The sequence below is a fragment of the Pseudoclavibacter sp. Z016 genome, assembly GCF_002931215.1.
Classification (GTDB): domain Bacteria; phylum Actinomycetota; class Actinomycetes; order Actinomycetales; family Microbacteriaceae; genus Pseudoclavibacter.
In genome coordinates, this window is record NZ_PSTU01000023.1 from 1 (window position 1) to 55,492 (window position 55,492).

55 protein-coding genes (1 of these 55 cut by a window edge) are annotated in these 55,492 nt (G+C 68.9%); 31 read left to right on the top strand and 24 right to left on the bottom strand.

Annotated elements, in window-relative coordinates; all coding sequences use genetic code 11:
- The first annotated feature begins 182 nt into the window (after positions 1–182).
- The 3 genes from C5B99_RS18030 to nagB all read left to right on the top strand — a co-directional run bounded on the left by C5B99_RS18030 (position 183) and on the right by nagB (position 3,875).
- Complete coding sequence (locus tag C5B99_RS18030) at positions 183–899, top strand: GntR family transcriptional regulator (protein ID WP_104244665.1); 717 nt, start codon at positions 183–185, stop codon at positions 897–899.
- Between the two features lie 94 nt (positions 900–993).
- Complete coding sequence (gene nagE / locus C5B99_RS18035; protein WP_104244667.1) at positions 994–2,913, top strand: N-acetylglucosamine-specific PTS transporter subunit IIBC; 1,920 nt, start codon at positions 994–996, stop codon at positions 2,911–2,913.
- Positions 2,914–3,092: 179 nt separating this feature from the next.
- Complete coding sequence (nagB, locus tag C5B99_RS18040) at positions 3,093–3,875, top strand: glucosamine-6-phosphate deaminase (protein WP_104244669.1); 783 nt, start codon at positions 3,093–3,095, stop codon at positions 3,873–3,875.
- A gap of 475 nt (positions 3,876–4,350) precedes the next feature.
- Here the strand turns inward: nagB and nagA are convergent, their stop codons facing one another.
- The gene (gene nagA, locus C5B99_RS18050) at positions 4,351–5,496 is read right to left on the bottom strand and encodes an N-acetylglucosamine-6-phosphate deacetylase (protein WP_104244673.1); all 1,146 of its coding nucleotides are present in this window, start codon (positions 5,494–5,496) and stop codon (positions 4,351–4,353) included.
- Positions 5,497–5,810: 314 nt separating this feature from the next.
- Here nagA and C5B99_RS18060 point away from each other — a divergent pair, with 314 nt between their 5' ends.
- Positions 5,811–8,111 (top strand): S8 family serine peptidase, encoded by a 2,301-nt coding sequence (locus C5B99_RS18060; RefSeq protein ID WP_181065056.1) that lies wholly within the window; start codon positions 5,811–5,813, stop codon positions 8,109–8,111.
- A gap of 549 nt (positions 8,112–8,660) precedes the next feature.
- On the opposite strand, the gene C5B99_RS18065 is transcribed toward C5B99_RS18060, so the two are convergent.
- Positions 8,661–9,287: a response regulator transcription factor gene (locus C5B99_RS18065; protein WP_104244775.1), complete on the bottom strand. Its 627-nt coding sequence runs from the start codon at positions 9,285–9,287 to the stop codon at positions 8,661–8,663.
- Positions 9,288–9,394: 107 nt separating this feature from the next.
- Positions 9,395–10,867 carry a sensor histidine kinase gene (locus C5B99_RS18070; RefSeq protein ID WP_104244679.1) on the bottom strand — a complete coding sequence of 491 codons (1,473 nt, stop codon included), beginning with the start codon at positions 10,865–10,867 and terminating at the stop codon, positions 9,395–9,397.
- Positions 10,868–11,080: 213 nt separating this feature from the next.
- Here C5B99_RS18070 and C5B99_RS18075 point away from each other — a divergent pair, with 213 nt between their 5' ends.
- A complete protein-coding gene (locus C5B99_RS18075) occupies positions 11,081–11,452 on the top strand; it encodes a nuclear transport factor 2 family protein (RefSeq protein WP_104244681.1) in 372 nt (123 codons plus the stop codon).
- Positions 11,453–11,455: 3 nt separating this feature from the next.
- Here the strand turns inward: C5B99_RS18075 and C5B99_RS18080 are convergent, their stop codons facing one another.
- Both C5B99_RS18080 and C5B99_RS18085 read right to left on the bottom strand, forming a co-directional pair.
- The gene (locus C5B99_RS18080; RefSeq protein WP_104244683.1) at positions 11,456–12,190 is read right to left on the bottom strand and encodes a VIT1/CCC1 transporter family protein; all 735 of its coding nucleotides are present in this window, start codon (positions 12,188–12,190) and stop codon (positions 11,456–11,458) included.
- Positions 12,191–12,275: 85 nt separating this feature from the next.
- Positions 12,276–13,172, bottom strand: a complete 897-nt coding sequence (locus C5B99_RS18085; protein WP_104244685.1) for a MurR/RpiR family transcriptional regulator — start codon at positions 13,170–13,172, stop codon at positions 12,276–12,278.
- A 171-nt stretch (positions 13,173–13,343) separates the two neighbouring features.
- On the opposite strand from C5B99_RS18085, the gene C5B99_RS18090 reads away from it, so the two are divergent.
- Genes C5B99_RS18090 through C5B99_RS18100 form a run of 3 tightly spaced genes read left to right on the top strand, consistent with a single transcriptional unit; the run spans position 13,344 to position 16,461 of the window.
- Positions 13,344–14,744 (top strand): MFS transporter, encoded by a 1,401-nt coding sequence (locus C5B99_RS18090; protein ID WP_104244687.1) that lies wholly within the window; start codon positions 13,344–13,346, stop codon positions 14,742–14,744.
- The gene (locus C5B99_RS18095) at positions 14,741–15,256 is read left to right on the top strand and encodes a GAF domain-containing protein (RefSeq protein WP_146082056.1); all 516 of its coding nucleotides are present in this window, start codon (positions 14,741–14,743) and stop codon (positions 15,254–15,256) included. Before C5B99_RS18090 ends, C5B99_RS18095 begins: the two co-directional genes overlap by 4 nt.
- Positions 15,253–16,461: an amidohydrolase family protein gene (locus C5B99_RS18100; protein WP_104244691.1), complete on the top strand. Its 1,209-nt coding sequence runs from the start codon at positions 15,253–15,255 to the stop codon at positions 16,459–16,461. Before C5B99_RS18095 ends, C5B99_RS18100 begins: the two co-directional genes overlap by 4 nt.
- Before the next feature lie 147 nt (positions 16,462–16,608).
- Here C5B99_RS18100 and pdxY read toward each other — a convergent pair whose 3' ends face one another.
- Positions 16,609–17,460, bottom strand: coding sequence for a pyridoxal kinase PdxY (pdxY, locus tag C5B99_RS18105; RefSeq protein ID WP_104244693.1), 852 nt, complete (start codon positions 17,458–17,460; stop codon positions 16,609–16,611).
- A 184-nt stretch (positions 17,461–17,644) separates the two neighbouring features.
- On the opposite strand from pdxY, the gene C5B99_RS18110 reads away from it, so the two are divergent.
- Positions 17,645–19,186: a serine hydrolase gene (locus tag C5B99_RS18110; RefSeq protein WP_104244695.1), complete on the top strand. Its 1,542-nt coding sequence runs from the start codon at positions 17,645–17,647 to the stop codon at positions 19,184–19,186.
- Between the two features lie 61 nt (positions 19,187–19,247).
- Here C5B99_RS18110 and C5B99_RS19520 read toward each other — a convergent pair whose 3' ends face one another.
- Entirely contained in the window at positions 19,248–20,033 is a 786-nt protein-coding gene (locus C5B99_RS19520; protein WP_219819677.1) for an HNH endonuclease family protein, read from the bottom strand.
- Between the two features lie 178 nt (positions 20,034–20,211).
- On the opposite strand from C5B99_RS19520, the gene C5B99_RS18120 reads away from it, so the two are divergent.
- Together C5B99_RS18120 and C5B99_RS19095 are read left to right on the top strand one after the other, a co-directional pair.
- Entirely contained in the window at positions 20,212–20,946 is a 735-nt protein-coding gene (locus tag C5B99_RS18120) for an SDR family oxidoreductase (protein WP_104244697.1), read from the top strand.
- Positions 20,947–20,962: 16 nt separating this feature from the next.
- Entirely contained in the window at positions 20,963–21,754 is a 792-nt protein-coding gene (locus C5B99_RS19095; protein WP_146082057.1) for a hypothetical protein, read from the top strand.
- A 178-nt stretch (positions 21,755–21,932) separates the two neighbouring features.
- Here the strand turns inward: C5B99_RS19095 and ectB are convergent, their stop codons facing one another.
- Positions 21,933–23,258, bottom strand: coding sequence for a diaminobutyrate--2-oxoglutarate transaminase (ectB, locus tag C5B99_RS18130; RefSeq protein ID WP_104244701.1), 1,326 nt, complete (start codon positions 23,256–23,258; stop codon positions 21,933–21,935).
- A 202-nt stretch (positions 23,259–23,460) separates the two neighbouring features.
- Here ectB and C5B99_RS18135 point away from each other — a divergent pair, with 202 nt between their 5' ends.
- Positions 23,461–23,793: a nuclear transport factor 2 family protein gene (locus tag C5B99_RS18135; RefSeq protein WP_104244703.1), complete on the top strand. Its 333-nt coding sequence runs from the start codon at positions 23,461–23,463 to the stop codon at positions 23,791–23,793.
- 47 nt (positions 23,794–23,840) lie between these two features.
- Here C5B99_RS18135 and C5B99_RS18140 read toward each other — a convergent pair whose 3' ends face one another.
- Complete coding sequence (locus C5B99_RS18140; RefSeq protein WP_146082058.1) at positions 23,841–24,767, bottom strand: hypothetical protein; 927 nt, start codon at positions 24,765–24,767, stop codon at positions 23,841–23,843.
- Between the two features lie 206 nt (positions 24,768–24,973).
- A complete protein-coding gene (locus C5B99_RS18145) occupies positions 24,974–25,615 on the bottom strand; it encodes a DUF937 domain-containing protein (protein WP_104244779.1) in 642 nt (213 codons plus the stop codon).
- Positions 25,616–25,831: 216 nt separating this feature from the next.
- Between C5B99_RS18145 and C5B99_RS18150 the strand changes: the two genes are divergently transcribed.
- The 3 genes from C5B99_RS18150 (at position 25,832) to C5B99_RS18165 (ending at position 29,249) form a co-directional block, all read left to right on the top strand.
- Positions 25,832–27,265, top strand: coding sequence for an FAD-binding oxidoreductase (locus C5B99_RS18150; RefSeq protein WP_104244707.1), 1,434 nt, complete (start codon positions 25,832–25,834; stop codon positions 27,263–27,265).
- Positions 27,262–27,669 carry a cupin domain-containing protein gene (locus C5B99_RS18155; RefSeq protein ID WP_258063557.1) on the top strand — a complete coding sequence of 136 codons (408 nt, stop codon included), beginning with the start codon at positions 27,262–27,264 and terminating at the stop codon, positions 27,667–27,669. Before C5B99_RS18150 ends, C5B99_RS18155 begins: the two co-directional genes overlap by 4 nt.
- Before the next feature lie 884 nt (positions 27,670–28,553).
- The gene (locus tag C5B99_RS18165; protein WP_146082059.1) at positions 28,554–29,249 is read left to right on the top strand and encodes a hypothetical protein; all 696 of its coding nucleotides are present in this window, start codon (positions 28,554–28,556) and stop codon (positions 29,247–29,249) included.
- 76 nt (positions 29,250–29,325) lie between these two features.
- On the opposite strand, the gene C5B99_RS18170 is transcribed toward C5B99_RS18165, so the two are convergent.
- The 4 genes from C5B99_RS18170 to C5B99_RS18185 all read right to left on the bottom strand — a co-directional run bounded on the left by C5B99_RS18170 (position 29,326) and on the right by C5B99_RS18185 (position 33,498).
- Positions 29,326–30,390, bottom strand: coding sequence for a hypothetical protein (locus C5B99_RS18170; RefSeq protein ID WP_104244713.1), 1,065 nt, complete (start codon positions 30,388–30,390; stop codon positions 29,326–29,328).
- 61 nt (positions 30,391–30,451) lie between these two features.
- Entirely contained in the window at positions 30,452–30,796 is a 345-nt protein-coding gene (locus C5B99_RS18175) for a hypothetical protein (RefSeq protein ID WP_104244715.1), read from the bottom strand.
- Positions 30,793–31,980, bottom strand: a complete 1,188-nt coding sequence (locus C5B99_RS18180) for an ATP/GTP-binding protein (RefSeq protein ID WP_104244717.1) — start codon at positions 31,978–31,980, stop codon at positions 30,793–30,795. The genes C5B99_RS18175 and C5B99_RS18180 overlap by 4 nt, the downstream gene beginning before the upstream one ends.
- Positions 31,981–32,049: 69 nt before the next feature.
- Complete coding sequence (locus tag C5B99_RS18185) at positions 32,050–33,498, bottom strand: DUF2130 domain-containing protein (RefSeq protein ID WP_104244719.1); 1,449 nt, start codon at positions 33,496–33,498, stop codon at positions 32,050–32,052.
- A 137-nt stretch (positions 33,499–33,635) separates the two neighbouring features.
- Here C5B99_RS18185 and C5B99_RS18190 point away from each other — a divergent pair, with 137 nt between their 5' ends.
- Positions 33,636–33,827: a glycine zipper family protein gene (locus C5B99_RS18190; RefSeq protein ID WP_104244721.1), complete on the top strand. Its 192-nt coding sequence runs from the start codon at positions 33,636–33,638 to the stop codon at positions 33,825–33,827.
- A 6-nt stretch (positions 33,828–33,833) separates the two neighbouring features.
- Here the strand turns inward: C5B99_RS18190 and C5B99_RS18195 are convergent, their stop codons facing one another.
- The 3 genes from C5B99_RS18195 to C5B99_RS18205 are packed head-to-tail and all read right to left on the bottom strand — an operon-like array spanning position 33,834 to position 35,756.
- On the bottom strand, positions 33,834–34,109 hold the full coding sequence (locus tag C5B99_RS18195) for a DUF1905 domain-containing protein (protein WP_104244723.1): 276 nt from the start codon (positions 34,107–34,109) through the stop codon (positions 33,834–33,836).
- A 23-nt stretch (positions 34,110–34,132) separates the two neighbouring features.
- The gene (locus C5B99_RS18200) at positions 34,133–34,732 is read right to left on the bottom strand and encodes an NAD(P)H-dependent oxidoreductase (protein WP_104244725.1); all 600 of its coding nucleotides are present in this window, start codon (positions 34,730–34,732) and stop codon (positions 34,133–34,135) included.
- Positions 34,733–34,766: 34 nt separating this feature from the next.
- The gene (locus C5B99_RS18205) at positions 34,767–35,756 is read right to left on the bottom strand and encodes a YafY family protein (RefSeq protein WP_104244727.1); all 990 of its coding nucleotides are present in this window, start codon (positions 35,754–35,756) and stop codon (positions 34,767–34,769) included.
- Positions 35,757–35,866: 110 nt separating this feature from the next.
- On the opposite strand from C5B99_RS18205, the gene C5B99_RS18210 reads away from it, so the two are divergent.
- Positions 35,867–36,328, top strand: coding sequence for a VOC family protein (locus C5B99_RS18210; protein WP_104244729.1), 462 nt, complete (start codon positions 35,867–35,869; stop codon positions 36,326–36,328).
- 28 nt (positions 36,329–36,356) lie between these two features.
- On the opposite strand, the gene C5B99_RS18215 is transcribed toward C5B99_RS18210, so the two are convergent.
- From C5B99_RS18215 to C5B99_RS18225, 3 genes are all read right to left on the bottom strand, one after another.
- A complete protein-coding gene (locus C5B99_RS18215; protein ID WP_146081160.1) occupies positions 36,357–37,019 on the bottom strand; it encodes a hypothetical protein in 663 nt (220 codons plus the stop codon).
- A 137-nt stretch (positions 37,020–37,156) separates the two neighbouring features.
- On the bottom strand, positions 37,157–37,822 hold the full coding sequence (locus tag C5B99_RS18220) for a VOC family protein (protein ID WP_104244733.1): 666 nt from the start codon (positions 37,820–37,822) through the stop codon (positions 37,157–37,159).
- 28 nt (positions 37,823–37,850) lie between these two features.
- The gene (locus C5B99_RS18225) at positions 37,851–38,309 is read right to left on the bottom strand and encodes an Lrp/AsnC family transcriptional regulator (RefSeq protein ID WP_104244735.1); all 459 of its coding nucleotides are present in this window, start codon (positions 38,307–38,309) and stop codon (positions 37,851–37,853) included.
- 120 nt (positions 38,310–38,429) lie between these two features.
- On the opposite strand from C5B99_RS18225, the gene C5B99_RS18230 reads away from it, so the two are divergent.
- Positions 38,430–38,798, top strand: a complete 369-nt coding sequence (locus tag C5B99_RS18230) for a nuclear transport factor 2 family protein (protein ID WP_104244737.1) — start codon at positions 38,430–38,432, stop codon at positions 38,796–38,798.
- On the opposite strand, the gene C5B99_RS18235 is transcribed toward C5B99_RS18230, so the two are convergent.
- On the bottom strand, positions 38,795–40,273 hold the full coding sequence (locus tag C5B99_RS18235) for an MFS transporter (protein WP_104244739.1): 1,479 nt from the start codon (positions 40,271–40,273) through the stop codon (positions 38,795–38,797). The two genes, C5B99_RS18230 and C5B99_RS18235, sit on opposite strands and share 4 nt — an antisense overlap.
- A 142-nt stretch (positions 40,274–40,415) precedes the next feature.
- Between C5B99_RS18235 and C5B99_RS18240 the strand changes: the two genes are divergently transcribed.
- Positions 40,416–41,393: a YafY family protein gene (locus C5B99_RS18240; protein WP_181062839.1), complete on the top strand. Its 978-nt coding sequence runs from the start codon at positions 40,416–40,418 to the stop codon at positions 41,391–41,393.
- Between the two features lie 11 nt (positions 41,394–41,404).
- Here the strand turns inward: C5B99_RS18240 and C5B99_RS18245 are convergent, their stop codons facing one another.
- Positions 41,405–41,758: a hypothetical protein gene (locus C5B99_RS18245; protein WP_104244743.1), complete on the bottom strand. Its 354-nt coding sequence runs from the start codon at positions 41,756–41,758 to the stop codon at positions 41,405–41,407.
- 600 nt (positions 41,759–42,358) lie between these two features.
- Between C5B99_RS18245 and C5B99_RS18250 the strand changes: the two genes are divergently transcribed.
- Positions 42,359–42,754 carry a GreA/GreB family elongation factor gene (locus C5B99_RS18250; protein WP_219819678.1) on the top strand — a complete coding sequence of 132 codons (396 nt, stop codon included), beginning with the start codon at positions 42,359–42,361 and terminating at the stop codon, positions 42,752–42,754.
- Positions 42,755–42,873: 119 nt separating this feature from the next.
- On the top strand, positions 42,874–43,941 hold the full coding sequence (locus C5B99_RS18255; protein ID WP_146082060.1) for a hypothetical protein: 1,068 nt from the start codon (positions 42,874–42,876) through the stop codon (positions 43,939–43,941).
- Here C5B99_RS18255 and C5B99_RS18260 read toward each other — a convergent pair.
- Positions 43,938–44,834 (bottom strand): NAD(P)-dependent oxidoreductase, encoded by an 897-nt coding sequence (locus C5B99_RS18260; RefSeq protein ID WP_104244783.1) that lies wholly within the window; start codon positions 44,832–44,834, stop codon positions 43,938–43,940. The genes C5B99_RS18255 and C5B99_RS18260 overlap by 4 nt on opposite strands.
- Positions 44,835–44,945: 111 nt before the next feature.
- Here C5B99_RS18260 and C5B99_RS18265 point away from each other — a divergent pair, with 111 nt between their 5' ends.
- The 7 genes from C5B99_RS18265 (at position 44,946) to C5B99_RS18295 (ending at position 51,680) form a co-directional block, all read left to right on the top strand.
- On the top strand, positions 44,946–46,004 hold the full coding sequence (locus tag C5B99_RS18265; protein WP_104244749.1) for a D-2-hydroxyacid dehydrogenase: 1,059 nt from the start codon (positions 44,946–44,948) through the stop codon (positions 46,002–46,004).
- 67 nt (positions 46,005–46,071) lie between these two features.
- On the top strand, positions 46,072–46,884 hold the full coding sequence (locus C5B99_RS18270; RefSeq protein ID WP_258063558.1) for an IclR family transcriptional regulator: 813 nt from the start codon (positions 46,072–46,074) through the stop codon (positions 46,882–46,884).
- Between the two features lie 133 nt (positions 46,885–47,017).
- Positions 47,018–48,475: an MFS transporter gene (locus C5B99_RS18275; RefSeq protein ID WP_104244751.1), complete on the top strand. Its 1,458-nt coding sequence runs from the start codon at positions 47,018–47,020 to the stop codon at positions 48,473–48,475.
- Positions 48,472–49,269 (top strand): SDR family oxidoreductase, encoded by a 798-nt coding sequence (locus tag C5B99_RS18280; protein ID WP_258063559.1) that lies wholly within the window; start codon positions 48,472–48,474, stop codon positions 49,267–49,269. The genes C5B99_RS18275 and C5B99_RS18280 overlap by 4 nt, the downstream gene beginning before the upstream one ends.
- The gene (locus tag C5B99_RS18285) at positions 49,269–50,006 is read left to right on the top strand and encodes a fumarylacetoacetate hydrolase family protein (protein WP_104244753.1); all 738 of its coding nucleotides are present in this window, start codon (positions 49,269–49,271) and stop codon (positions 50,004–50,006) included. The genes C5B99_RS18280 and C5B99_RS18285 overlap by 1 nt, the downstream gene beginning before the upstream one ends.
- A gap of 34 nt (positions 50,007–50,040) precedes the next feature.
- Positions 50,041–51,123: an L-idonate 5-dehydrogenase gene (locus C5B99_RS18290; protein WP_181065057.1), complete on the top strand. Its 1,083-nt coding sequence runs from the start codon at positions 50,041–50,043 to the stop codon at positions 51,121–51,123.
- Positions 51,120–51,680, top strand: a complete 561-nt coding sequence (locus C5B99_RS18295) for a gluconokinase (RefSeq protein WP_308471599.1) — start codon at positions 51,120–51,122, stop codon at positions 51,678–51,680. The genes C5B99_RS18290 and C5B99_RS18295 overlap by 4 nt, the downstream gene beginning before the upstream one ends.
- Positions 51,681–51,687: 7 nt before the next feature.
- Here C5B99_RS18295 and C5B99_RS18300 read toward each other — a convergent pair whose 3' ends face one another.
- The gene (locus C5B99_RS18300; RefSeq protein WP_104244759.1) at positions 51,688–52,575 is read right to left on the bottom strand and encodes a LysR family transcriptional regulator; all 888 of its coding nucleotides are present in this window, start codon (positions 52,573–52,575) and stop codon (positions 51,688–51,690) included.
- Between the two features lie 70 nt (positions 52,576–52,645).
- Here C5B99_RS18300 and C5B99_RS18305 point away from each other — a divergent pair, with 70 nt between their 5' ends.
- The 3 genes from C5B99_RS18305 to C5B99_RS18315 form a co-directional block, all read left to right on the top strand.
- The gene (locus C5B99_RS18305; RefSeq protein WP_104244761.1) at positions 52,646–53,629 is read left to right on the top strand and encodes a DMT family transporter; all 984 of its coding nucleotides are present in this window, start codon (positions 52,646–52,648) and stop codon (positions 53,627–53,629) included.
- A gap of 94 nt (positions 53,630–53,723) precedes the next feature.
- Positions 53,724–54,890, top strand: a complete 1,167-nt coding sequence (locus C5B99_RS18310) for an LLM class flavin-dependent oxidoreductase (RefSeq protein WP_104244763.1) — start codon at positions 53,724–53,726, stop codon at positions 54,888–54,890.
- A gap of 116 nt (positions 54,891–55,006) precedes the next feature.
- Positions 55,007–55,492, top strand: partial view of a CE1759 family FMN reductase gene (locus C5B99_RS18315; RefSeq protein WP_104244765.1) — the 5' portion only. The gene runs 192 nt beyond the window's last position; 486 of the gene's 678 nt are visible here — the first part of the coding sequence; the start codon lies at positions 55,007–55,009; its stop codon lies beyond the right edge, outside the window.

Genomic DNA, 55,492 nt, shown 5'->3' on the forward strand with positions numbered 1-55,492 from the left:
CCCTTGGCTCGGCTCGCGGTCTCACCGCCCCGAAGAGGTCACTTTCCGCCCTTCCGAGGGCTGGGGATGGGCGGAAAGTGACCTCTTCGGGGCGGTGAGACCGCGAGCCGAGCCAAGGGCGTGCCGAGCCGTGCCGCCGCAGCCGTCGTATCCGGGCCCGGACGCGATGGGATACTGGCGGGATGGCACGCGTCAGTGGTTCAACAGCTCTCGAGGGCGTTCGCGCCCTCGCCGCATCGCTCTCCCCGGGCGAGTTGCTGCCGTCGGAACGCACGCTCTCAGCGCAGCTGGGGGTGGCTCGCATGACCGTCCGGGCGGCGATCGATGTCCTCGAGCGTGAGGGGCTCGTCCGCACGAAACGCGGTATCGGCACCGAGAAGCTCGCCCCGCCCGTCTCCCTGCAGGTTCGGCTGCGGTCGTTCGCGAGCGCCGTCCGCGAGCACGGGATGCGCGCCGAGACGCGGGTGCTCTCGTTCGTTCGGAGCACGGAGCGCCCGGCCGAGGTGGAAGAGCACCTGCAGCTCCCGCCGGAAGCTGAGACCATCCACCTGCGCAGGCTGCGCCTCGGCGATGACCGTCCGCTCGCGCTCGAGGATGAGTGGCTGCCCGCGGCCCTGGTGCCGCAGCTCGACGAGGAGACGGCCAAGGGGAGCCTCTACGAGATGCTCGAGACGCTCGATCTGCTGCCGACGGAGGGGGTCGAGGTCGTCACGGCCACGCTGCCGAGCCCCGAGGAGATCGAGGTGCTCGGCATCGCCGCGAGCTACCCGGTCCTGCGTCTCACTCGCGCCGCGATCGCCCGCGGCCTGCCCATGTCGTACTCGCGTGCGACGTTCCCCGCGGATCGTTTCGAGCTCACGTTCCCGCTCCAGGAGCGCCTCACGCTGCCCTTCTCCTGACGCAAACCGAACCACCGGCGAACTCTGGTCTATACCAGGGCGGATTTTCCAAGTAGAGTCCCCCTAACTTTTCCTTTGACCATGGAGTCACGCCATGAAATATCTCCAGAAACTCGGCAAGTCGCTCATGCTGCCGGTGGCTGTCCTGCCGGTAGCGGCGATCCTGTCCGGTATCGGGTACTGGATCCTCAACACGGCAGGCGAGAACTTCGTTCAGGCCTTCTTCACCGCTGCAGGTGGCGCGCTGCTCGACAACCTGCCCCTGCTCTTCGCGCTCGGCGTGGCAATCGGAATGGCATCGAAGCCAGACGGTACCGCCGCGCTCGCGGGGCTCGTGTCGTGGCTCGTCGTCACGCGGCTCCTCAGCCCTGAGACGGTCGCGACGCTGCAGGGCATCCCGGTTGAGGATGTCAACATCGGTTTCGGGCGCATCGAGAACGCCTTCGTCGGCATCATCTGCGGTCTCATCGGCGCGTACTGCTACGACAAGTTCAAGGACGTCCAGCTGCCGGCCGCCCTGTCGTTCTTCTCGGGCAAGCGCTCCGTCGCGATCGTCACGACCGGTGCATCCCTCGTCGTCGCACTCGTGCTCTACTTCGTGTGGCCGGTGCTGTTCGGCGGCCTCGTCTCGTTCGGTGAGTGGATGGTCGGGCTCGGCCCGGTCGGCGCCGGCCTCTACGGCTTCTTCAACCGCCTGCTCATCCCGCTCGGCCTCCACCACGCGCTCAACGCGGTGTTCTGGTTCGACGTCGCCGGCATCAACGACCTCGGCAACTTCCTGAACGGCACGGGCACGGCAGGCGTCACCGGCCAGTACATGACCGGCTACTTCCCGATCATGATGTTCGGTCTGCCCGGTGCGGCGCTCGCGATGTACCTCACGGCCAAGACCAACCGCCGCAAGGTCACCGCGGGCATCCTGCTGTCCGGCGCCTTCGCGTCGTTCTTCGTCGGCGTCACCGAGCCGCTCGAGTTCGCGTTCATGTTCCTCGCGCCAGCGCTGTACGTGGTCCACGCGATCTTCACCGGCATCTCGATGTTCATCATGGCGCTGCTGCCGGTGCGCATGGGCTTCGGGTTCTCCGGCGGGTTCATCGACCTCATGCTCGGCTGGGTTAACCCCCTGGCGCAGAATCCGTGGGCGATCTTCCTGGCCGGCGCCATCTGGTTCGTCATCTACTTCGTCTCGTTCTACTTCATCATCAAGCGCTTCGACCTGAAGACGCCGGGTCGCGAAGACGAGGAAGTCGAAGTGGATGAGACATCGACAGGGTCGTCGAAGTTCCTCAACCAGGCATCCGCGATCCTCAAGGGGCTCGGCGGCAAGGACAACGTGCTCGAGCTCGACAACTGCGCCACGCGGCTCCGCATGGAGATCGCCGACGTGTCGAAGGTGGATGATGCGGCCATCCGCCGTGCTGGTGCTGCCGGCATCATGAAGCCGGGCGGAAAGTCGGTGCAGGTCATCTACGGCCTCGAGGTGCAGTTCGTGAAGGATGCGATGGAGGACCTCATCGCAGGCCGAGTCGAGGCGCCTTCCGCGCCCGTCGCGGTGGCGGATGCCACGGTGGCCGCGCCTTCGCAGGGTGGCGTCGCCACGAAGACCGTGCTCACCGTGCGCCAGCCGGTTGCCGGTCGCGTCGTTCCGCTCTCCGAGGTTCCGGATGCGACGTTCTCCCAGGGGATCATGGGTTCTGGGGTCGCGGTCGAGCCCACGGGCGACACCGTGTGGGCGCCGGCAGACGGCACCGTCGCGCACATCTTCCCGACGAGTCACGCGGTCGCGTTGAAGCTCCGTGATGGCACCGAGCTGCTGGTCCACGTCGGTGTGGACACCGTGGAGATGAAGGGTGAGGGATTCGAGACGCTTGTCGCTGTCGGCGACGAGGTCGTGGAGGGCGCGCCACTCCTGCGGTTCGACCTCGACGCCATCCGCGCGGCTGGGCATCCTGCCGTGACTCCGGTCATCGTGCTCGGGGGTGGCGACGTCGAGCTGAGGCTGCGCCAGGACTGAGTTCGCGCTCTGATCAGCGGGGTGGGCTGCCGGATCGGCAGCCCACCCCGCTGCCCCTGGTGGACTAGACCACGCATCGGTTTCCCGGTATTGTGATGCGCAACACGCCTCGCCGATCCGGCCGCACGTCCAGACTGGACTGAGGCGCCCCGATCGCCTTCGATCTCTAGGAGCAGCGCATGGAAGTTGTCATCATGGCCGGGCCGGCAGAGGTCGGCGCCTTTGCAGCTGGACGAATCGCGGACGTCGTCGCGGGCAATCCGGAAGCGGTGCTCGGCGTCGCCACCGGTTCCAGCCCCCTGGAGACCTACCGCTCGCTCGCCGCCCGACGCGCTGAAGGCCTCGACTTCAGCCGAGTGAGCGCATTCGCCCTCGACGAGTACGTCGGCATCGCCAGGTCGCACGCCGAGTCGTACCACGCCGTGGTCGGCCGCGAGGTGGTCGAGCCGCTCGGCCTCGACCCCGCGCGGGTGCACGTGCCGGATGGCCTCGCGGCCGACCTCGACGCCGCCTGCGAGGACTACGAGGCCAAGATCGCCGCCGCTGGAGGCGTCGACGTGCAGCTCCTCGGCATCGGGGCGAACGGACACATCGGATTCAACGAGCCCACGTCCTCGCTCTCCTCCCGCACGCGCGTGAAGACGCTCGCCCCCAAGACACGCACCGACAACGCACGCTTCTTCGACAAGCCGGAGGACGTGCCGGTGCACTGCCTCACGCAGGGGCTCGGTACCATCCTCGACGCGCGCAGTGTCGTGCTCGTCGCGCAGGGTGCGTCGAAGGCGCGCGCGGTCGCCGCGATGGTCGAGGGGCCCGTCTCCTCGATGTGGCCGGGTTCCGTGCTGCAGCTGCACCGCCGGGCGACGATCGTCATCGACGAGGCCGCGGCCGCCGAGCTCACCATGGCCGACTACTACCGGTACACGGTCGAGCACCGAGCCGGCGTCCAGCCCGAGGCGTAGCCCTCGAGGGCGGCCGCCGCGCCCTATCGTCCGCTGCGACGAGGCTCGCCGTCGGCGTTGCCGTCGGCGTCGTGAACGTGGCGTCGCGGAAACCTCGGCTTATCGTCGGCCTATCGGCCTATCGGCCTATCGGCCTATCCGCCTCTCGGCGGGGATGCGGCCGCGGCGCATCCGCCGCTTGCTCTGGCGCGCGTGGTCGAGTGACGCTGATGGGTTTTCGCGACGCTGATGGGTTTCTCGGATACGCGTGATGGGTTCTGCCGACCGGTGATGGGTAAAAACCCATCACGGTCGCCGAAACCCATCACGCGCCTCAGGATGTCGGGGGTCGCGCCGACGCAGCGCGAAGGTGGCACGGACGGCAGGATCACCGCTGGCAGGTGCGGCAGGGCGGTGCGCGCGGTGCCTGCAGTGCCTGCGGTGCCTGCGGTGCCCGCAGTGCCGGCGGCCAGCGCTGCGTGGGGGCGGGCGTCGCTCAGCGAATCCACTCGCCGCGACGCATGACCCGCTGCACGCCGAGCGACTGGTCCAGTACGACGAGATCCGCCGAGTATCCCGGCAGCAGCGACCCGACCTTCTCGAGGCCGAGGGCGGTCGCCGGCGTTGTCGACGCGGCCCGCACCACGTCGACGAGCGGCAGTCCGGCCACGGCCACCGCGTACTGCACCGCTCGCGCCATCGTGAGCGTCGATCCGGCGATCGCGCCGCCCTGCGTGAGGCGGGCGACTCCGCCGCGCACCTCGACGTCGAGCGAGCCCAGCGTGTAATCGCCATCGTGCATGCATGCCGCCGACATCGCGTCGGTGACGAGCATGAACTGGTGCGGCTTCGCGACTGCGGCGAGACGGAGGGCGGCAGGATGCACGTGCGTGCCGTCCGCGATGAGCTCGATCACCGCATCCGGGTGCTCGAGCAGTGCTGTGGCGGGGCCGGGTTCGCGGTGGTGCAGTCCGCGCATCGCATTGAAGAGGTGCGTGCCGACCGTTGCACCGTTGTCGAGCGCTTCGCGGGCGATGTCGTAGGAGGCGTCTGTGTGTCCGATGGCGGCGACGACCCCGGCGTCGGTCAGCGCCTTGATGGTGTCGAGACCACCGGGCAGCTCGGGTGCGAGCGTGACCATGCGCACCTGCCCGCGCCCTGCCGCCAGCAGCGCAGCGAGATCGCGACTGTTCGGCTCGATGAGGTGCTGCTGCGCGTGGGCGCCCGGATGCTCGCGGCTCAGCCATGGCCCCTCGAGGTGGATGCCCGCGAGGGTGCCCTCCTCCACGAGGGTCGCGAGCGCCGCGACCGAGTCGCACATCGCGCCGATCTCGTCGGTGACGAGGCTCGCGACGAGCGAGGTGGTGCCCTGCTCGAGATGCGTGCGCACCGCTGTCTTCGCCGCGAGTGCGCCGCGTCCGTCGCCCGCGCCGGCGTCGTCGAACCCCGCGCCGCCTCCACCGTGCACGTGGCCATCGACGAAGCCGGGCGCGATCGTCGCTTCCCCGAGTTCGACGATGTCGCCGGAGTCCGCGGGGGGCCGCCCCGAGCCCACACGCTGCACGACGGTTCCCTCGATCTGCACCCACCCGGGCGAGAGGTGGCTGTGCGGCGTGATGACGTTCGCGGCGCTGACGATCATTCTGCTCGCTCCGTCTGTTCGGTCCTGCTCACTGGTCTGTACCAGTTGTACTTTTGCTCGTGTGGACCTCGGTGTCAAGTCGGGAAGAGGAGGAGCGCGGCTCTTGGGCGGCGTCGACAGCGACCGCCGAGGCCAGCGTTTCCCGGCCCGCGACGAGCCCGCGGATCTCGGCGAGGCGTGCACGCTTTCGCCCGCGCCTTCCAGTAGCGGAAGTGCCGCCGCATCTGCCATTCTTGGCTCCAGTTCCATCAGCACCATCAGTTCCTGTTCCAGCCCCCGCTCCTGTTTCAGTGCCTACTCCCTGAGGTGACTTGGTGAATTCTGCTCGTACTCTCCCGCGCCTCACAGCTGCTGTCGTCGCTGCCGGACTCGTCTTCGGCGGATTCGGGGTCGGAGCAGCGTCGGCTGCCCCGGCGACCGATGACAGCGACAAGCTGTCGGGAAGGCTGACCGCCCTGGCGGCCGTCGACGTGTCCGCTGACCCTGCGGCAGCGGAACAGCAGCTCGCAGCGGCCACGCCGACGCAGCTCGCGCTGCCGGAGTCTGGCCCGGCGAGCCTGCAGCTGAGCGGCGGCAGCGTCGCGGTCACCGTCTACTACTCGACACCCCCGCTGGCCGCCGATATCGACGCACTCGCTGCGCTCGGCACCATCGACGCGGTCGCCGCGAAGTACCTCGTGATCGGAGCGACGGTTCCGGCGGGCAATCTCGAAGCCGTCGCAGGGCTTGCGAACGTGCAGTCGGTGCAGGAGACTCTCTCGCCGGTGTCCAGCGGTTCCGCGTGGGATGCGGCCAACGCTCTGACGGTGGCGGAGCCGACGACGGAGCCGACGGCGGAGCCGACGACGGGACCCGCTGTGGAACCCACCACCGAACCGGATGCGGACCCCAGCGCATCCGCTGACACCTGCCGCGCGGTGCCGGCCAACCTCACCGAGCCCCTCAATGTTCCCCTCGCGCGAGACCTGTATGGCGTGGATGGTGAGGGGGTGCGCATCGGGATCATCTCCGACTCGTACGACCATGCGACCGTGACGCTGCCGTCGACACCGGACGAGGATGTGGCCGCGGGCCTGCTCCCGGGAGCCGGCAACCCGTGCGGCTACACGCAACCCGTTGAGGTCGTGGTCGAGAGCGCGGCCCCGAGCACCGACGAGGGGCGCGGCATGGCCCAGCTGGTCCACTCCATCGCACCCGGCTCGACGCTGCTGTTCGCGTCCGGCAGCGGAGGGCAGGCTGGCTTCGCAAACGCCGTCGAACGTCTCTCAGAGGCCGGGGCCGACATCATCGTCGACGACCTCGGATACTACGACGAGACGATGTTCCAGGACGGAGTCGCCGCCAACTCCGTCAACGATGCGGTTGCGCTCGGCATCCCCTTCTTCACCGCCGCTGGCAACGACACGATCGTCGGCAGCCTCGGCGAGAGCGAAGGTCGCGTCATCTCCTCATGGGAGGCACCCGCCTACCGGCCGACGGCCTGCCCGGCTGCTGTCGCCGAGAACCTCGACCAGTTCGACATCACCAGCGCCGACTGCATGGACTTCGACCCGGGCGCGGGCGAGGACCCCACGAACACGCTGACCTACCCGGACCTCGCCGCCTACGACGTCAACGCCCTGTTCATGTTGCAGTGGGCTGAACCCGCTGGGGCCGCCACCAGCCGCCTCGTGGTCGCCGTCACCGACGCCGCCGGCGAGCTCGTCGCGGGCAGCCCCCTCCCCGCGGCAGGCTCGCCCGTGCAGCTCGCGGGCTTCCAGCCCACCGGCGGCGACTACAACTACACGATCGTTCGAGACACCAGCGATGGTGTACCGGCTCTCAACCCGCGGGTGAAGACGATCTTCCCGAGCAGCTACCTCCGGGCCGCCGAGTACTCCGCGGGCACCGGCGGCGACATCGTCGGGCCCTCGATCTACGGACACGCCGGCACGCCCCGAGCGTTCAGCGTCGCGGCCGCCAACGCTGCCACACCGACGGAGCTCGAGAACTTCAGCGGCACCGGGCCCATGACGCTGTACTTCGAAGCGTTCCCGAGCACAGACGCGCTGCCCGAGCCCATCTCGGGTGCGCCGACGCTCACCTCGCTCGACGGAGGCTGGACGAACTTCTTCGGAAGCGCAGTCCAGGGCGCTGAGGGCGTCTACTCGTTCACCGGCACCTCGGCTGCTGCACCGTCAGCGGCAGCAGTTGCGGCGCTCGGGATGCAGCTCCGCCCGGGCATCACGGAGCAGGAGCTGCGGGCCGCGATCACGGCAACTGCCGAACCTATCGGCAGCATCCATGAGTTCGTCAGCGTCGCGGACTCGGCCGGGTCCGGGCTCGTCGACGCGGCCGCGTTCCTCGCAGCGCTGCCCGCGCCGACGCCGACGCCGACGCCGACCCAGACGTCGACAGCCGTCCCGGTCACGCCGACGGCGGTGCCGGTTCCCGGAGTCGAGACCCACACTCCCGTGGCGACGAGCGCGACCTCGACTCCAGTGGCCACCGGGGAGCTTGCGCAGACCGGCGTCGATTCGTCGCCTGCGCTCGTGGCGGCGATCAGCGCCCTCGCGATCGCGATCGGCATCGCCGTGACGCTCGCGAGCGCTCGCAGGAAGCTCGACAACAGGTAGGGCCCGCCGCCGCGAGTCCCGCATCCCACCGCTGCGGCGCCGCATCCCACCGCTGCGCCGCCGCATCCCACCGCTGCGCCGCCGCATCCCACCGCCGGAGTCCGAGCAGTGTTGTGGCGCGGTGCTGTTCGTGAGCGCGCGCGCCGCGCTTTGCCACAACTCTGGTGGGGAGTGGCGGGTGCGGCAGCTGCGAGGCAGCGGCGGATGGGGGGCAGCCGCGGATGGGGCGTGGCAGATGGCGGACCGGCGGCTGGGTGGGCCGGGGGTTGGCGCGGTCACCGCTGGACTCGGCGCGGTGAGCGTGGGATTCGGCGCGGTTGTCGCAGTGAGGCGCAAGCGTTGCGACGAGAAGTAGTGGGTGCCCGCGCTCCGTCGCACGCGGACGGATGCTCGGGGAGTTGTGGCGGAGTGCTGTTCGAGAGCTCTCGGGCAGCACTCCGCCACAATCTTGCCGGACGGCTGCAGAGACGGGGGGGAGGAAGAGGCGGATGAGTGGGGCGGTGACGCGGAGCCGCGCCAGGCGACCCGGCGGCGTGAGCCGCGCGCGGGCTACCCGGTGACGAGGCGGTGCTCGTAGGCGAACACGACGATCTGGGCGCGGCTCGACAGCTCGAGCTTCGCGAGCACGTTGCGGACGTGCGTCTTCACGGTCGCCTCGCTCACGAACGCGGCGGCCGCGATCTCGCTGTTGCGCAGCCCCTTCGCGGCGAGGAGGAAGATCTCCCGCTCTCGAGGGGACAGTGCGGCGATCGCGACGTCGGGGCGTGGGGCGATCGCGGTCGGTTCCGGGGCCGGAGACGCCCCGCGAGCGATGCGCCCCACCGGCATCGCCGGGGCATCGCCCGCGTGCACGGCGCGGATCGTGTCCAGCAGCATCTCGGGCGTCGCATCCTTCGTGACGTACGCGCTCGCGCCGTTGTGCATGGCCTGCAGCACCGCCTCGTCCTGCCTGAACGTGGTCAGCATGACGACGCGCGGGCGCGGGCCCGTCTCGTCGGCGTACGGGGCCGCCTCCAGGATGCGCCTGGTCGCGGCGATTCCGTTGAGGCCGGGCATGCGGATGTCCATGAGCACCACGTCGGGGCGTTCTCCGACGACGAGCTCCACGGCTTCCTCGCCGTCGCTCGCCGTGCCGACCAGCTCGAGGTCGGGCTGAGATTCCACGAGCATGCGCATGCCGTAGACGAACAGCTCCTGGTCATCCACGAGGGCGATGCGGATGCGCGGGGCTGAGCCTGATCGAGCGGCGCAGATGTCGACGGGCTGGGTGGCGGTGTCGTCGCTCACTGCGCGTCCTCCTTGCGGCTGGCGGCGAGGTGGGTGTCCTCGGTCGCAGCGACCCGCGGCACGATGTCCTGCGTCGGGATGAAGGCCGTCACCACGAAGACCTGGCGCTCTTTCGCCTCGCCGTCGCTCGGCTCGGCCCCCGCGGTCAGCCAGCCGCCCGCGAGGCGCGCACGCTCGCGCATTCCCGTCAGCCCGAGGCCGCTGCGCTGCGGCGGATCCTCTGCGGAACCCGAACTGCTGGCCCCGGTGCTGACGATGTTGAGGGAGAGCCCGGCGCCGCGCCAGTCGAGGGAGACCGTTGCCGACGCTTCGGAGCCCGCGTGCTTCATCGCATTCGTGAGGCTCTCCTGCACGATCCGGAACACGCTCAGCTCCTGCACCTGGGAGAGCCGCTTGCGTTCGCCGAGGTGTCGCAGCTCGACCTCGAGCCCGGCGTCGCAGGCCTGATCGATGAGGGCGCCCAGCTCATCGAGCTTCGGCTGCGGGGCTGAGCCCGCCCCGCCGATGTCCTCGAGGAGGCCCTGCAGTTCGAGGAGCGTGCTCCGAGCGTTGTCGGCGATCTTCTGCAGGTCGTCGGCGGGTTCGCCGCGCGACTCGCGAAGCAGCCTAGAGCCATCCGCCATCGAGATCGTCACGGTCAGCGAGTGCGCGAGCACGTCATGCACTTCGCGAGCGATGCGGGACCGTTCGTGCAGCACGAGGACCTCCGTGGAGGACGCAGACAGCTCCTCCGTCAACGCGGTGCGCATGGCGCGTTCGCGCGCCCACTTGATCGCGAACTGGGTCGAGGTGCCGAGTGCCCAGGCCAGGACGGTCAACGCGACGAACACCAGCGCCAGCTGGGCAGCCGACGAGAGCAGGAGCTCGGGCATGGGTGGCGCGACCGTCACGCCGGCGATCTGTCCGTCTGGCCCGGTCATCAGCTGCACCATGCTCTCCTGCATGGTCAGGTCGATCTCTCCGAGGCCCAGGTTGCGCGCCATATCCTGGGCACCGTCCTGGAAGAACAGCTCGCCGCTCGCGGAGTAGCGTTCGACACCGGCTCCGTAGCTCCCGGTCCAGAGCAGCCACTGCCCGAGGTAGACCAGCATGAACGCGAGACCGGCCGCATGGGCCACGCCTGCTGCAAGCGATCCCCAGGTGAGTGCGCCTCGCGAGCGAACGGTAACGAGGAACACGATGAGGGGCATGGCGAGGTGCACGGGCCAATCGTTTGCCGAGGCCATGGGCAGCATCCCCGACAGCTGCAGGACCGGGACCAGCAGCCCCATGCCCAGGGCGACCCGCGGGAAGCGTCGCGAGATGCCGATGGCAACGCCGTAGATGACCGGTGCCGCGTAGAACGGCAGGTGGCTGTTCCACCGCCCAACCTCCGCGAAACACCACAGTGCGACGAAGAGCGCACCCACCGCGGGCTCGAGAAGCCAGCGCAGTCGGGCGGTGGAGAGGCGATCGAGGATTCGGAGCATGCTCACCAAGCTAGGGGCGATTCCGGTTGGGGAGGGCGACGTGGACGCCTGCGGTGTCCCGTTTCATCCGAAGGGGTGAGCGGGGGCGGTGCTCGCGGCGCTGATGCCGCGCATCCGCACCCGTGATGTGCGCTTCGGGCCGTCGGCCGCCAAGCTGGAATCGCCAGCGTCGGCACCGGCGCGCCCCGCGAACCGAAGGTCGTGACCCCACCGATGACTGACAACCGCGCCGCATTCGAGCACTTCGTCGAGCTGTTCTATACGCGCAAGCGCGTGGCTGAGGCCTTCGACTCCCTGGTCTCCGCCGACTACCGCCAGCACAACCCGAACATCGCCGACGGGCCCGCGGCTGCCGTCGAGGCGCTCACGCCGAAGTCCGACGGGTCACCGGATGCGACGTTCAGCGTCGAGCGCATCATCGTCGACGGCGACCTGGCGATGGTGCACGTGCGTGCCTCCCGCCCCGGAGCCCCGGACGCGGCCGTTGCGGACATCTACCGCTTCGCGGGTGGCCGCATCGTCGAGCACTGGGACGTGCTCCAGCAGGTGCCGGCCACGAGCATCCACGACCACCCCATGTTCTGAGGCTCAGACCACGCCGGAGGTGCCGAGCAGCGAGCCGATCAGGAACGTCGCGCCGAGCGCGAGCGCGCCTCCGGCGACGACGCGGATCGTCGGTCGCAAGGGTGGGCTCTGCCCGATGCGAGCGCTGAAGTAGCCGGTCGCTGCTAGGGCGAGCAGTACGACGGCGAAGGTCCCTGGCACTCGGATGCTCTCGGGCAGGAGCAGGATCGACAGCAATGGCAGCAGTGCGCCGGTCGTGAAGGCGAGTGCGGATGCGCCGGCCGCGGCGAGCGGGCTCGCGACGGCTTCCTCACTCAGTCCGAGCTCGGTCTCGAGATGGGCGGCGAGCGCGTCTCGTGCCGTGAGCTCGATGGCCACCTGCTGCGCGGTCTCCGGAGTCAGCCCCTTCTGCTCGTAGAGGCCCGCGAGCTCGGCGAGCTCTTCCTCGGGCTCCTCCTCGAGCTCGCGACGCTCCTTCGCGATGAGCGCGTGCTGGCTGTCGCTCTGGCTGCTGACGGACACGTACTCGCCGAGCGCCATCGAGATCGCGCCGCCCACGAGTCCCGCGGCCCCCGCCGTGAGGATCGCGGGCGTCGCGGTGGTGGCCCCGGCCACGCCGACGACGAGCGCCGCGACCGACACGATGCCGTCATTCGCGCCGAGGACTCCGGCGCGTAGCCAGTTCAGGCGGCCGTGGATGGACGCGTCGTGCGGTTCGTTCGCGTGGGCGCCGGGGGCAGGCGCGGCGGGTGCGGTCATGGGCGTCATCCAAGCACGCAGGATGCCGTGTCTGAGCGGTTCGACGGTGGCGTTCTGGTGAGTGCGACCTTCGAAGACCTCGTGCCTACTCGGCTGCGCGAGGGTCGATGAGGATGTCGAGCTCGTTCCACAACCGCTCGGCGGCGTCGATGCGCACCTTGGTGGCCTCTGGGTCGAGCTGCGCGAGCGTTGCGACGAGGCCCTGCTGCACCGCCATGGGGACGGTGAGCGACGGGAAGAACGACGTGCCTTCTGCGGGGATCTTGATGAGGTCGTCCACTGCGCCCTCGAGCTGCGGAGGCAGGTAGTCGGTGAGTGCCACGACCGTCGCGCCCTGCCGGTGGGCGGCGTTGGCGGCCGCCACGATGGTGCGGTAGTGCCGCCAGTAGCTGCACACGATGAGCAGGTCCCCGGCGCCCATCTGGGCGACGCTGTTCGAGAGCGCGCTGTCGCGGTCGAGGAGCGCGTGCACGTGATAGCCGGCGATCTGCAGGTTGTGGACGAGCGCCTGGCCGACGGCGGCGAAGCTGCCCATCGCCGTGACGTGCACGCGCTTCGCCGATTGCACGGCCGACGCGACGCGGGCGATCGCCACGTCGTCGATGTCGCGCATCGTGGCTGCGAGGAGTGCGGCGTCGTTGCGCAGCGCGTTCTGGAACGGAGTGTCCGTGAGGCCGTGGATCTCGGCGATGTCGACCATCGACAGCTGTGCGAGGTAGCGGGTGCGCAGGGCCTGCTGCAGGTCCGGCCAGCCCTTGAAGCCGAGCTGCTGGGCGAGGCGCGTCGTCGTGGATGCGCTCACCCTCGCCGACGCTGAGATCTCGGCGGCCTGTGCGTAGCTGGCGGCGTTGATGTTCGTGACGAGGTAGTTCGCCAGCTTCTGGCTGGTGGGGCCGAGGTTGCTGCCGGCGAGGACGCCCCGCAGCCACGCGTCGGGGGAGAGTCGCGTCTCGTCGTCGGTGGGCGGTTCGACGGCTGGCATGTGTTCATTTCAGCACGGATCCGCTGGGGGTTGCGTGCCGCGGGTCGGTTCCCCGGACAATCCTGCAAGAGATTTCGCGCGGGTTACATTTCTGCAATCTCTGTTGCATGATGGATGCGGCTGGATCATGCTTTCTCGAACACCGACGTTCCGATCCCTCAGGAGACCCCGTTGTCACTCACAGCACGGCTCGATCGCCTGCCGATCAGCAAACCCCACTACGCGCTCCTCCTCATCGGCGGGCTCGGCTACACCTTCGACGGCATGGACGGCGCGATCGTCGCCTTCCTCATGCCGAGCGTCCGCGACGTCTTCAGCCTCGAGGCCGCGCAGCTCGGCCTCGTCGGCTCCGCCGCCCCCTTCGGGTTCCTCTTCGGGGCCCTCCTCGCCGGCTACCTCGGCGACAAGATCGGCCGCAAGAAGGTCATGATGTGGTCGCTGGTGCTGTACGCGGTCGCATCCCTCGTCGCGGCCCTCTCCTGGAACTTCGAGATCTTCCTCTTCATGCGCATCCTCGCCGGAATGGGAGCCGGAGCCGAGAGCGCCATCATCGCGCCCTTCCTCTCCGAGTTCGTGCCCAAGCACCGACGCGGCTGGTTCGTGGGCACGCTCGCCGGGTTCTTCTCCTTCGGGTTCGTCGCCGCCGCACTCATCGGGCGCTTCGTCGTCCCCGCCTCAGAGGATGGCTGGCGCTGGGCGCAGGTCCTCACCTTCCTGCCCATCGTCATGCTCCTCTGGTGGCGACGCTCGCTCCCCGAATCGCCGCGCTACCTCGCCAGCGTCGGCAGGCACGCGGAAGCGGAAGCCGTGGTCGCGAGCTTCGAAGACCGAGTGCGCGCATCCACCGGCAAGGACCTCCCGGCCGTCGACCCGAACGCGCCAGAAGAGGAAGCACCCGTCAAGTTCGGCTTCATCAAGGCCGTCAAGTTCCTGTGGGGCCGCACGATGTGGCGCATCACGGCGACGACCTGGCTCATCTGGTTCGTCATCACGTTCTCCTACTACGGCTTCTTCACCTGGATCCCGACGCTCCTCGTCGACCGCGGCATCGACGTCACGACGAGCTTCACGTACTCGCTCTACATCTACCTCGCACAGATCCCCGGCTACTTCAGCGCCGCGTACCTCAACGAGAAGCTCGACAGGAAGTTCACGATCGCGCTCTACCTCATCGGCTCCGCCGGTGCGGCACTGTGGATGAGCCAGGCCAACGACCCGATCATGGTCACGGTCGCCGGCATCGTCCTCTCGTTCTTCCTCAACGGCACCTACGCCGGCGTCTACGCCTACACGCCGGAGGTCTTCCCGACCTGGCTGCGCGCGACCGGCGTCGGGATGAGCTCGTCGTTCGGCCGCATCGGCTCGATCACGGCCCCCATCATCATCGGCACCTTCGCCGCCCAGTGGGGCTTCGTTGGAGTGTTCGGCATGACCACGACCGTGCTCGTCATCGGCGTCGCCTGCACGCTCCTCTTCGCCGTCCGCACCGCCGGGCGCTCGCTCGAGGACATCACGGGAAGCGGCAAGGGCACGGACAAGCAGGCAATCGAGAAGAAGGAGAGCAACGCATGACCCCGAATGGAGAACGAGTGCGCAACGGAGAACTCGGACGGAACAGCGAGGTGGCACTGGAAGCGGTGGATTGGGCGGGCATCCACCACACGATCGAGCAGGAGGTGGGGGTCGTGCTGTTCACGGTCCTTCGCTTCACCGAGGGCGGGGCCGTCATGGAGCGCATCTACTCGTCGCACGCCGACGAGTACCCGGTCGGCGGCACGAAGCAGGTCGCGACGCAGGTGTCCCCAGACTGGGTCGCCGCCTGCCGCGACTCGGGGGAGCCGTTCCTCGGTGCCACCCCGGCAGACCTCGACCGCATCTTCGACGACGCGAGCACGATCAAGGCCCTCGGCTGCGGCTCCATCCTCAACGTGCCCATCCTGGGCCCGGGCCCGGACGGCACCCCGCTCGCCACCGTCAACATGTGCGCCCCGGAGGGCACCTACACGCCGACGGCGCAGGAACGCGCCGTGCAGATCATCGACACCGGCGTGGAGAGCGCCGAGCAGCAGGGAGCATCCGCATGACCTCGAACCTGATCATCCGCAACGCCACGTGGCTCGACGTCGACGCGGGGGAGTACCGCACGGGCGACCTCTCGATCCGCGACGGGCGCTTCGAGCGGGTCGGTGGCCAGATCGAAGCGCAGGACGGCGTCGAGGAGCTCGACGCAGCCGGTCGATACCTCCTGCCCGGCCTCATCGACTGCCACGTGCACGTCACCGCCCACACGGCAGACCTGCCCTCGATGGGTGAGGAATCGCCGAACTACGTCGCGCTCCAGGCGGCGAAGCTCATGGGCGAGATGCTCGACCGCGGCTTCACGACCGTGCGCGACGTCGCCGGCGCCGACTTCGGCCTGCACGACGCGCAGGTCGACGGCCTCGTGCGAGGCCCACGGCTCTTCTTCGGCGGCAAGGCGCTCTCGCAGACCGGCGGGCACGGCGACCCGCGATCGCGGGGCCGCGACAGCCATGACGGCGAGTACACGTGCTCCCACATCGGCAGGGTCGTGGATGGCATCTCCGCCGTCCGGCACGCGGCCCGAGACGAGATCCGCCGCGGCGCGCACCACATCAAGATCATGGCCGGTGGCGGAGTCGCCTCGCCCACCGACCGCGTCGACTCCACGCAGTTCTCCGTCGAGGAGATCGAGGCCGTCGTCGAGGAGGCGACCGCCGCCAACCGCTACGTGACCGCACACGCCTACACCGCGCGCGCCATCAACCGCGCCCTCCGGGCAGGCGTGCGCGGCATCGAGCACGGCAACCTTCTCGACGACGAGTCGATCGAGCTCTTCCTCGAGCACGACGCCTACCTCACCATGAACCTCGTCACCTACTGGGCGCTCATGGAGGAAGGCCGCGAGCACGGCCTGCCGCAGGACAACTGGGTGAAGGTCTCCGACGTGCTCGAAGGCGGCAAGGTCGCGCTCGAGAAGGCCCACAAGGGCGGCGTCAACCTCTGCTACGGCAGCGACCTGCTCGGCGGCATGCAGCGCCACCAGGCCCGCGAGTTCGAGGTGCGCGCCGAGTTCATGCCCGTCATCGACATCATCCGCAGCGCGACGACCACGGCCGCCCGCCTGCTCCAGCGCGAAGGTGAGCTCGGCGTGATCGCGCCGGGCGCACACGCCGACCTGATCGCCGCATCCACCGACCCGCTCGACGACGTGAGCGTGCTCGCCGAGTCGCGCCTCGACTGGGTCATGCAGGGCGGGACGCGCGTCTAGGACGGCGGGCGCCGGCCGGCCCGGCGGTTCGGGGCTCGAGAGTTGTGGCGGAGTGCTGTCCGGGCGTCGACCGGATGCACTTCGCCACAACTTCGGACGCGAAGGACAGCCCGGGCGCGCGCGGGTACCCGGACGCGCGTCAGCTGTCTAGCGAATCTCGCGCACCTCGAACTGCATGCGCGGGTTCGCGAACGCATCCTGAGCCGCGACGATCTGCAGCTCGCGCTCGCCGGAGTCGAGCGTGGTCTGCAGCAGATCGAAGACACTCGAGACGGTCGCGGAGAGTGCCTCGGCTGCCGAGCCCGACGTGCGGTAGTGCGCCGTGAAGAGGGCCGACGTGACATCGCCGGAGCCGTTCGCCTTGAACGGCAGGTACGGGGTCTGCACGATCCACGCCCCCGAATCGTCGACGGCCATCATCTCGATCGTGCCCTCAGGTCGGTCGGGTCGCTCGACGCTCGTGACGAGCACCGTGCGCGGCCCGAGGTCGCGGGCGCGCTGCACCGAGTCGAGGGTCTCCTCGATCGTCGCGGGTGTCGTGCGCGTGAGGAAACCCAGCTCGAACTGGTTGGGGGTGAGGATGTCGGCGACCGGCACGACCCGCTCACGGATCAGCTCCGGGATCGCAGGAGCGACGAAGCAGCCCGACTTCGCGTTGCCCATGACGGGGTCGCACGTGTAGCTCGCCGCCGGGTTGAGCTCCTTGGTGCGCTTGACCGCGTCGACGACGACATCCACGATCTCCTCGCCACCCAGGTAGCCAGACAGCACCGCGTCGACCTGGGCGAGCGCGCCGCGCTCCTCGATGCCGAGGATGACGTCGCGCACATCGGACGCAGGAAGGAGCGGACCGCGCCACGCGCCGTAGCCCGTGTGGTTCGAGAACACGACCGTCGAAACCGGCCACACCTCATGTCCGAGGCGCTGCAGCGGGAACACGGCGGCCGAGTTGCCCACGTGCCCGTAGGCGACCGACGACTGGATCGACAGGATCTTCATCCCCCGATCTTGCCACGCCGAGCGCCGCAGCGCGCTCGGGCGACGCCATGCGACGGGTTCGGCTGCTCGCCGCATCTCCCACGTGGGGCGGATGCATCTCCCGCCCACGGCCGAGGCCGGTGTCGGTGGCTGCCCATAGCGTTGGAGGACGGGACAGGAACACGGCCGAGAACTGGGGAAGCGAATGTCACACGAACGTCAGCAGGAGCACCCTGCCGGGGCGCCGCAGATCGCAGAAGCACCGAGAGGTCCGGCGAAGCGCATCCTCGTCATCACGGCACTCGTGGCAGGGATCGTCGCGGTGGTGCTCGGCATGGTGGTCGGCCCGCAGCGTCAGTCGCTCGGCACGCAGGTCGCCGGCGATGAGGCGCTCGCGGCCAGGGTCGTGGATGCGGTGGGCGGGCACGGCGGCTTCCGCTCCGTCGTCGTCGCCGAGGTCACACCGGAGAGCACGACGTGGGCCGGGGTGGGCAAGACGGGTGATGGCCGCAACGGGCCAGTGCCCACTAACGAGACGCTCTACGAGCTGGGTTCGGTCACGAAGACCTTCACCGCCGCGCTGTTCGCCGATGCGATCGAACGCGGAGAGGTGGGCGCCGAAGACCCGCTCTCGACGCACATCCCCGAGCTCGAAGGGACTCCGGCCGGTGAGGTGACGCTCGCGAGCCTCGCCCAGCACAGCTCCGGCCTCCCGCGCCTCGGCCCGGCCTTCGCCATCGAGTCGCTCGCGGCTTCCCTCTCCGGAGGCAACCCCTACGGCCCGCAGACGCGCGAGGCCATGATCGCCGACGCGGCCTCCGCTCCCGTCGACCCCGCGCAGGGCCCCGTCTACTCGAATCTCGGAGTGGCGCTCCTCGGCACGGCCCTCGTCAACGCGTCGGGCGCCGAGAGCTACCCGTCGCTGCTCGAGGAGCGCGTGCTCGGGCCCGTCGGCATGCAGTCGACGACGATCGCCACGACCGAGGCCGAGGTGCCGGCCGAGACCACCCCAGGCTTCCTCACCAACGGCGCTTCGACCGATCACTGGTGGGGCGAGGGGTACGCGCCGACCGGATCCTCGACGACAATCGACATCGACGACCTCGCCGCGTGGGCTGCCGCCAACCTCGACGGCTCCGCACCTGGCGCGTCGGCGCTCGAGCCGACGGCGCAGTTCGCCGAAGGCAGCGACATCGGCTGGGTCTGGCAGAGCACGCAGGTCACGAACCCCACGGCCGACTCGAATCCGACGCTCACCTGGCACAGCGGCGGAACCGGTGGGTTCGCCTCCGTCGTCATGATCGACCGCGAAGCGCAGAAGGCGGTCGTCGTGCTGGGGAACACGCAGCAGGTCGTCGACCCCATCGCCGTGTCGCTGCTCAGCGGAGCCGAGGTGCCCGACCTCGGCGCGCAGGGCTCGCTCCTGCTGTGGGTGACGTTCGGATTCGCTGTGCTCGCCTCGGGTCTCGCCCTGCTCTTCGCGTTCCGCTCGAAGGCGGCGCTGCCCATCGTGAACTGGCTGCTGCTCGCCGCCGCGGGCCTCGTCAGCCTCTGGTTCGCTGGACCATGGGCGAGCGTCGGCGGCTGGGCGTTCGGGCTCGCTCTGGCACCAGCGCTCGCGGCGGTCGCGGTCGGCGTGCTGCGCTCTCCAGCGCTCCGCTTCCAGCCTAAGAGATGGGCCTGGCTCAGCTGGGTCGGCCTCGCCGTGGTGCTGCTCATCCTCGGGTCGACGCTGCTCGTCATCTGAGCTGAGACGTCAGTGCACCGGCGGGCCGCACCCGACCGGCGCGGCGTGCTCGAGGTCGCGCTTACGCGCAGCCCTCGAGCACGTCGCGCATCGCATCGTGCTCGGCCTGCGTCACCCAGAGGCGGTAGGTGGCCTTCACGACGATCTGCCGTGCAACGTAGGTGCAGTGGTACGACTCCTGGGGTGGCAGCCAGTTCGCCGCATCCTGACTCTTCTTGTCGTCGTTCACCCACCCCGCCGTCGCCTGCAGGTTCATGGGGTCGTTCGACAGCTCCACCCGCTCCTCGAACGACAGATCCTTCGCGCCAGTGCGCCACGCATTCGCGAGCGCCACGACGTGGTCGATCTGCACGAGCGGGCTCGTGTCGGGACCCCGCTGGAAGTCGATCTCGTCCCCCGAGTACGGGTCGACGAAGACGCCCGTGTCGACTCGGCAGCCGTCTCGGTTGCGGTTGACCTCGGTCATGGATGCGGCCAGTGCGTCGTTGCGAGCGTCGCAGCCGTTGCCGTCCGGGTCCTGCCAGCCCTCGCCGAACGAGCCCTCGCGGTCGAACTCCTGCCATTCGTCGCGCGGAGCGACGTCGAGCTCGCCGAGCACGTCGAGGGCATCAGCGGCGAAGGATGCCGGATCGTCACCCTCGGCGGCGGCCTCGACCTCGCCGGCGAGGTCGACGAGCTGGCTGGACTCGGGAGCGGTGCTGCCGTCTGCGGGCGACGTCGCCGGAGGGGCGAGGGGCGTGCATCCCGCGAGCAGGGCAGCGACGCCGATGAGCGCCGCGGCCGCGAGCGCACGGCGGCCGGAACGGTGAACGGAGCGGCGCGCGGTGGGCGAGGAGGTGGGAGGCACTTGGAGCTTTCTCGAGCGGGTCTGCCGCTCAAGACTGCCACAGGGCGGGGCACCGAGCACGAAGCTCACCTCCTCTCCTCGTGCGCGGACTCAGAGGGAGCGCCTGGCATGACGGTGGCAGAATGTGGGAGCCGCGGCTGCCCGCGGTCACACGCCGCACACCCCCGGGGGAACATCCATGACTGAAGTAGGCCAGACCGGCTCACCCGCTGGGTCCGAAGGCGACTCCCAGCGACCTGTTGCCCTCGTCACGGGCGCAACGCGCGGCATCGGCGAGGCCATCGCGCAGGAGCTCGGTCGCACCCACCACGTCCTGGTCGGCGGCAGGGAGCCGCGCGCGGTTGCCGAAGCCGCGGCGCGCATTCCCGGAGCCACCCCGTTCGTTGCCGACCTCTACGACGAGCGTCAGCTTGCCGAGGCGACCCGCAGCATCCGCCGTCTCGACGTGCTCGTGCACTCGGCGGCCGTGCTCGGCGGGCACGACGCGATCGCCGAGAGCTCACGCGAGCGCTTCCGCCGCGCCTTCGAACTCAACGTGTTCGCGGTCGCCGACCTCACCCGCCTCCTGCTGCCGCTCATCCGCTCGAGCGAGGGCACGATCGTCATGATCAACTCAGGCTCCGGCTACGCGAGCGGCGCGGGCACGAGCGTCTACAGCGGCACGAAGTTCGCGCTGCGCGCGCTGACGGACGCGCTCCGCGAGGAGGAACGCGAACACGGCGTCCGCGTGTCGAGCATCCACCCGGGACGCGTCGACACTGACATGCAGCGGGAGCTGCGCCAGCTCGAGCACGGCAGCTACGAGCGGGAGCGCTACCTGACCCCCCAGGCCGTCGCCCAAGCTGTACGCCTCGCCGTCGACACTCCAGCTGGCGGGGCGGTCGACGAGCTCAAGATCCGCCCGATGCGCTGAGGACGCGGACCAGACCATGGGCGGCACCAACCAGATCTTCACCATCGTCGCGTTCGCGCTGCTCGTCGTGCTCGTGCTCGGCCTCGGCCTGCTCGTCGCGATCTTCGTGCAGCGACACCGGGCGAAGAAGGCGAAGGCCGCGTCGGACCTCCGGAAGGCCGAGCGCCGCAGGGCTGTCGATGCGGGCATCGCAGGCCTGCACGAGGACACCGACACGAGCGGCGGCATCTCCCTCCTTGGGCTCTCTGTGCAGCAAGCGGTACCGGATGCCCCGAGCGGCGCACCTGCGAAGCCATCGCCCTGGGCGGCGGCGCCGCGCCCTGCCGAACGGCAGGCCGCCTGGCTGTCGGCTTCAGTGCAGCGCGCGTCTGGAACCCCGGGGTCTGGGTTGCCGGGGTCTGGCGTGCCGGAGTCTGCGGTGCCGGAGTCTGGGGTGCGCGGGCCTGGAGCGCCGGTGCCCGGAGCTCCGTGGTCTGGAGGACAGGGAGCTGGAGGACAGGGAGCTGCAAGAGAGGGAGCTGCAGGACAGGGGTTCGCGGTGCGCGCGCCCGGCGTCGCGGAGTCCGGAGTTCCGGGGCTCACGGCCCATGGCGGAGGGGCACAGGACCGAGGGGCGCAGGCTCCTCCAGCCCCGCCTCGGTACGCGCCCGCTCCGCCAGCTCCGGTCGAGTCTGCTCAACGACCGGCGGCGCCTGACCTTGTCCCTCCTGCGCCAGCGCCTGCCGCGGCGTCTGATCCAGAAGCCTCCGTTCCAGCGCCGCACCAGTACGGGTCGACGTTCAGCGGCCGCGGACCCCGAAGCAGCTGACCCCACTCCCACTCCCGCCCCCACAGCCACAGCCACAGGAGCGAGCCAGAAGCATGTTGCCGGCGCGCGGAGGGTGTTCCTGGGTGACTTGTCTGTGCCCGGGGCGCAGAGACAGAGACGCGCCCCCGGCGACCGTGAAGGTCGGGCCGGGGGCGCGTCTGTCGAGTGCTGCGAGCAGCTACGCGTGCGAGGCGGCGTGGTCTTCCACGGCGTGCTCGGCTTCGGAGTCGTCACCGGAGAGGACCGCGTCGAGGCTCTCGCGCACGATGCGGAGACCCGTCTGCAGCTCGTCGCTCGTGAGCGTGAGCGCCGGGAGGAACTTGAGGACCTCTTCGAAAGCGCCCGCGGTCTCGATGACGAGTCCGCGCTGGAACGCCTCGGCGGAGATGCGCGAAGGCAGGTCGCGGTCGTCGAGGCTGACGATGCCGTACATGAGGCCGCGGCCGCGCACCGTGAGGCCGAGCTGCGGGTAGTCGGCGGCGATGCTCTCGAGGCCAGCGCGCAGTTCGGCGGAACGCTCCGCGACCGTCGTCATGAACACGTCGTCAGCCCAGTACTGCTCGAGCGCGACGCGTGCCGTGACGAATGCGAGGTTGTTGCCGCGGAAGGTTCCCGTGTGGGCGCCCGGCTTCCACACATCCACTGCGGGGCGGAGGAGGACCAGCGACATGGGCAGGCCGGATGCGGAGATCGACTTCGACACCGTGACGAGGTCGGGGACAATGCCAGACTCTTCGAACGCGAAGAAGGATCCGCTGCGGCCGATGCCGGCCTGGATCTCGTCCAGGATCAGCAGGATGCCGCGCTCTTCCGTGATCGTGCGGAGGCGTCGCAGCCATTCGGGGCTCGCGACGTTGATGCCGCCCTCACCCTGGATGGCTTCGACGATGACGGCGGCGGGCAGGTCGAGGCCGCTGCCGGTGTCGTCGAGCATCTTCTCGAACAGGTCGAGCGTGTCGAGCTTGTCGCCCAGGTATCCCTCGAAGGGGAGGCGGGTGACGTCGCCAAGGGTCGTCCCGGCGGCGTCCCGGTACTTCTTGTTGCCGGTGACCGCCACCGCGCCGAGGCTGAGGCCGTGGAAGCCGTTCGTGAACGCGACCACGTTCGTGCGCCCCGTCGCCTGGCGCGCGACCTTGAGGGCCGCCTCGACGGCGTTGGCGCCGGTGGGGCCGGTGAACTGGATCTTGTAGTCGTAGCCGCGCGGCTCGAGCACGTACTGCTCGAACGCTTCGATGAACGCCCGCTTCGCGGAGGTCGCCATGTCGAGGCCGTGGAGGATGCCGCCGTGTTCGATGTACTCGACGAGCGCCTTCGTGAAGAGGGGGTTGTTGTGCCCGTAGTTGAGCACGCCCGCTCCCGCGAAGAAGTCGAGGTATTCGTCGCCGTCTGCCGTCACGAGGGTCGAACCGGATGCGCGGTCGAACACCACGGGGAATGAGCGGATGTATCCGCGGACTTCTGACTCGCGACGGTCAAATACTTCAAGGGGCGAGAAGTCGCTCATGCTCAGTTCACCTTCTGCTTGTTGACGGGGCCCGTTTGTGACGGGCCGGGCTTGCCTTTATGGAGCCGCAGGGCGGATGCGTGGGGCTGGTCGCCGCGCATCCTGAGATTCTGAGCTTACGGCTATGCCCGGGAATCCGGAGGCTGGCTTGCTACATTGTGGCCGTTCGGGCGGCGATCGTCCGCAACGAGATGGGGGTTCCATGACTGAAATCACAGTGCCTGCGCCGGTGCAGGCCCTTGTCGATGCGATCAACGACGGGGATGAGCAGGCGTTCGTCGACGCGTTCGCCGAAGACGGCTGCGTCGATGACTGGGGCCGCGTGCTCGAGGGGCGAGAGGGTGTCAGCAGCTGGGCGCAGAGTGACGCCATCGGGCAGAGCGCTCAGATGGTCATCAAGGAGTCGACTACCGAGGGCGACACGACCGAGTTGTTCTTCGACTGGCGCAGCAACCGTTTCAACGGCACCTCGCGCGCGTTCGTGACTGTCGAGGGTGACAAGATCAAGCGGTTCAGCATCCCGTCGCACCGCTAGTCGGCCGATGCGCGGCCTGGCGGTGCGGATTCTGCAGGGGGTGGCGCTCAGCGCACGGTGAAGAGGAATCCGTCGACGAGATCGGTGAGCTGGCTCGGCGTGACCCGTTGGCGCTGAGGGACCAGCCAGGCTGGCTGGATGCTCTCCAGCAGCCCTTCTCGCACCATGATGTCGGCTTGTTGCGCGTATCCGCGGGCCACATCTTCAGATAGGCCGTACAGGACGACGTCGGCGAAGCCGAGGTTCTCGGCGAACGTTTCGAGGTAGACGACTCTCGTGGGTCCCGCGCCGCGCTCGCCGAGCGGTAGCTCGTGGAGGTACTGGCTCTCTTCGCGGTATCGGTCCCAGAGCTTCGACCAGCGGCGTTGCAGGGGTGACCGCACGAAGGTGAGTGCGACGACGACGGCGAGCGCCGCGAGGTAGACGGGCACCGCCCAGGCGGGGAGCAGAGGGGCCAGCAGCAGCAAGCCGATCGGCACCACCAGGAGGCCCGCGAAGGCGCGGCTGTATGGGCTCCCGAGGAGCCGCGACACCCAGGTGCCGCGGGCCGACGTGTCGACGCGGTGGCGGTCGAGTTCGGCGATGACGCTCGTCTTCAGCGCCGCTCTGCGGGCAGGATCGTCCCTGCCGGTGCGGTCGACTCGCGCCCGGTCCGCTGGCCGGCGTGTCCCCGATGGGAAGTAGGTGTCCACGACAGCCTGCGACCAGGCAGGCAGCAGCGGATCGTCGCCGAGGAACTCGACCTCCCACCCCGTCGCAACCGGGGGCCGGTAGCCCGCGTCGGTGATTCTCGCCGCGCCACCCGCGTCGTCGACCTCGTGGATGCGCAGCATCCCGCGGTGCGCCAGCCAGAGGAGCTCGCCAGCGAAGGCTGTCTCCCAGCCGCGGCTGTCGTCGTCGAGTCGTTTCAGACGGTGCTGCGCGGCGAGTGGCGTCAGCGGCAGTCTCGAGCCCGGAGAGATCGGCAATTTCATCAGGAGAAGCGCGATCGCGGATGCGGTGATGATCAGGAAGGCGGCGAACGCAATTGCTGCCCACAGGTCCTCGGTGCTGGCAGTGGTGATGGTGGTCTCGTTTCGAAGCAGCGGCCGGATCGGAACGCGCCTGGAGTCAGGCTGCGGGCACGCGGGAGGGGGGAGCCGGGCTCGCGGGCCCTCCCGCGCATCCGCGCTCGATGCGCCTAGCGCTTGCCGCCGCCCAGCAGCCCGCCGAGAATGTCGCCGAGCCCGCCGCCGCCCGCAGCGCCGCCCGAGCCGCCTGCGGCGCCGCCGAGGATTCCGCCCAGGATGTCGCCGAGCCCGCCGCCTGCCGCGCCGCCCGCCTTGCTGCCGGACGCCGAACCGCCGCCGAGGATCCCGCCGAGGAGGTCCTCGAGGCCGCCGCCGGAGCTCGCGCCCGCCGTGGTGGATGCGCCCTGCTGGCCGCCGAGGAACTTCTTCGCGAGCCACGCGAGCACGATGGGCGCGAGGATCGGGAGCAGCTTCTGCACGAGGCCGGAGGTCTGGCCGCCTGGTGCCGAGCCGAGGGCGGCGGCGACCTGGTCGGTGTTGCTGCCGAACACGTTGTCGACGATCTTCTGGCCGTCGTTCGTGTCGATGTCGGCGATCGAGACACGGCCGTCGACGAGGGTCGTGTCCTTCTTCGCCAGCGCATGCTCGAGCGATGCGGCCCCGGCGGGGTCGGCCGCGTTGGCCTGCAGTCCGCCGATGAGGGTCGGCAACGCTGCCTGGATCCCCTGCTGCGCGGTCTGCTTGTCGACGCCGAGCTTGCCGGCGATGTCGTCCACCGGGATGAGCGCGAGCAGTTCAGTGAGGTCGGTCATGAGTTCCCCTTGATCGATGGCGCGGCACCGATCGTGGGGCCACGTGAGCCCGAGGGTAGCGGTGGGGGTGGTGGATCCGCCGTGCATCGTGCTGAGCTTGTCGGACGGTTCGTCGAAGGTCTCAACCACGAACCGACACAGCGTCCACCCAAACGGTAGGTCTGCAGGGTAGACACGAACAAGCAGATGGCCAAGACCCCCACCCGGAGGACATCAATGACCACGTTCGATCGAGCAGAAGCTGAGATCAGCCAGGAGCGCGTCGCCGCGGCGCTCGCTGGCGCGAAGGCCGCAACGTACTGGCTCGACGACCCCGGCCGCCCAGCGGCACTGCCCCCGTTGCGGGGGAAGATCACCGCGGACCTCGTCATCGTGGGCGGCGGATACACGGGGCTGTGGACCGCACTGCTCGCAAAAGAACGCGACCCGAAGCGAAAGGTCGTGCTGCTCGAGGGCAGGCGCGTCGGCTGGGCGGCGTCCGGCCGCAACGGAGGGTTCTGCGAGGCGAGCCTCACGCACGGCGAATCGAACGGCAAGGAACGTCTGCCGCACGAGTACCCGAAGCTCGAGGCCCTCGGCCTGGAGAACCTGCGCGAGATCGGCGAGGCCGTGAAGCGCTACAGCATGGACTGCGATTACGAGGAGACGGGTGTGCTCAACGTCGCCACCGAATCGCATCAGGTGCCGGAGCTCGAACACGATGCTGCTGGCGACTCCGGGCTCGAGTTCCTCGACCGGCGGGCGCTGCAGTCGGAAGTCGCTTCTCCGCTGTTCCTTGCAGCGAACTACGAACGCGAGGGCACGTCGCTCGTGAACCCCGCGAAGCTCGTGTGGGAGCTGCGGCGCGTGGTGCTCGGCATGGGCGTCGCGATCTTCGAGAACACCCCGGTCCGTTCGCTCGACGCCGACGGGGGCGGGATCACGGTCGGGACCGACGAGGGCAGCGTCTACGCGCAGCGCGTGGCCCTCGGCACGAACGCGTTCCCCGCGCTCATCAAGCGCGACCGCTTCTACACGGTCCCCGTCTACGACTACGTGCTCATGACGAACCCGTTGAGCGACGAGCATCTCGAATCGATCGGCTGGAAGCGGCGCCAGGGCATCACCGACCTCAACAACCGCTTCCACTACTCGCGACTGGTGACGGATGCGGATGGCCGCACGCGCATCCTCTACGGCGGGTACGACGCCGTATACAACTACGGCGGGCGCATCAAGAAGGAGTACGACCAGCGCCCCGAGACGTTCGAGAAGCTCGCGGCGCACTTCATCGCCACCTACCCGCAGCTGGAGGGGCTCGGCTTCTCCCACAAGTGGGGCGGCGTCATCGACACGTGCACGCGCTTCTTCTCCTTCTTCGACACCGAGTACGACGGCCGCGTCGCGCATGCCGCCGGTTTCACAGGCCTCGGCGTCGGCGCGACCAGGTACGCGGCGAACGTGCTCCTCGACCTGCTGAGCGGCGAGGAGACCGAGCGCACGCGCATGGACTTCGTGAAGAAGAAGCCGCTGCCGTTCCCGCCGGAGCCGTTCGCGTCGTTCGGCGCGAAGGTGTCGCTCGCCGAGATGGCGCGCGCCGACCGCAACGAAGGCAAGCGCGGACTGTGGCTGAAGACGATGGACGCAGTCGGGCTGGGGTTCGACTCGTGAGCGGCGACGCTGCTCGTGAGGCGGATGCCGAGGCCGCAGCCGTGAGTGGGATGCTCCCCGGTTCAGTCGTGCACGCGCGGGGTGCATCCCTGTCGCACGACTCCGTCGAGGGCTGGCAGAAGGTGAGCGGCGAGCCGACGACCGCCGCCCTCGACCTCGGTGCCTTCGCGGGCGCGGAGTTCGGGCTGTGGGAGATGTCTGCCGGGTCGATGCTCGACGTCGAGGCCGACGAGGTGTTCCTCGTCATCAGCGGCACGGCGACGGTCGAGTTCCTCGAGCCGGAACTGCCCTCGATCGACCTCGAACCCGGCTCCATCGTGCGACTCGGTGAAGGGATGCGCACCCGGTGGACCGTCACCGGCGCGCCCCTGCGCAAGCTGTACCTCGTGGAGAGCGGCAGCTAGCGGCGGCGGGGGCGGCTTCTGCTTCCGCCGCCGCTTCGGCTTCCGCCGCCGCTTCTGCTTCCGCCGCCCTGCCTTGGCCGTGATGGCTTTCGGTGACCGTGATGGGTTTTTACCCATCACCGGTCGCCGAAACCCATCACGTGCATCCGAGAAACCCATCAGCGTCGCAAAAACCCATCCGTGTCGCGAAAACCCTTCAGCGTGCTGCCAAGGGCGGATCTCAGGCAGCGGCACGAGGCACCGGCCCCGCGCCTCCCTTTGTCCCGGGCCGCGCCTGCCGCTGACGCCGGGGTCGTGATGGCTTTCGGTGACCGTGATGGGTTTTTACCCATCACCGGTCGCCGAAACCCATCACGTGCATCCGAGAAACCCATCAGCGTCGCGAAAGCCCCGCACGAGCCTTTCCTGAGCCGGCACCGAGCCACCGAGCCACGGAGGCACCGAGCCACCGAGCCACGGAGTCACCGAACCACCAAGCCGCCGAGCCGCCGAGCCGCCGGGGACGGGGACACCGCGCCCGCGCCCGCGCCACAGGCGCACCGGTGCGACGCGGGCGGCATCCCGACTGTGGATAACGCGGAGGAGACGGCGCGCGTCCGTACTCTGGCCGCATGTCTGGACCCGAGAATCTGCCGGATGGCGCCGCAGCCGGTTCCTTCAGCGTCGGGGACGGGCGTCGCGCGGGAATGACGGCGGGCCAGCTGAACTCAGCGGAGTTCACGAGCCCGCACCGAGGCGTGCGAATGCGCGGGATCGCAACCACGCCCCTCGAGATCGCGCAGGCGTTCGTGCCGCGCCTCAGGGAACGGAGTGTTCTCGGCGGCGTGAGCGCTGCACGCGTCTGGGGTCTCCCCGTCCCGCGTCGCCTCGACGGCGACTCCACGGTGCACGTCCTCGTCCCGGCGGGCCGGAACCGGCCGGCGGGGCGCGGAATCCGGTCGCGAAGCATCCATGAACAGTTTTGGGATGCCCGCGACCTGCACGGCGTGCCAGTCGCCCCGCCGGCGCTGACCTGGGCGACGGCCGCGAGACATCTCGAGGTCTCCGAGCTGGTCGTGCTCGGCGATGCACTCGTCGCGACCTCCACGAACTACGAGCGGCTGGTCCGGCCGAACGCGCCGTCCGACGGCGCGCGGACAGCGCCGCCACTTGCTTCACTCGAGGAGCTGACCGGCATCGCGGATGCCTGGGGCAATCGCGAAGGGGGAGCGTCGCTGAGGGTCGCCGCCGCGCGGATTCGTCTCGGAGTGGAATCTCCGATGGAGACCTGGACCCGGCTGGTGATCGTCGCCGCCGGCCTGCCGGAGCCGGAAGTCGGCGTCGAAGTGTGGAATGGTCCGGAGTTCGTGGGACGGGTCGACCTCGCCTATCGGGCGCAGAGAATCGCCATCGAATATGAGGGTGACCATCATCGGACCGACAAGCGACAGTGGCGGAAGGACATCGGGCGCGTCAACCGTCTGCAGGAAATCGACTGGTTTGCCATCAGGGCCACCGCGGCGCAGCTCTGGCCGACGCCGACACGCTTCGTGGACCAAGTGCGCGCCGCGCTGCACAGAGCTGAGGCGCGTGGTGCGTAGCGGGCTGCGGCTCCGCCCGGCGCCAGCGGGCACGACGTCGAAGCTGGTGCTGGTGGCAGCCCGCAGCCCGCAGCCCTCAGCCCTTCCGGCCGACCATCACCGACCGCGGCGAGTAGTCCTGGCCTCTCCAGTACAGCATCACGCGCTGACGGCCGATTCGGTACTCGTCGCGGCTTCGCTCGTCTTCGTCCGGAGGGAGGGCCTCCTTCGGGGCACCGAGGTGCTCGAGGACTCCTTCGCGCGTGAACGGGGAGAGCCCCGTGATCAGGTACGACGTGCGCGGGTAGTTGGCTTCCGGGGCGTTCCGGTGCGGGTGGAAGACGAGCTCGACGCATTTCACCGCGCCGCCCTTCATTCCCACGATGAGGGAACGATCGGTGCTCCGGTAGGCGCACTGGTACGCGCCCGAGCGGTTGATCTCGATCGGTCCGTCGATGAGCCGGAGCAGCGCGAGGGCCGCGGGATCCTCGATCTTCTTGCCCAGCGCGGCCGCCGCAAGCGTGAGGTCTCCGGCCACCGTGCGCTTCGCGTCGCCGTTGACCCGCATCGTCGGCGGCGTGGATGAGGTTGGGTCGAGCGCGTCGACGAGCGCGGTGAGGCGAGCGATTTCCCGGGCATCCTCGTCGGCCTCGGAGTCCTGCGCGGCTTGCTCGCGAAGCAGCGCGGCTGCTCGTGCTTCCTCGCGGTGCCGCGCGAACCGCGATGCCTCGGCAGTCTCTCCTGCCGCCGCGAGCTGCGCTTCGACGATGCGGTGTCCGTTGAGGAGCGAGAGGGCTCGCTCGCTGACCAGCAGCATCCCATCTCGCTGGGCGAAGTCGTCGTCCGTGTCCGGACGGCCGGTGGGCGCGAGCCGCTCCCAGCGCTCCGGGAACGCACCCGCGTACGAGACGAACTCCGGCGACTTCGTGACGGTCGCCTCGCGCAGCTCGAACCCAGTGAGGTCCGAGGCGCGCAACGCGTCGGCGAGTGCGCCCGTGACGACGAAGTCCGGAAGCACGCTGACGAGTTCATCGCCCAGCCAGCCCGCGAACTCGCAGCGCAGCGGGTCTGCCTGCGAGCGCGCGCCATTCGCGTCGTGCAGCCATTCGGCTCCGGCGCCGACGGTTCCGGTCGCTTCAGGTTCCAAAGCGTGGTGCTGCATCGTGGCTCCTTCTCCCCGAGTGCTTCTCGAGTTCAGCTTCGGTCGCTCGCGGCGAGCGCCGTCATGCGCGGGGCGGGGCGGGCAGGTCCCAGATGTCGGCGAACCTGGCCGCGATCACGGGCTGCGTCCAGATCAGCGACAGTCCGGTCGCCGCGGAGGAGATGTTGTTCAGCTCGGGGGCGAAGACCACGAACTCGTGGGAGATGGGTCGGCCAGCGCGGTCAGTGCGTCCTTCGGGATCGGGGAAGCGCAGCGCCGCCCGGTCGTCCCCGAGATGCCAGAGCTCGGAGTCGTCGCCGAGACTCGAGAACGCCTTGTCGTACTCGGGCAGGGGGTCGGCGTAGCCGCCGTCGAGGAGGAAGCGATGCCCCCAGGTGCGGCCCCTGGTGGCCCAGATGAGCTTCACTTCTTGCTCCGGAGGAGGACGCCCTTGCGTTCGGCGTCTTCGAGGTCGAGCTTGAAGCGGGTGAGCATGGCCGTGAGGTAGTCGCGTTTGGCGAGCGCCTCCGCGTTCACCGCCTTGAGCTTGTCGCCCGCGAGCGAGGCTCCGCGTTCGATGGCATCCTTCGAGACGAAGGATGCGGCGAGCCCGGCGAGCAGGCCGAGCGGTCCCGGCAGCTTGACCTTCTTGATGACGAACAGTGCCCCCATCGCCGCGACGCCGGCCACGTCGCCGGCCTTGCCGAAGATCTTCTCGGCCACCTTGCCGCCGTCGTGCAGCGTCTTGGCCCACTTGACGTGGCGTTCGAAGGGGAGGATGGCGGCCAGAGGGAGGACGGCGTCGACTCCGACGCGCTGGGTCACTTCGATCTTGCCCGGCTCGAACTTCGCGGAGGAGAGCAGGATGAAGTCCTCGGCAAACGACATCGCCTCGGGTGCTTCCACGAAGCCGCGCAGCTCCTGGCGCAGCTGGTCGAGCTCGTCGCTGACCTTCTCGACGAGGAGCGCCTTGAACCTGTGCGCATCCATCCCGGGAAGCAGGTCGGATTTGGACAGCGCCAGCACCCAGATGCGCGGGAACTGCGTCAGGGGCTTCCCGTCCTTGAGGAGCTCGGGCTTGAGGCGGAGCAGCTCGGAGCGGATGTTGGTGAGGAGCGACTTTAGATACAGCTCCTCAGAGCCCTCGTTCTCGAGGAGCAGCTGCCCGTCGACGAGCAGCAGCGCGACGTCCGAGCTGAGCAGCGCCGTGAAGGTCTCCACTCGCCGACGGGTCTCCTCGGCGCCCACCGCGGACTCCTCGAACCACTCGCCCGGGTAGTCGTGCCAGACGAGGCGGAGCGCGTCGAACGGCTTCGACTGCTTCGCCCGCTGCTGGGACCAGGCCTTCGGCCGAACCATGAACGAGTAGGCGGTGTGCGAGAAGCGAGTGGATGCGGGCACCTTCGCTGCGTTCTTCATGCCGAGGTAGCTCTGGTACAGCTTGTCGCTCTGCCCCGTGTCGTCGGCGACGACCTCGTACAGGTTGTCCTTCGCGAACTGCGGCTCCTGCGTCGGGCCGTAGAACGAGGAGACGAGCACCGTCTTCCCGCTTCCGCTGCCGCCGAAGACAGCGATGTGCTGCTCTCGCGTCCTGCTCTTCGCTGATGCCATGGGCGCGTCTCCTGCGGGTCGGGGCGGGTTTCCGCGGGTCTCGCGGAAGTGGTGCGCGGAGCGTCGAGCCTAGGCGCTCGCCTCTGCGGCGTCCTGGGAACTGTCGCCGTCGCCGTCGCCGTCGCCGCCGCCGCCGCCCAGCTCCGCGAACTTCTGCGTCATCGTCGGGTTGCCGCGCGTGAGCTTCTTGATGGTGACGTCCTGCGCCTTGTCGTTCGCGAGGCGCAGGTTGCGTTCGGAGCCGAGGAGCGCATCCTTCACCTTCTGGAGCCGGGCGATGGCCTTGTCGATCTCGTCGATCGCCTCCCCGAAACGGCGGGATGCGAGCTCGTAGTTGCGGCCGAAAGCGTGCTGGAACTCGTCGAGTCGCTCCTCGAAATTCGTGACGTCGACGTTCTGCGCCTTCACCGACGCGAGCTCCGCCTTGTACTTGAGGGCACCCGTGGCAGCCGTGCGCAGGAGGCTGATGAGGGGGATGAAGAACTGCGGCCGAACGACGTACATCTTCGGGTAGCGGTGGGAGACGTCGACGATGCCCGTGTTGTAGAGCTCGCTGTCCGGCTCGAGGAGGGAGACGAGGACGGCGTACTCGCAGCCTTTCTCGGTGCGGTCCTTGTCGAGCTCCTTGAGGAAGTCCTCGTTGCGTTTCTTCGTGGCGGTGCCGTCTGCCTCGTTCTTCATCTCGAACATGATCGACACGATCTCCGTGCCGTCGGTGTCGGAGTCGCGGAAGATGTAGTCGCCCTTGCTGCCGCTGCGAGCGTCGTTGTCCTTCTCGAAGTACGCGTTCGGGAAGGCGGTGGCGCGGAGCTGGTTGAAGAGCGTCTCGCAGTGCTGCTCGAGGGTCTCCCCGAGCATCTTCGTGGACAGGCGTGCCTTCATGTCCTTGAGGCGCTCGATGGCGTCGTCGCGGTCGCGCAGCTGCGTCTCGTACTTGTCCTTGAGGGAGTTCTCGACGAGCTGGCGTTCGAGCTCCGCCCGCTGCAGGCCGTTCTTCAGCTCGTCGCGTTCCTTCTCGACGCGTCCCACGGCTTCGTTCACGGCCAGCTTCTTCTGCGTCTCGAGCGCGCCGAGCTTCGCTTTCAGCTCCTGGATCTCGGTCTCCTTGGCGGATGCGGCCTGCTGCAGTTCGCTGGCACGCCGCGCCTCCGCGAGCTGTTCTGCGGCCTCGCGCTCCTGTCGTGCCGTCGCGAGCTCGTTCGTGAGCGCGTCGCGCTCCTTCTCGACCTTCTGCATTGCTTCGGCGATCGCCAGCTTCTGCGAGACCTCACCCGCCTCGAGCTTCGCCTTCAGCTCCTGCAGCTCGGCGTTCTTCTTCGCGGCGGCCGCCTCGAACTCCTGCACGACCCTCGACTCGGCCAGTTCGATCTCGGCACGCTTCGCCTGCTCGGCGAGCTCGAGCCGCTCGTGGAGGTCCTTCTCGAATTCGCCGTCGCGGACCTGCTTCGCGATATCCGCGTATCCGGCCTCGTCGACCTTGAACGCCTTGTGGCAGTGGGGGCAGGTGATCTCGTGCACGTCAGTTCTCCTTGCAGTGCGTCATCGGCGATGCTCCGTGTGGTCATCGTAAAGTGCACAGGCCTCGGGAACGCTCCCCGGGTGTCCGAATGCGACCCGACCGGCGTCTGTAGAGATGGGGCCCCTAGCCTGGGCGCATGACGGAACCAGAACGCTCGGAAGGCTCAGACAGGAAGTCTGCGAACGCGGTCGGCATCGGGATCGCGCTCGGCCTGCCGTTCGGCGCGGCGATCGGGATGCTCCTGTTCGACAACCTCGCGCTCGGCGCTGGCCTCGGGATCCTCGTCGGCATCGTCATCGGCGCCGCCTACCAGGCGAGATCGAAGTAGCGGGGCCTACTTCGCCGCGAGGTGCCCGATCACCACGTCGACGCGGTCGCCGACGTCCTTCTTGAGTTTCTTCCTGAGCGCCGCGCTCACCGAGATGAAATGGTCACCCTGCCCGGTCGGCATGAGTGCGGAGGTCACGGCCACTCCGTCGACCGTCGTGTCGGCCTTCACCGACTTGCCGGTGCCGAAGAACTCCTTGGAGCCGGGCACCTCGATGACGGACCACGAGGGCATCCACTCGGGGTTCACGATTTCACCACTGAAGACGAGCTTGTCGGTCATGGGGTGAGCGTAGCCCGCTCGTGTCAGACCTTGCTCGGTGCTCCAACCGCCGCGGCTACCTTTGCGACGGCGGCCTCGAGGCCCAGCTTCACCGAAGCCGCATCCTCCGACTCGCGGATGAACGCCTTCGCCCCGCGCGGCATGCCGCAGTAGTCGAAGACGCCGTGCTCGATCTGCGTGCTGAATGACTCCTCGTAGCCATGCCGCGCGAAGGACGCCTCCGAGAAGCCGGAGACCGGCAGCAGGTGCGCCGTCAGATGCCCGAGCTTCCCCAGCACGCGGCCGTCGTCGCCCAGCTCGAAGGCCCACCCGGTGATGAAGACGCGGTCGATCCACCCCTTCAGCAGCGCCGGCATCGACCACCAGAAGACGGGGAACACAAGGACGACATCGCTCGCGCGGTCGAGTCGCGCCTGCTCGGCGAGCACGTCGGGACCTGTGATCGCCCCGCCCTTGTAATCTGCGCGGTCGCGCGCGGTGAACCGCGGGTCGAAGCCCTCCTGCGCGAGGTGCGCGAGCTCCACCTCCACGCCGTCTGCTTCGAGGCGTTCGCGCAGCTGCAGCGTCGCGGCGTGGGTCAGGGAATCTTCGTCGGGATGCGCGGTCACGATGAGCGTAGGCATCCGATCATTCTCGGGGTCCCACCTCCGACCACGCTCAGGGACGCCGGCTCGCCGCTGCAAGGCGCTCGGCGAGAGCCGTGGATGCTTCGACGAGCTGCTGCGGGCCGAGCACCGTGAAGTCGGCATCGAACCTCGTGATCGACGCGAGGACGCCGGTCCACGACCACGAGCCGAGCAGCAGCCGACAGGAGGAGTCGTCGACTTCGGTGACCACCGCATCCGGCAACCACTTCGCGGCTTCGCGCGCTGGAACGCGGAGGAGCAGGTCGCCCGTGCACGGCCACCGGTCTTCCGCGCTCGAGCCTGTGAACCGCGCCGCGAGGAAGGCAGCGGCGTCGCCGCTCGGCAGCTGCCGCTCCTCGAACTGGGCGCCCAGCTGGCTCCGCGGCACGATCCGGTCCACTCGGTAGACGCGCCACTCACTCCGGTCGAGGTTCCAGGCGACGAGGTACCAGCGCCCGTTCCGTGCGAGCACCGTGTGCGGTTCGACTCGCCGAGGGGGCGTCGGGGGCGCCGCGTCGACGGCGGCGTGCGATGGGCCGCCTACGTAGTCGAACCGAAGCGTGCGGTGCTCCTGGGCCGCTCGGCTCACGAGCTCGAGCACGGCTGGGTCGACGAGCTCCCCGGCCCGCGCTCCAGTCGACCCCGTGAAGCGGACGCCATCGACCCGGTGCCGCAACCTCGACGGCATGACCTGTCGCACCGTCTCGAGGGCGCGCGCGGCCGCATCATCGATATCGACTCCCAGCGCGGGCGCACCCCGGAGTGCCACCGCGATCGCGACGGCCTGCTCGTCATCAAACCGCAGCGGCGGCAGCTCCGAGCCGGCCGCGAGGCGGTAGCCGCCCGCGGGCCCTTTCCATGCCTCGATCCGATAGTCGAGCTCGCGCAGCCGGTCGACGTCGCGGCGAACGGTGCGCGGGGTCACGTCGAGACGCTCCGCCAGCTCCAGGCCCGACCATTCTCGCCGAGTCTGCAACAGCGACAACAGGGTGAGGATGCGCGAGGAGGTTGCCGAGGTCATGCGATCAGTGTCCCCCGAGTAGAGGACCGAACCCGTCCGCTACTGCTGTCATCCTCGCCGCAGCGGCACGAGCCGCGCACCATCGAATCCAGTCAGGAAGCGGGAACACCATGAGCATCACCACGACGACCCACCTCAACTTCGCCGGCACCGCGCGCGAGGCACTCGAGTTCTACGCGGGCGTCTTCGGCGGCGAGGTCTCGATCGCCACCTATGCGCAGTTCGGGATGCCCGCCGAGCTGCCGGGCGCATCCAATGTCGTGTTCGGCAGAGTGGATGCCCCCAACGGCTTCCGCGTGCTCGCCTACGACACCCTCGGCGAAGCTGCCGAGGGGCTCGCGGGCGCGGTGGGAGAGACGCGGCGGGAGCAGGGCGCCACCGTGACGACCCAGCCCTTCTTCCTCGCGGCGAGCGGGGACACGCTCGACGAGATCACCGCCTACTGGGATGCCCTGTCCGTGGGGGCCGCCGTCATCGAGCCGCTCGCCGCCTCGGCATGGTCGGCGGGCTTCGGGATGCTCCGCGACCGCTTCGGGGTGACCTGGGTGCTCGATGTCGCGGCTGCCGTCTGAGCCGCCGGACCGAGGTGTCGGCCACGGCTCACGGTGACATGTCGCCGTGGGCGACGACGCGGCAGAGCTCCACTCGCCCGTCCGGCAGGTGCCAGGCGTGCAGGCGTCTGGCACCCGCCGCCTTGAAGCCGACGGAGTAGCGGAAGCACCTCGCGCCGTCGTCGCGGACGACGTCGTGGGCGTGCGCGCCATTGCCGCTGCGCAGCGGATGCGCGCCCCTCGAGTGCAGGTGCCGACCGCGTCCGGTCACGACGTCGACGGCCGCACGCCACACTTTCGCCTGGAGCTGCGGCGCGAGTGATCTGACCGAGGCGGCGAAGGCGGGGCCCACGAGGTACTCGCCGAGCGGATGCGCGGACCGGTCGATCGCGGAGGAGTTCTGCAGCCAGCTGACGTGGATCTGGTGGCGAGCCCATTCCTCCTGGTCGGCGAAGTCGATGCTCCCGACGCGCTCATCCCGGGCCTTCTGGAGGACTCGAAGTCGCTTCTGAACGCCCCGGAGTCGCGCCTCACTCTCGTGGAGTCTCTCGGCGAGGTCGCTGTTCTCCCGGCGGAGTGCGCGCAGCTCTTGGAGGAGCTGCGCGTCGGTCCTGGCATGCGCGAGCCTTCGTGGCTCGACCTGCTCGCCCGCCTCCACGAGCCGGAGCGTGCCCATCGACATCACTGCTGAGGGTTTGGGTTGCGCGGACATCGGGACTCCTCACCTCGCTGGTACCTGGCGTATTCGGGCCAAGCTATGCGGGCGTCGTCAGCTGCGAAACGGTCGCTGACTCGGGGCGTCTCGGGTCTGAACTTTCCGTCGCACTGCGCTGCGGTGGCGGATGCGCGCTACTCGGGCTTCCATGGGCTGTCGTCGCGCCACGGGGCGACGTCGACTTCGTTGCCCTCCGGGTCGGCGAGCGTCCAGTGCTCCGGGGCGTTGGTTTCGTCGACGATGCGCCCGCCGGCGGCGAGCGCCGCTGCGACGCGAGCGTCAGCCTGGTCGCGTGGAACGTACACGTCGACGTGCATCGTGTTCCGCTCGGCGCGGGGCGCGTCGATCTGCTGCAGCCAGACGTTCGGTCCGACGGCGATCGGGTCGGCGAGGTCTTCGCCACCGCGCCGCTCGTACGCGAGGACTGCTTCCCAGAAGGGGAGCGCGGCGTCGACGTCGACGACGTCGATCGCGATCTGGATGCTCTGCACGGCGCCCGTGCTCGCCTCGATGCCCAGCCCGCGGGCGATCTCGGAGATGCGTGCGGCGAGGGCGGTGTCTCGTTCGCTGATATCGCCCACGTCGTGGCTGATGAGGCGCACCATGACCGAGCCGTAGCGGAGGTCCACGTCGGGGTGATGATCGGCTTCGTCGGCGGCGCGGGCGATCTCAGCAACGAACGCGGCACCTTTCGCGAAGCCGCTGGTCGTGAAGTTCGCGCGGGCGCCGTCGCCCACGACCCGCCAGTCGGCGGTGCCGTCCGCTTGCCGAAATTGTCTGGGGGAGACTCGATCGCTCATGACGGCGATTCTCGCCGAAGCGGGTGAGTTATGCCGGTGAGATGTGGCGAGCGGGGAGCGGGCTGGAGTAGACGACGTTCGTCGTGATGCCCCCGAGCGTCGCCAGGCGGCCCGTGATCCGTTCGAGGTCCCGCATCGACCTGGCGAGCACCTTGATGATGAAGCAGTCCGCCCCGGTCACATGGTGGGCTTCCACGATCTCCGGCGTCGTCGCGACGAGGTCGTGGAACGGCTTGTAGTTGCCGGAGGGGTAGGCGAGTCGCACGAACGCCATGACCGTGTACCCGAGCGCCTCCGCGTCGACGGTGACCGCGTAGCCGGTGATCACGCCGGTGTCCGTGAGGCGGCGTACCCGCTCCGCCGTCGCGCTGGGCGACAACAGGACTGACCTGGCGACGTCGGCGATGCTGGCGCGACCGTCCGATTGCAGGTGCGCCAGGATCGCATGATCGGTGCCGTCGAGGCTGGACCGTTGATCGGGTGGCATGAGACCGAAACTACCGTGGAATCCGTTCCCTCGAGAGCGGAGGGCCGTTGAGTGAGCCTTCACTCTCCGCGCAGCCCCGGATTGAATGGATGGCACACCAACAACCGAAGGATTCGCCTCATGTCACTCCACGCAGTCCCCGCCGTGACCGCCGCCATCGACCTCTACTTCCAAGCGCTGCACGAGTGCGATGTCACCAAGCTCGACCGGGTCTTCGACAGCTCCGCGAGCCTGTTCGACGTCACCGACGGGACGTTCACGGCCATGCCGTTCGCCGAGTGGCGCGAGATCGTCGCCAATCGACCGTCGCCGCAGTCGGTCGGGCAGGCGCGCGAGGACGAGCTGCTGTCGCTCGACTTCCTCTCCGCCGACCTGGTCGTCGCGAAGGTACGGCTGCGGATCCTCGACCAGGTCTTCGAGGACCACCTGTCGCTCGCCAATATCGACGGTGATTTCCGGGTCGTGGCGAAGACCTGGCGCGACGCCTAACGCTGCCGCTCGGCCTCCTCGGGTGCCTCCGCGGCGACAGCCCCTTCAGCGGCCTCGGCTGCCTCCGAGTTCGGCGGCGGAGTCTCCGCGTACGACTTCGAGAGGAGACGGTACTGCGGGGATGCGAACGCGACGATCACGAGGCTGAGCAGCAGGACGCTCGCGACCAGGAACACCAGCGCGATGCCGCGGGCATCGCCGTCGCCGAGCATCCACCCGAGCGACTCCTGGCCATCGCGGGACTCCATGTAGGGGATGAGCCAGAACTCCGCGATGGGGCCGATCATGAACGCGCTGATGGGCGTCGAGGCCGACTCGACGGTAGCCGCGAAGCCGAACACGCGTCCCTGCTTCTCGAACGGCACCACGCGTTGGATGACGGTCTGCTCTGCCGCTTCCGCGATGGGCATGATCGCCATGAAGATGAACATGCCGACGATGAACAGCCAGCCGTACTCGCGGATGGTGAACGTCGCGCCGAGCAGGGCGACGCCGATGTTGACGATGAGGAGGGTGCGGACGGGGTTCTTCCCGAGGCCGAACTTCGCGACGAGGCCGCCGCCCACGATGAAGCCGATGCTCGTGACGCCGAGCCAGACTCCCCACATCTCGACCGAGAACAGGGTGAGGCCGTACGGGTCCATGAGCGCCATGAAGACGCCGCCGACGAGGTTGTTGAGCGTCGTGAAGAGGATGAGCGCGAGCAGGCCGGGCACGAGCATGACGGCGGGAATCGCGCCGCGGAAGTTGACCTTCGTGGCTCCTGCTTCTGGGTCGTGGGCGATGCCGCGTTCGGGGATCGACACGAAGAGGAGGTGAGCGAACGAGACTGCGGTCGCGACGATCGCGATGAGCACGGTCGGCCCCATGCCGAGCAGGCCGATCGACAGGCCGGAGAACACGCTGGTGACCATGAACGCGATGCCCTGCACCGTGCCGACCAGGCCGTTCGCCCGGTCGCGCCGGTCGGCGGGCACCAGCAGCGTGACGGTGGTCGACAGCGCGATGTTGCGCAGGTTCTCGACGACCCCGCCGACCAGGATGACGCCGGCGAAGAGCCAGAACCAGATGCCGTTCCAGTCGACGAGCGCCTCCTCCGGGAAGCTCAGGTAGAGCACGCCGGCGAGCAGGTAGGTGATGAGGGTCACCGCGCTCGAGATGAGCATGACGGCCTTCTTCTTCATGTGATCGACGATCGCGCCGAAGATCATGCCGAAGACCGCCACGAGCAGCATGTAGCTGCCGCCGATGATGGACGTCGCCAGCACCGAACCGGTCTCGAGGTACGCCCAGAAGGTGAGCGCGAACCACAGGTAACTCGTCGTGACGTTGGCGATGAGCGTGTTGACGAGCACCTGGTAGAAGCTGCGCAGGGTCGCCAGCGTTGGCACGTCCTGATGTGGCAGCGCTCGCGGCGAGGCCTCTGGAGCCGAGGAGCGTTCTTCAGGTGTGGACGGGGGTGTGGTGTCGGCCATGCGTATCCCTGATTTCCTGAATCGGTGTTCTCATCATCCACCTGTCCTCCGACATTCGGAAGCGGGTCGGGTGATGCTTGCAGGATTCACGATGACGGTAATTGCGGACGAATACTGGCCGCTATCTCCCTACGATGGGATCATGTCCACCGGATCCCGCATGCTCACGCTGCTCACGCTCCTCCAGAACCACCGGTTCTGGACCGGCGATGAGCTCTCCGCGAAGCTCCGGGTGAGCCCGCGCACGCTACGGCGTGACGTCGAGCAGCTCCGGGAGCTCGGCTACCCGGTTGAGACGACGCGCGGCGTCGGGGGCGGGTACCGGCTGAGCGCTGGCGGTTCGCTCCCGCCACTCATGGTCAGCGACGAGGAGGCCCTGGCGATCGTGCTCGGACTCAGGGCCGTGACTGCCAGTGGGGTCCAAGGGGTGCAGGACGCGGCGGTCGGCGCGCTCGCGAAGATCGTGCCAGTGCTGCCGATGCACGTGCGCAAGCTCGCTGCTGGTATCGGCTCGACGGTCGGTGCCGGGCAGGCGCGCGAGGGGGCGCCCCAGGTCGAGGTCGCCGTGCTCGCCAGCGTCGCGACGGCCTGCCGGGACCGCACGATGCTGGCGTTCGACTACGAGAAGCGTGATGGTGCCCTCTCGAGTCGGCTCGTCGAGCCGCATGCGCTCGTTCCGGTCGCCCGCCGCTGGTACCTCGTCGCGTTCGACGAGGGGGCGGGCGGCTGGCGCACGTTCCGCCTCGACCGGATGCGCGGCGTCGAGTCCTTGCCGAAGAGCTTCGGCTCGCGGCCCATTCCGGGAGGCGATGCTGACGCGTTCGTGCAGTCGAGCATCCGCAACCTGCCCACCCGTTACGAGGCGGTCGTGCGAGTCGAGGTGCCAGCCGAGGACGCACGGGCTGAGGTTGGCCAGTGGGGTGTGGTCCTCGAGCTCGAAGAAGGGTGGAGCGAGGTGCGGATGCGCACGGACGACCTCGACTACGTCGTCTACCTGCTCGCCAGGCTCGATGCCCGGTGCGAGGTCGTCGGACCACCTGAACTCGTCGACGCGCTGCGAGCCTGGGGTCGCCGGCTGCTGCGCGTCGGCCTCCCAGAGGAGGCGGACGCCCCTGAGTGACTGCGCCGGTGTCAGACGTAGCGATTCATGGCCGCGAACTCGATGGAGACGTCCCTGATGTCGTCCCAGGTGAGTGCGCAGGCGGAATCGGTCGCCGGTGGCTGCGCGGCTCGGTCGCGGATGCGTCGAGCGAGCAACTCAGGGTCGTCGCAATCGGCGACGAGGAGAAATGTCGTGACCAGGTAGTCGCCGTGTTCTCTCGCGACCCGTTCGCAGAGTCGCGAGGCGGCCTGCTCGCAGGCGGTGAGAACGATCGAATCCCTGAGGCCCGGGTCCGCGAGCACCACGATGACGTGGCGCAGCTTCGGCAGCTTCGAGGAGAGCGCGACGCAGTCGTGCATGACCTCCTGGAGGAGGTCGGACAAGCTTCGGCGATTCTCTCTTCGGGAGGCGTCTCTTCCGATAACCAGGGAGACAGGAGAATCCGCCAGTTCCTCAAATTTGGAGGGTCCGTTTTCATCTGTCCGAAAACGTGGATCAAGGGCGGCAAGGCACGGTAACGCGTCGCCCCGAAGAATGAGCTTGGGCACGATCTTCTTGGCTGCTTTTCCTGCGTGACGATGCCCCGGCGCCGAAAAGGCGCCGGGGTTCGACGAAAACATGGCTTGATACCTCGTTCAGAGCTGCGAAGGAGGCGCGTGGGAGCCTCCGGTGGTCTCAGGTGTCCCGTGTGGCCTGTCGTTCTAGCTCTTTCGCTTGAACGGGTCCTCTGCCTGGGTCTTGTCTCGCTTGAGTGCGCGTCGCTCCTTCAGCGTGAGCTGGGGTGCCTTCTTCGCGTTTTCCTTGGACTTTCTGTCTGCCATTCTCTTACTCGCTTCCCTTTTCTCAGCTGGCGGGTATCCGGACGACCATAGTCCATTTCCTGCGCGTTCTCATCCTCGGGGTAAATGGCTTTTCTGGGGGCTTTCGGGCTATCATGATCGTTTACCCTTTTGTCGCCTCGCGACATGAAAGAGGAGGTTCCCGTGGAAACGGTCTGGATGACGCCGACGGCATTGCGTGCCCTGCAGGACGAGCTCGAGGCGCTGCTGCGCGTGGGCGCCGACTCGTCGGCGCGCGGCAGGGAGATTCGAAAGCTCATCGATCATGCCGAGGTCGCCGCCAAGCCCGACGATGGGCTCGTCGAGGCTGGTATGCAGGTCACGGTTCGCTTCGACGACGCCGGGCGCGAGGCGACCTTCCTGCTCGGAAGCAGGGTGCTCGCCGGGTTGGACCCGAGCGTCGCGATCGACGTCTACTCGTCGGACTCGCCCCTCGGGGAGGCCATCCTGGGGAGTCGAGTCGGCAGCACGGTGACCTTCACGCCACCGGCCGGTCAGCAGCGCGTCACCATTCTGTCTGCCGTGCCGTTCTCCTGGTAGTGCTCTCGCCCGGGGAGAACTCCCCGGGCGATAGCGGGAATTCACCGGGGAAATCCGGGTATCGTAAGCGCCTCTTCTCCGCACCTCGGTGCGAGAGCCGTAGCCGTACGACCTCCCCGATGGCTTCCGCAGATTGGACCCCCGCCATGCCCCGCACCACACCCTCCACACACGCCGCCGGCGCCTCGAACAGCGAGCGACGCGAGATCGGCCGCCGCAGCATCCTCACCGGAGCAGCCTGGTCTCTTCCGGTCATCGCTCTGGCCAGTGCCGCCCCGGCCTCCTCCGCGAGTGGCGCGACCGGCGCAGACCTCCAGCTCACGAACGGAGCTGGCTACACCGACTCCTGGTACAGCGAGGACGGTCTGCAGCTCCAGTCGCTCACGGTCGGGACCATGTTCTCCGTCACGAATCTGAGCACGGCGCCAGCGCCGACGGGATTCACGGCGCGCGCGAGCTGGGACGCCCGCTGGGCGACGGCAGTCGAATGGACCGAAGGCTCGGTTCCGGGACCGATCACGACGGTCGGGAACGTCTCGACCCAGTCGGCCGAGCACCCGGAGTCGATCGCGGCTGGGGCGGAGGGCCGGCTCCGTGTCCTTCCCACTCAACCGAGCGCGCTGACGGAGATGCTCCCCGACCTCGCCCCCTGGAAGGTCGAGGTGATCACCAGCGGAGACCCGGACCTGAGTAACAACACCGTCACGTACACGTCCCAGATCGAGGACATCGAGCCGTGGGATGCGACGCTCTCGACCGTGTGGGGAGTGCATCCGGTCACGATCGATGGAAGCGAGTACACCTACTCCTTCCCGCGGCAGCTCACGATCACGTCCACCGGACCCAACCCGATCCCTGCCGGCGAGACCATCGAGTACTCGTTCGCGAGCCAGCCGACCGACTTCATCACCGCGTTCGACGTCGCCACGGTGGCGATCGACGGGGCTGCTCGCCCCGGCTTCCTGAACGAAGAGGACTGGGCCACGGCGCCGAGCAAGGTGTGGACCACGACGCAGGAGGTTCCCGTCGGCTCGACGCTCACCCTCGACTTCACGTTCTCAGCGGGCCCGAACGCCGAGGAGGGCGTGGTCACCTCGCTCGCCTACGGCTACCTGCGCGGCGGGAAGCAGCGCGTTCCTCGCGAGGACATCCAGTTCCTCGCGCCGCGGACGTCGCTCGCGGTCTAGTTCTCTGAGCGTTCCGCGACGAAGCGTCTGGTGACGGCGATGTCCCGCTCGCCCAGGCCAGCATCCACGAGTTCGTCGAAGGCGGCCCGCAGGGTGGGGAGCAGCACCGGGTGCGTGCCGGTCGCGTCGGCGACGTCGGCCGCGAAGGTGAGGTCCTTCACCATGTACTTGGCGACGCCGGAGGGGGAGTCGTCTCCCGTGACGAGCTTCTCGCGCCTGCTCTCGAGCAGCTTGGATCCGGCGTAGCCGCCGCCGAGCAGGTCCCAGAGCACGGCGAGATCGATGCCGCTGCGCTCGGCGAGCACGCTCGCCTCGCCGAGTGCCAGGATCGTGGACGACACGATCATCTGGTTGCAGGCCTTCGCGACCTCGCCGGCGCCGAGCGGCCCGAGGTGCACGGGGCGTCCGCAGGCATTCAGGATGCTCGTGGCTGTCGCGACCTCGTCGTCACCTCCGCCGAGCATGATCGAGAGCGTGCCAGCCTTCGCGCCGTCTTCGCCTCCGGAGACAGGGGAGTCGATGACGCGAACGCGGCCCTCGGTCTCGATGGTGAGGCGCTCCGCGAGCCCGCGGAGCCCGGTTGGCGACACGGTGGAGCCGACCATGATGAGCAGCTCTCCTGCGCCAGCGAGCAGGCCGTCGTCCCCGGCGAGCACGGCCTCGAGCTCTGGGAGGTCGGGGAGCATGACGAGGATCGCGTCGCTGGCCGCGGCGAGTTCGCGTGGCGACTCGTGCCAGGTGGCGCCCGCTTCGATGAGGGCGCTTGCCCGGTCGGGGCGGCGCCCCGTGAGCTGGAGGGTGCCGTGCGCGGCGAGCAGGTGGCCGGCCATCGGGAGACCCATGGCGCCGAGGCCGAGTACGCCGACGCGAGGAGTGTGAGCAGCAGTGGTCATGAGCACACCCTAGCCTGCTGATCATTGTGTGGGACAGTGTCCACAGTGTTGAATCGACGTAGACTTCACCACGAGAGACTGCACCTGTCGCCACGAATCGAAGAGGATCCCATGACTGACAGCCCCCAGAAACTGCGCGCGGTCGTCGCCGTCGACCTGAGCGAGGAGCTCTGCCAGCTCGTCGAGCGCCTCGAGCCTCGACTCGAAGTCGTGCGGGACCACACGTTCTACCGGCCTATGCGAGGGCCCGCCGACTGGTCCGGAGATCCGAGCGTGACTCGAACTCCCGAGCAGCAGGCCGCGTTCGACGAGCTGATCGACTCGGCCGACGTCCTCTTCGGGCTCCCGGATGTCGACTCCGCCTCCCTCGCGCGCACGGTCGCGGCCAACCCGCGACTCCGCTGGGTGCATGCGACGGCGGCGGGCGGTGGAGGGCAGGTGAAGGCGGCGGGCCTCGGTCAGGATGCGCTCGAGCGAATCGTCTTCACGACGAGTGCCGGAGTCCACGGCGGGACTCTCGCCGAGTTCGCGCTCTTCGGCGTGCTCGCCGGAGCGAAGGATCTTCCGCGCCTGCAGCAGCAGCAGTCGGCCCGGCAGTGGACGGGCCGCTGGGAGATGCGCCAGCTCGATGAGATGACCGTGCTCATCGTGGGCCTCGGTGGCATCGGCAAGGCAGCGGCGCTGAAGTTCTCGGCCCTCGGTGCCACCGTGCTCGGCACGACGCGCAGTGGCGAGGCCGTCGAGGGTGTCGACAGGCTGGTGCCCATCGACCAGCTCGCCTCGGCCGTGTCCGAGGCTGACGCCATTGTCGTCACGCTCCCCGGCACCGATGCGACGACGGGACTCCTCGGTGAGGAGGTCTTCGCGAACGTGAAGCCGGGTGTCATCGTCTCCAACGTCGGGCGCGGCACGGTCATCGACGAATCCGCGCTTCTCGCGGCCCTCGACGACGGCCGCGTCGGGTTCGCGGCCCTCGACGTCTTCGAGGTGGAGCCGCTGCCAGCCGAGAGCCCGCTCTGGGCGCACCCGAACGTGCTCGTCAGCCCGCATACGGCCGCGCTCTCGAGCGCAGAGGAGCCTCGAATCGCGAAGCTCTTCGCCGAGAACGCGCGCCGGCTCCTCGACGGTGAGCCGCTCAAGAACGTTGTCGATATCGTCGAGTTCTACTGATTTCCCACCTGTGGGCCCGTTGCGACGTCAACGGGCCGGCAGGCGTGACGAGGCGAGGAGCGGCACCGTGCCAGAAGCTGCGGATGCATCAACGAAGGCGGGCGCGCAGGACGCGTCGGAGCGCGACCTCGCGCCGGCGGTGACGCGCTCACTGCGCATCCTGTCGCTGCTGGCCGACGCTGATGGCGCGCCCATGACGCTGAGCGATATCGCCAGGGCGCTCGGTATCGCGAAATCGTCGACCGCCAATCTGGTCGCCGTGCTCGAAGACGGGCGGATGTTGCAGCGTGTGCCGCAGGGGTACCAGCTGGGCAGGCGCACGGCCGAGCTCGGCGGCGCGTTCGCGCAGCAGTTCAACCAGATCAGAGAGTTCTTCGGGGTGTGCGATGCGTCTCCCGTGCTTCGCAGCGAGCTCGTGCAGGTGGTCATGCTGGACGGCCCGGACACGGTCTACCTCGCTCGTCACGAGGGTCGACGGCGCTACCAGTTGGGCACGCCGCTGGGTTCGCGCCTGCCGGCGGCGCTCACGGCCTCGGGTCGTGCGCTGCTCATGCGTCTCGACGACGAGGAGGTCGTGGAGCTCGTCGGCGCCTCCGCCTCCTTCCCGAAGCTGACGCCGCAGAGCATCGGGACGACGCGGGAGCTGCTCGACTGCCTTGCCGTCGCTCGGGAGCGCGGCTACTCGATCGACTCGAACGGCTCGGTCGGGGGAGTGACGGGCGTCGCGGTGCCGCTCGCCTCCTGGTCGCCGAGTGATCCCCCGTTTGCGCTCGGGGCGGCTCTGCCGACGGAGCTCGCGGATGCGGAGCACGTCGCTCGCGTCGGTGCGGCGCTCATCGAGGCTGCGCGGGAGCTCACGAACCCGCTGGCAGGGCGGTAGCTCAGGCCTCGGCAACATCTCGTGCGTTCAAAGTGTTGAACGTCGTCCACTGGAGTGTTAGCTTGTGGTCAGCAAGCATGCACCGACGGGCTCACCACGGCCTCGGTGCACCGCACATCAAAGGAGATGTTTCGTGACTGAGAACACCCGGCCTCCAGTGCCGACCGACGACCCGGAGTACGCAGACAACCTGCGCCGCGCGACGTTGGCCTCGAGCATCGGCTCCGCCCTCGAGTACTTCGACTTCGCGCTCTACGGCCTCATGACCGCGCTCGTCTTCAACAAGCTCTTCTTCGACCAGAGCGACCCGGCCGTCGCCGTCATCGGCGCCTTCGCCATCTACGGCGTCGGCTTCGTCGCCCGACCCTTCGGCGGGCTCTTCTTCGGCACGATGGGTGACCGCCTCGGCCGCAAGGGCGTGCTTGTCATCACGATCGTGCTCATGGGCGGCGCATCCACCGCCATCGGCCTTCTCCCCACCTACGAGACGATCGGGCTGTGGGCCCCGGCACTGCTCGTGCTCCTGCGTCTCGCTCAGGGCTTCGGTGCCGGCGCCGAGCAGGCCGGTGCCACGGTGCTCATGGCCGAGTACGCGCCCGTGAAGCGCCGCGGTTTCTTCTCCGCGCTCCCGTTCGTCGGCATCCAGGCCGGCACGCTCCTCGCCGCCGTGGTCTTCAGCCTGCTGACGCTCATGCCGGACGAGGCGTTCCTGTCGTGGGGCTGGCGGATCCCGTTCCTCGGGTCCTTCGCCCTCATCCTCGTCGCGCTGTTCATCCGCATGCGCCTCCGTGAGACCCCGACGTTCGTCGAGCTCGAGAAGAGCGACCAGGTCGCCGACCAGCCGATCCGTGAGATCTTCACCCGCGGCATGCCGGGCGTCATCACGGGCATCGGCCTGCGCATGGCCGAGAACGGCGGCTCGTACATCTTCCAGAACGTGTCGCTCGCGTTCGTCGCCGGCACGTTCATCGCGAACCCCGTCGACCGCGGCATCGCGACCTGGGGTGTCACGATCGGCTCGCTTATCGGCATCTTCTCGGTGCCGCTCTCCGGGCACCTCTCCGACAAGCTCGGCCGCCGCGCCGTCTACCGGTTCGGCGCCGTCTTCATGCTGCTCTTCGCATTCCCTGCATGGTGGATGCTCTCGCTCGGCAACGGACCCCTCACGATCGCCGTCATCGCCGTCGGTATCGGTGTGGCCGTCAACTCGATGCTCGGGCCGCAGTGCGCCATGCTCCCTGAACTGTTCGGCAACAAGCACCGGTACCTCGGCGTGGCCATGGCCCGAGAGCTCTCTGCCGTGCTCGCCGGCGGCCTGGCCGGCGTGGTCGGCACGTGGCTGCTCACGCTCACCGGCGGCAACTGGGTGGTCATGGGGCTCTACCTCGCGACGCTCGCCGCGATCACCACTGCAGCGACGTTCCTCGTTCCAGAGACGAAGGGCCGCGACCTGCTCCGCAAGGAAGACGCCATTCGCGTCTCCACCGACGAGGAGGACACCGGCCTGATCGACCTGCAGGACATCTACGAGGCCGCACCTGCCGCAGGCACCGCGAGCAGCGCATCCGCCGCGGTGGGGGCCAAGTCGTGAGCCTCCCCGCCGGGCTGAAGGCGTTCGACCTCACGGGTCGGACAGCCCTCGTCACGGGGTCGAGCCAGGGCATCGGCCGGGCACTCGCGGGCGGTCTCGCCGCCGCGGGGGCCAGGGTCGTGGTGCACGGACGGGACCGGGCGAAAGCAGAGCGCGCGGCGGCGTCCATCGCCGAGGCCCTCGGCCTCGAGGGAACGACGGCCGAGCCGATCGTCTCGACCTTCGACGTGACGGATGCGTCAGCCGTCGATGCCGGCATCGGCGAACTCGAGGCGAGCATCGGAACGGTCGACATCCTCGTCAACAACGCGGGCATCCAGCGGCGCGCCCCCATCGCCGAGTTCACCGACTCCGACTGGCATGAGCTGCTGGCCACGAACCTCACGAGCGCGTTCCTGCTCTCGCGCCGCGTGGCTCGCGGCATGCTCGAGCGCGGCACCGGCAAGATCGTGAACATCGGGAGCGTGCAGTCGCAGATCGCCCGCCCCTCGATCGCGCCGTACAGTGCGACGAAGGGCGCCATCGTGATGCTCACGAAGGGGCTCTGCGCCGACCTCGCGCCGGCGGGGATCACCGTGAACGCGCTTGCACCCGGCTACTTCGCGACCGAGCTCACGAAGGCGCTCGTCGACGACGCCCAGTTCTCGGCCTGGGTGGCCCAGAGGACGCCCGCCGGGCGCTGGGGGCAGGTCGACGAGCTCGTCGGCACGCTCGTGTTCCTCTCCAGTGACGCTTCGGCGTTCGTGAACGGCCAGACGATCTATGTCGATGGCGGAATGACGGCGGTTGTGTGATGCGAATCTCCAGGATCCAGACCAGTGACGGCACCGTCACGCACGCGTTCGCCGATGGCGACTCGTGGGTGCCCTGCAGTAACCCCTACGAGGCGTTCGCGCGCGGCGTCGAGCCGACGCGCGAAGGCGAGGATGTCGCGGATGCGACGCTGCTCGCTCCGAGCGAGCCGCGCATCGTCGTCGGGATCGCGCAGAACGGCCCAGAGCATCCCTCTCCGGTGCAGGCCTGGCTGAAGAGCCCCCGCACGGTCGTGCCGAGCGGAACCCCGGTGGCGCTGCGCCGAGGCGTCGGCAAGGTCGTCATCGAGGGCGAGGTGTGCGTCGTCATCGGCCGTGACGCGGTCGACGTGTCTGCGGAGGACGCGCACACCGTGATCCTCGGTCTCACCGCCGTGAACGACATCTCGAACCCAGACCGGGGCAGCATCGACCCCCGGAACTTCGAGGGCAAGGGCGGCGTCGGCTACACGCCGCTCGGCCCCTGGATCGAGACAGGAGCGGACTTCGCCGCCGCCGAGCTCGAGGTGCGCATCAACGGCGAGCGGAAGGTGCTCACCGGAAGCCAGGAGCTGCCAGCGGGCATCGCCGAGTGCGTCGCCTACGTCACGAGCTGGGTGCCGCTCGGCCCCGGCGACATCATCATGACGGGCGCCCCGAAGTCGGGGTTCGCAGCCGAACCCGGGGACCTCATCGAGATCACCGTCGCGGGCGCGCCGCTGGTGACGCCGTGCGTCTGACTCACGAACCATTCGACGTGCAAGGAGTTCGCAAGTGACCCAGGAGAACCTCGGAGTCGTCGCCCACGGCAAGGGCGACCTGCGGCTCGACGCGCTGCCGGAGCCGGAGCCGACCCCGGATCAGGCCGTCGTCGCGATCGCGTATGGCGGCGTGTGCGGCTCGGACCTGCACTACTGGATGCACGGGGCCGCGGGGGAGTCGATCCTGCGCGACCCGCTCCTCCTCGGCCACGAGATCGTCGGCACCGTGCTCGAGGCAGCGGCTGACGGCAGTGGCCCTCAGCCCGGCCAGCGAGTCGCCGTCCACCCCGCGACGCAGGGTGACGATGGTGTGACGCCGTACCCGGCCGAGCGACCGAACCTCTCTCCTGCCGGCACCTATCTCGGCTCCGCCGCGCGCATCCCGCACACTCAGGGGGCATTCGCGCGTCGAGTCGCCCTGCCAGCACGCATGCTCCGCGCGCTGCCAGCGGGCCTCGACCTCAAGCTGGCATCCCTCGCCGAGCCGGCCTCCGTCGCCTGGCACGGAGTCGGGCAGGCTGGAGACGTGCGAGGCAAGCGGGTGCTCGTCATCGGCGCCGGCCCGATCGGCGCGCTTGTCGTCGCCGTGCTGAAGCACCACGGCGCCGGCGAGATCATCGCGAGCGATCTCCACGAGCTGCCGCTCGCCGTCGCCACCGAGCTCGGGGCGAATCGCGTCATCGACGCGCGCGATGCGGCTGCGATCGCCGCCGTGCACGCCGACGTCGTCATCGAGTCGTCTGGCACGGTGCCTGGGCTCGCCAGTGCCATCCGTGGCGCCGGTCGCGCGGGCCGCGTCGTCCTGCTCGGTCTGCAGCGCAGCGGTGAGGTCCCCGCCCTGCTGTCGCTCGCGATCACTCGCGAGCTGACCCTCGTCGGCTCGTTCCGCTTCACCGACGAGATCGACGCCGTGATCGGCGCGCTCGCCGACGGCTCACTGGTCGTGGATGCAGTGCTCACGCACGAGTTCCCGGTCGAGCAGGCGCTCGAGGCGTTTGCCGTGGCCGGTGACGCCTCCAGGTCGTCGAAGGTGCTGCTCTCGTTCGCCGACGCCGACGCCGACGCCGACGCTCGCGTGGACGGGGCCGCGTCGTGAGCGCTGCGGAGGCCGAAGGCGCCGCGCGTCCCGCTCCTGCGCGTCCGCCCATGGTCGTTATGGGGGTGCAGGGCACGGGCAAGACCACGATCGGCTCGGCACTGGCGACGCGACTCGACGTGACCTTCATCGACAGCGACGACCTGCACCCGCCCGCCAACAAGGCCAAGATGGCGGCAGGGAACCCCCTCGACGACGAAGACCGTGTGCCCTGGCTCAAGGTCATCGGCGAGACGATCGCCGCGAACGCCGCCGAAGGGCGCGTGACGATCGTCGCCTGCTCGGCGCTCAAGCGCTGGTACCGGGAGCTGCTGCGCTCGAGCGTGCCAGAGCTGCGCTTCATTCACCTGTCAGGCCAGCGCGACCTCGTCGCCTCACGCCTCGCAACGCGACAGCACGAGTTCATGCCGACGACGCTGCTCGACAGTCAGTTCGAGGTGCTCGAACCGCTCGCGCCCTGGGAGGCGGGGGTCGTGGTTCCCGTCGCGGACACGCCAGCCGAGATCGTGGACGCGATCGTCGCGTACCTCGAAGGAGCCGAACCCTCCGAGGCCTGAGGGGCCATCAGAGCTCGACCTTCACCGTGCTCGCGAAGTCGACGCCAGTCGCATCGACGAGTGCCCCCACAAGCGGGTGCCATGGGCGAGTGTTGGGCCCGGACAGCACGAGCTGCCGCGGCCTGCGTGCCGTGAGCGGGCGCATCACGAGGTCGTCCGGGAGCATCCCGCGCCCCAGGGACGGGATGACGGCGACACCCATGCCCTGCTGCACCATGCGGAACATCGTGCTCATCTCGCGGACGCGGTGCGAGAAGACGTAGGGGAGCCCGAGCTCGTCGTGCATCTTCCTGACGTGCGTCTCGCATCCGCCCGTCGACACGATGAGGCCGTCGTCGTCGAGCTCGTCGAGCGGGATCGAGTCCTGCTGCGCGAGCGGGTGGTCGGCAGGCACGAGCGCGGCGAACTCGTCCGTGGCGACGAGGAGCCCGCCTGGCGGCGCGGGGGATGGCTCGACGAGGACCGCGGCGTCCACGAGTCCCGCTTCGAGCCACTCGGGCATCTCCTCGTCGTCGCCCTCGTAGATCGAGACGGCGATGTTGGGCAGCCGCGCGGACCACAGGGCCAGCAGGTCAGGGACCAGTCCCTGGCAGACCGTCGCGACCGCCCCGAGTCGGACGGTGCCGGACAGGGTCTCGTCGCGGCGCACGGCGCTCTCCAGCGCTGAGACGGAGGCCAGTGCGGCTCGGGCGTGCTCGATCACGCCGAGGCCGAGCGCGGTGAGGGTGATCCCGCCGTCGCGGCGCAGGACCCGGCCGCCGACAGCCTTCTCGAGGCCCGTCACGGAGTGCGAGATCGCCGACTGGCTGACCCCCAGCTCGGTGGCGGCAACGGTGAAGGACGCGCGATCCACGACCGTGACCAGTGCGCGGAGCTGGGCGATGGTGACACTCATGAGGTCTCCTCATGTGGGGATGAAGCAGATGCATTTGCCTCATGTGGAGGTGCCGCCAACAATAAGTCCCATGAGTCCTACCGGCAACACCCGCGGCACCGTCGCCGCCTTTGTCGTCCTCTCTCTCGTCTGGGGTGCGAGCTTCCTCTTCATGAAAGTCGGGCTCGAGGGGCTCAGCCCAGCGCAGCTCGTGTTGGGACGGCTCACGCTGGGGGCCGCGGCACTCGTCGCGATCATGCTGGTCACTCGGCGACGCTGGCCCAGGGGTCGGAAGATCTGGGTGCACATGCTCGTCGTGTCCCTCGCGCTCGCGGTTGTGCCCTATTCGCTCTTCGCCTGGGCTGGGCAGTACATGCCGAGCAGCCTCTCGAGCATCTACAACGCGACGACACCCATCATGACGCTCCTGCTCATGCCGCTTGTGCTCGTCGGCGAGCGACTCACGCGCACGCAGGTCGTCGGCCTCGTGGTCGGCCTGAGCGGGGTCGTCGTGCTCGCGGGTCCCTGGCAGCTCATCGGCACAGGCCAGGTGCCCGAGCTGCTGCCCGCCCAGCTCGCCTGCCTCGGCGCCACCATCTCCTACGGATTCGCCGGGCTCTACATGCGCCGGTTCCTCACGAGCTCGGGATACGACACGATCACCCTGTCGACCGTCCAGATCGGCCTGGCCGCCGTCATCGTGTGGCTCCTCGCGCCCCTCACCGCGCGGGGCGAGGTCGCGATCGACCTGCCGGTGCTCCTGGCCGTCGCGGGGCTCGGCGTGCTCGGGACCGGACTCGCCTACATCTGGTACAACCGCATCCTGCGCGACTGGGGTCCGGCCCGCGCATCCACCGTCACCTATCTCTCGCCAGTTGTCGGCGTCATCCTGGGGGTCGTGGTGCTGGGGGAGTCGGTGCACTGGAACCAGCCGCTCGGCGGTCTGATCGTCGTGGTGGGGGTGCTCGCGAGCCAGGGGCGCGTGCCCGGGATCCGGGCTCGAACCGCTGTCGCCGCCCCTGTCGCTGCTCCCGTCGAAGGTGTGCTGCCAGTGGAGTCGAGCACACGGGAATAGATCCGTACGCGCTACGTTGTATGCATATGCATGGAGTTGGGAATCCAGAACCAGGACCGACCCGGCCCGTGCATCCACAACGAAAGGGCTGAACATGCAGTTCGGAATCTTCTCCGTCAGCGACATCACACGCAACCCGGTCACCGGCGAGACGCCGAGCGAGGCCGAGCGCATCGACGCGATCGTCAAGATCGCCCAGAAGACCGAAGAGGTCGGCCTCGACGTCTTCGCCATCGGCGAGCACCACAACCCGCCCTTCTTCTCCTCCTCGCCCGCCGTGCTCCTCTCGCACATCGCGGCACTCACGAAGACGCTGCGCGTCTCCACATCGACGACCCTCATCACGACCAACGACCCCGTGCGCATCGCCGAGGAATACGCGATGCTGCAGCACCTCTCCAAGGGCCGCATGGACCTCATGCTCGGCCGCGGCAACACCGCCCCCGTCTACCCGTGGTTCGGCAAGGACATCCGCTCCGGCCTGCCCCTCGCCCTCGAGAACTACAATCTGCTCCACCGCCTCTGGCGCGAGGACGTCGTCGACTGGGAAGGCAAGTTCCGCACTCCCCTGCAGGGCTTCACCTCGACGCCCCGCCCCCTCGACGACGTGGCACCGTTCGTGTGGCACGGCTCCATCCGCACCCCGGAGATCGCCGAGCAGGCCGCCTTCTACGGCGACGGGTTCTTCGCGAACAACATCTTCTGGCCGAAGGAGCACTACATGCGCCTCATCGACTTCTACCGCCAGCGCTACGAGCACTACGGCCACGGCAAGGCCTCGCAGGCGATCGTCGGCCTCGGCGGGCAGGCGTTCATCGCCAAGAACTCGCAGGACGCGAAGGACCAGTTCCGCCCCTACTTCAACGAGGCGCCCGTCTACGGCCACGGGCCGCGCATGGAGGACTTCATGCAGCAGACCCCGCTCTCGGTCGGCAGCCCGCAGGAGGTCATCGACAAGACCCTGACGTTCCGCGAGCACTTCGGGGACTACCAGCGCCAGCTGTTCCTCATGGACCACGCCGGCCTGCCGCTCGGAATGGTGCTCGACCAGCTCGAGCTTCTCGGCTCCGAAGTAGTTCCCGTGCTGCGCCGCGAACTCGAGGCGCTCCGCCCCGCCGAGGTCCCCGACGCGCCCACGCACGAGTCGCTTGTCCTCGCGAAGTACGGCGACGCCGCGCCGCGCCAGCCGCGCCCCAACGAGAACCGAGGCGACAACGTCACCGGCTCCTCGCCCTACCAGGACACCGCGCTCGTCGCCTAGCCACCGCGAAGCGAGTGCGCGGGGCCGGCCCATTCGACCGGCCCCGCGCATCCGTTCGGCTCCTCGCCTCTCCTTTTCGCTCTTTCTTCAGCTCCAACCCGTTCGGAAGGACTTCCATGACCAACGCACAAGGCGCCTACCGCGTCGCCGTCGTCAACGCCGGTATCAGCGACCCGTCGTCGACGAAGCTGCTCGCAGACCGCATCGAGCGTGGCGTCTCCAAGCTCGCGGCGACACGAGGCCGTGACGTTGTATCGACGCACATCGATCTGCGGATGCTCCTCCCCGAACTGCCAGCAGCCCTCGGCTCGCAGAGCTTCGGCCCCCAGTTCGAGCGCGCCATCGCGGCGCTCCGCGACGCCGACGGCATCGTCGCGGCCGCCCCCGTCTACAAGGCCGGGCCGAGCGGACTCTTCACGTCGTTCTTCCAGACCCTCGACAACGACCTCCTCATCGCCAAGCCCGTCGTGCTCGCCGCAACCGCCGGCACCGCGCGTCACGCGCTTGTCGTGGACGAGCAGATGCGGTCGATGTTCGCGTACCTGCGTGCCATGACCGTGCCCACGTCGCTCTTCGCCTCAACCGAGGACTGGCAGGATGCG

Bases quoted from the DNA above. Each gene is read 5' to 3' on its own strand.
- C5B99_RS18030 (WP_104244665.1), top strand. From the start codon at position 183: ATGGCACGCGTCAGTGGTTCAACAGCTCTCGAGGGCGTTCGCGCCCTC.
- nagE (WP_104244667.1), top strand. From the start codon at position 994: ATGAAATATCTCCAGAAACTCGGCAAGTCGCTCATGCTGCCGGTGGCT.
- nagB (WP_104244669.1), top strand. From the start codon at position 3,093: ATGGAAGTTGTCATCATGGCCGGGCCGGCAGAGGTCGGCGCCTTTGCA.
- nagA (WP_104244673.1), bottom strand. From the start codon at position 5,496: ATGATCGTCAGCGCCGCGAACGTCATCACGCCGCACAGCCACCTCTCG.
- C5B99_RS18065 (WP_104244775.1), bottom strand. From the start codon at position 9,287: ATGCGCATGCTCGTGGAATCTCAGCCCGACCTCGAGCTGGTCGGCACG.
- C5B99_RS18070 (WP_104244679.1), bottom strand. From the start codon at position 10,867: ATGCTCCGAATCCTCGATCGCCTCTCCACCGCCCGACTGCGCTGGCTT.
- C5B99_RS18075 (WP_104244681.1), top strand. From the start codon at position 11,081: ATGACTGACAACCGCGCCGCATTCGAGCACTTCGTCGAGCTGTTCTAT.
- C5B99_RS18080 (WP_104244683.1), bottom strand. From the start codon at position 12,190: ATGACCGCACCCGCCGCGCCTGCCCCCGGCGCCCACGCGAACGAACCG.
- C5B99_RS18085 (WP_104244685.1), bottom strand. From the start codon at position 13,172: ATGCCAGCCGTCGAACCGCCCACCGACGACGAGACGCGACTCTCCCCC.
- C5B99_RS18095 (WP_146082056.1), top strand. From the start codon at position 14,741: ATGACCCCGAATGGAGAACGAGTGCGCAACGGAGAACTCGGACGGAAC.
- C5B99_RS18100 (WP_104244691.1), top strand. From the start codon at position 15,253: ATGACCTCGAACCTGATCATCCGCAACGCCACGTGGCTCGACGTCGAC.
- pdxY (WP_104244693.1), bottom strand. From the start codon at position 17,460: ATGAAGATCCTGTCGATCCAGTCGTCGGTCGCCTACGGGCACGTGGGC.
- C5B99_RS18110 (WP_104244695.1), top strand. From the start codon at position 17,645: ATGTCACACGAACGTCAGCAGGAGCACCCTGCCGGGGCGCCGCAGATC.
- C5B99_RS18120 (WP_104244697.1), top strand. From the start codon at position 20,212: ATGACTGAAGTAGGCCAGACCGGCTCACCCGCTGGGTCCGAAGGCGAC.
- C5B99_RS19095 (WP_146082057.1), top strand. From the start codon at position 20,963: ATGGGCGGCACCAACCAGATCTTCACCATCGTCGCGTTCGCGCTGCTC.
- ectB (WP_104244701.1), bottom strand. From the start codon at position 23,258: ATGAGCGACTTCTCGCCCCTTGAAGTATTTGACCGTCGCGAGTCAGAA.
- C5B99_RS18135 (WP_104244703.1), top strand. From the start codon at position 23,461: ATGACTGAAATCACAGTGCCTGCGCCGGTGCAGGCCCTTGTCGATGCG.
- C5B99_RS18140 (WP_146082058.1), bottom strand. From the start codon at position 24,767: ATGAAATTGCCGATCTCTCCGGGCTCGAGACTGCCGCTGACGCCACTC.
- C5B99_RS18145 (WP_104244779.1), bottom strand. From the start codon at position 25,615: ATGACCGACCTCACTGAACTGCTCGCGCTCATCCCGGTGGACGACATC.
- C5B99_RS18150 (WP_104244707.1), top strand. From the start codon at position 25,832: ATGACCACGTTCGATCGAGCAGAAGCTGAGATCAGCCAGGAGCGCGTC.
- C5B99_RS18170 (WP_104244713.1), bottom strand. From the start codon at position 30,390: ATGCAGCACCACGCTTTGGAACCTGAAGCGACCGGAACCGTCGGCGCC.
- C5B99_RS18180 (WP_104244717.1), bottom strand. From the start codon at position 31,980: ATGGCATCAGCGAAGAGCAGGACGCGAGAGCAGCACATCGCTGTCTTC.
- C5B99_RS18190 (WP_104244721.1), top strand. From the start codon at position 33,636: ATGACGGAACCAGAACGCTCGGAAGGCTCAGACAGGAAGTCTGCGAAC.
- C5B99_RS18195 (WP_104244723.1), bottom strand. From the start codon at position 34,109: ATGACCGACAAGCTCGTCTTCAGTGGTGAAATCGTGAACCCCGAGTGG.
- C5B99_RS18200 (WP_104244725.1), bottom strand. From the start codon at position 34,732: ATGCCTACGCTCATCGTGACCGCGCATCCCGACGAAGATTCCCTGACC.
- C5B99_RS18205 (WP_104244727.1), bottom strand. From the start codon at position 35,756: ATGACCTCGGCAACCTCCTCGCGCATCCTCACCCTGTTGTCGCTGTTG.
- C5B99_RS18210 (WP_104244729.1), top strand. From the start codon at position 35,867: ATGAGCATCACCACGACGACCCACCTCAACTTCGCCGGCACCGCGCGC.
- C5B99_RS18215 (WP_146081160.1), bottom strand. From the start codon at position 37,019: ATGTCCGCGCAACCCAAACCCTCAGCAGTGATGTCGATGGGCACGCTC.
- C5B99_RS18220 (WP_104244733.1), bottom strand. From the start codon at position 37,822: ATGAGCGATCGAGTCTCCCCCAGACAATTTCGGCAAGCGGACGGCACC.
- C5B99_RS18225 (WP_104244735.1), bottom strand. From the start codon at position 38,309: ATGCCACCCGATCAACGGTCCAGCCTCGACGGCACCGATCATGCGATC.
- C5B99_RS18230 (WP_104244737.1), top strand. From the start codon at position 38,430: ATGTCACTCCACGCAGTCCCCGCCGTGACCGCCGCCATCGACCTCTAC.
- C5B99_RS18235 (WP_104244739.1), bottom strand. From the start codon at position 40,273: ATGGCCGACACCACACCCCCGTCCACACCTGAAGAACGCTCCTCGGCT.
- C5B99_RS18240 (WP_181062839.1), top strand. From the start codon at position 40,416: ATGTCCACCGGATCCCGCATGCTCACGCTGCTCACGCTCCTCCAGAAC.
- C5B99_RS18255 (WP_146082060.1), top strand. From the start codon at position 42,874: ATGGCTTCCGCAGATTGGACCCCCGCCATGCCCCGCACCACACCCTCC.
- C5B99_RS18260 (WP_104244783.1), bottom strand. From the start codon at position 44,834: ATGACCACTGCTGCTCACACTCCTCGCGTCGGCGTACTCGGCCTCGGC.
- C5B99_RS18265 (WP_104244749.1), top strand. From the start codon at position 44,946: ATGACTGACAGCCCCCAGAAACTGCGCGCGGTCGTCGCCGTCGACCTG.
- C5B99_RS18285 (WP_104244753.1), top strand. From the start codon at position 49,269: ATGCGAATCTCCAGGATCCAGACCAGTGACGGCACCGTCACGCACGCG.
- C5B99_RS18300 (WP_104244759.1), bottom strand. From the start codon at position 52,575: ATGAGTGTCACCATCGCCCAGCTCCGCGCACTGGTCACGGTCGTGGAT.
- C5B99_RS18305 (WP_104244761.1), top strand. From the start codon at position 52,646: ATGAGTCCTACCGGCAACACCCGCGGCACCGTCGCCGCCTTTGTCGTC.
- C5B99_RS18310 (WP_104244763.1), top strand. From the start codon at position 53,724: ATGCAGTTCGGAATCTTCTCCGTCAGCGACATCACACGCAACCCGGTC.